The 56,731-nt window shown below is 70.5% G+C and carries 55 protein-coding genes, 2 tRNA genes and 1 pseudogene (1 of these 58 cut by a window edge); 30 read left to right on the top strand and 28 right to left on the bottom strand.

Features of this window, described 5'->3' with window-relative positions; all coding sequences use genetic code 11:
* A protein-coding gene (locus AVP42_RS07260) for a serine/threonine-protein kinase (protein ID WP_067947576.1) crosses the window boundary here: on the top strand, window positions 1–433 show its 3' end. The gene continues 1,265 nt to the left of window position 1, outside the view; only the last 433 of its 1,698 coding nucleotides appear in the window; its start codon lies off the left edge, out of view; it ends in the stop codon at window positions 431–433.
* A gap of 52 nt (window positions 434–485) precedes the next feature.
* Entirely contained in the window at window positions 486–2,162 is a 1,677-nt protein-coding gene (gene pknB / locus AVP42_RS07255; protein ID WP_157356759.1) for a Stk1 family PASTA domain-containing Ser/Thr kinase, read from the top strand.
* Here pknB and AVP42_RS07250 read toward each other — a convergent pair.
* From AVP42_RS07250 to AVP42_RS07245, 3 genes are read right to left on the bottom strand one after another with little or no spacing between them, the layout of a single operon-like run.
* Entirely contained in the window at window positions 2,147–2,797 is a 651-nt protein-coding gene (locus AVP42_RS07250) for an aminodeoxychorismate/anthranilate synthase component II (protein WP_067947575.1), read from the bottom strand. The two genes, pknB and AVP42_RS07250, sit on opposite strands and share 16 nt — an antisense overlap.
* Window positions 2,794–2,952, bottom strand: coding sequence for a hypothetical protein (locus AVP42_RS16650; RefSeq protein ID WP_197466980.1), 159 nt, complete (start codon window positions 2,950–2,952; stop codon window positions 2,794–2,796). Before AVP42_RS16650 ends, AVP42_RS07250 begins: the two co-directional genes overlap by 4 nt.
* A 3-nt stretch (window positions 2,953–2,955) precedes the next feature.
* Window positions 2,956–3,777 carry a class E sortase gene (locus AVP42_RS07245; protein ID WP_067947574.1) on the bottom strand — a complete coding sequence of 274 codons (822 nt, stop codon included), beginning with the start codon at window positions 3,775–3,777 and terminating at the stop codon, window positions 2,956–2,958.
* A gap of 71 nt (window positions 3,778–3,848) precedes the next feature.
* Between AVP42_RS07245 and AVP42_RS07240 the strand changes: the two genes are divergently transcribed.
* On the top strand, window positions 3,849–4,088 hold the full coding sequence (locus AVP42_RS07240) for a cell division protein CrgA (protein ID WP_067947572.1): 240 nt from the start codon (window positions 3,849–3,851) through the stop codon (window positions 4,086–4,088).
* A gap of 222 nt (window positions 4,089–4,310) precedes the next feature.
* Here AVP42_RS07240 and AVP42_RS07235 read toward each other — a convergent pair whose 3' ends face one another.
* Window positions 4,311–5,168 carry a rhomboid family intramembrane serine protease gene (locus tag AVP42_RS07235; protein ID WP_082847065.1) on the bottom strand — a complete coding sequence of 286 codons (858 nt, stop codon included), beginning with the start codon at window positions 5,166–5,168 and terminating at the stop codon, window positions 4,311–4,313.
* 10 nt (window positions 5,169–5,178) lie between these two features.
* Window positions 5,179–5,718 (bottom strand): peptidylprolyl isomerase, encoded by a 540-nt coding sequence (locus AVP42_RS07230; protein WP_067947568.1) that lies wholly within the window; start codon window positions 5,716–5,718, stop codon window positions 5,179–5,181.
* A gap of 121 nt (window positions 5,719–5,839) precedes the next feature.
* Between AVP42_RS07230 and AVP42_RS07225 the strand changes: the two genes are divergently transcribed.
* Together AVP42_RS07225 and AVP42_RS07220 are read left to right on the top strand one after the other, a co-directional pair.
* A complete protein-coding gene (locus tag AVP42_RS07225; RefSeq protein WP_082847089.1) occupies window positions 5,840–6,388 on the top strand; it encodes a hypothetical protein in 549 nt (182 codons plus the stop codon).
* Between the two features lie 578 nt (window positions 6,389–6,966).
* Window positions 6,967–7,212: a hypothetical protein gene (locus tag AVP42_RS07220; protein WP_067947563.1), complete on the top strand. Its 246-nt coding sequence runs from the start codon at window positions 6,967–6,969 to the stop codon at window positions 7,210–7,212.
* Between the two features lie 85 nt (window positions 7,213–7,297).
* Here AVP42_RS07220 and AVP42_RS07215 read toward each other — a convergent pair whose 3' ends face one another.
* The 13 genes from AVP42_RS07215 to dnaA all read right to left on the bottom strand — a co-directional run bounded on the left by AVP42_RS07215 (window position 7,298) and on the right by dnaA (window position 20,215).
* Entirely contained in the window at window positions 7,298–7,741 is a 444-nt protein-coding gene (locus AVP42_RS07215) for an NUDIX hydrolase (RefSeq protein WP_067947557.1), read from the bottom strand.
* A gap of 12 nt (window positions 7,742–7,753) precedes the next feature.
* Window positions 7,754–8,548, bottom strand: coding sequence for a hypothetical protein (locus tag AVP42_RS07210; RefSeq protein WP_067947555.1), 795 nt, complete (start codon window positions 8,546–8,548; stop codon window positions 7,754–7,756).
* A gap of 115 nt (window positions 8,549–8,663) precedes the next feature.
* Window positions 8,664–8,882: a hypothetical protein gene (locus tag AVP42_RS07205; RefSeq protein ID WP_067947553.1), complete on the bottom strand. Its 219-nt coding sequence runs from the start codon at window positions 8,880–8,882 to the stop codon at window positions 8,664–8,666.
* A 116-nt stretch (window positions 8,883–8,998) separates the two neighbouring features.
* Window positions 8,999–9,898 (bottom strand): polysaccharide deacetylase family protein, encoded by a 900-nt coding sequence (locus tag AVP42_RS07200; protein ID WP_067947551.1) that lies wholly within the window; start codon window positions 9,896–9,898, stop codon window positions 8,999–9,001.
* A 71-nt stretch (window positions 9,899–9,969) separates the two neighbouring features.
* Window positions 9,970–10,042, bottom strand: a tRNA-Ala gene (locus AVP42_RS07195).
* Between the two features lie 40 nt (window positions 10,043–10,082).
* Window positions 10,083–10,156: transfer RNA gene (locus AVP42_RS07190), tRNA-Ile, on the bottom strand.
* A gap of 67 nt (window positions 10,157–10,223) precedes the next feature.
* Window positions 10,224–10,628, bottom strand: coding sequence for a DUF3566 domain-containing protein (locus AVP42_RS07185; RefSeq protein WP_067947550.1), 405 nt, complete (start codon window positions 10,626–10,628; stop codon window positions 10,224–10,226).
* A gap of 5 nt (window positions 10,629–10,633) precedes the next feature.
* Complete coding sequence (gene gyrA / locus AVP42_RS07180; protein ID WP_157356758.1) at window positions 10,634–13,156, bottom strand: DNA gyrase subunit A; 2,523 nt, start codon at window positions 13,154–13,156, stop codon at window positions 10,634–10,636.
* 82 nt (window positions 13,157–13,238) lie between these two features.
* Window positions 13,239–15,233 carry a DNA topoisomerase (ATP-hydrolyzing) subunit B gene (gene gyrB / locus AVP42_RS07175; protein ID WP_067947548.1) on the bottom strand — a complete coding sequence of 665 codons (1,995 nt, stop codon included), beginning with the start codon at window positions 15,231–15,233 and terminating at the stop codon, window positions 13,239–13,241.
* Window positions 15,234–15,356: 123 nt separating this feature from the next.
* Window positions 15,357–15,836, bottom strand: coding sequence for a DUF721 domain-containing protein (locus tag AVP42_RS07170; protein ID WP_067947547.1), 480 nt, complete (start codon window positions 15,834–15,836; stop codon window positions 15,357–15,359).
* Window positions 15,829–17,055 carry a DNA replication/repair protein RecF gene (gene recF / locus AVP42_RS07165; RefSeq protein WP_067947545.1) on the bottom strand — a complete coding sequence of 409 codons (1,227 nt, stop codon included), beginning with the start codon at window positions 17,053–17,055 and terminating at the stop codon, window positions 15,829–15,831. The genes AVP42_RS07170 and recF overlap by 8 nt, the downstream gene beginning before the upstream one ends.
* A 62-nt stretch (window positions 17,056–17,117) precedes the next feature.
* Window positions 17,118–18,272 carry a DNA polymerase III subunit beta gene (gene dnaN / locus AVP42_RS07160; protein ID WP_067947543.1) on the bottom strand — a complete coding sequence of 385 codons (1,155 nt, stop codon included), beginning with the start codon at window positions 18,270–18,272 and terminating at the stop codon, window positions 17,118–17,120.
* Window positions 18,273–18,748: 476 nt separating this feature from the next.
* Window positions 18,749–20,215, bottom strand: coding sequence for a chromosomal replication initiator protein DnaA (gene dnaA, locus AVP42_RS07155; protein WP_067947542.1), 1,467 nt, complete (start codon window positions 20,213–20,215; stop codon window positions 18,749–18,751).
* 408 nt (window positions 20,216–20,623) lie between these two features.
* On the opposite strand from dnaA, the gene rpmH reads away from it, so the two are divergent.
* The 8 genes and pseudogenes from rpmH (at window position 20,624) to AVP42_RS07115 (ending at window position 28,844) form a co-directional block, all read left to right on the top strand.
* Entirely contained in the window at window positions 20,624–20,761 is a 138-nt protein-coding gene (gene rpmH, locus AVP42_RS07150) for a 50S ribosomal protein L34 (RefSeq protein WP_067947540.1), read from the top strand.
* Window positions 20,762–20,768: 7 nt separating this feature from the next.
* Entirely contained in the window at window positions 20,769–21,176 is a 408-nt protein-coding gene (gene rnpA, locus AVP42_RS07145; RefSeq protein ID WP_082847063.1) for a ribonuclease P protein component, read from the top strand.
* Window positions 21,139–21,465: pseudogene (yidD, locus tag AVP42_RS16860) on the top strand (membrane protein insertion efficiency factor YidD); the annotation flags it as partial. The gene rnpA and the pseudogene yidD, both read left to right, overlap by 38 nt.
* Before the next feature lie 231 nt (window positions 21,466–21,696).
* Window positions 21,697–22,656 (top strand): membrane protein insertase YidC, encoded by a 960-nt coding sequence (yidC, locus tag AVP42_RS07135; protein WP_067947539.1) that lies wholly within the window; start codon window positions 21,697–21,699, stop codon window positions 22,654–22,656.
* 5 nt (window positions 22,657–22,661) lie between these two features.
* On the top strand, window positions 22,662–23,159 hold the full coding sequence (locus AVP42_RS07130; protein WP_067947538.1) for a R3H domain-containing nucleic acid-binding protein: 498 nt from the start codon (window positions 22,662–22,664) through the stop codon (window positions 23,157–23,159).
* A gap of 28 nt (window positions 23,160–23,187) precedes the next feature.
* Window positions 23,188–23,844: a 16S rRNA (guanine(527)-N(7))-methyltransferase RsmG gene (rsmG, locus tag AVP42_RS07125; protein WP_067947537.1), complete on the top strand. Its 657-nt coding sequence runs from the start codon at window positions 23,188–23,190 to the stop codon at window positions 23,842–23,844.
* Window positions 23,845–26,997: 3,153 nt separating this feature from the next.
* On the top strand, window positions 26,998–27,870 hold the full coding sequence (locus tag AVP42_RS16855) for a ParA family protein (RefSeq protein ID WP_231878575.1): 873 nt from the start codon (window positions 26,998–27,000) through the stop codon (window positions 27,868–27,870).
* Window positions 27,870–28,844 (top strand): ParB/RepB/Spo0J family partition protein, encoded by a 975-nt coding sequence (locus tag AVP42_RS07115; protein ID WP_067947536.1) that lies wholly within the window; start codon window positions 27,870–27,872, stop codon window positions 28,842–28,844. The genes AVP42_RS16855 and AVP42_RS07115 overlap by 1 nt, the downstream gene beginning before the upstream one ends.
* Window positions 28,845–28,877: 33 nt before the next feature.
* Here the strand turns inward: AVP42_RS07115 and AVP42_RS07110 are convergent, their stop codons facing one another.
* The 6 genes from AVP42_RS07110 to AVP42_RS07085 form a co-directional block, all read right to left on the bottom strand.
* A complete protein-coding gene (locus AVP42_RS07110) occupies window positions 28,878–29,837 on the bottom strand; it encodes an ATP-grasp domain-containing protein (RefSeq protein WP_067947535.1) in 960 nt (319 codons plus the stop codon).
* Window positions 29,838–29,854: 17 nt separating this feature from the next.
* On the bottom strand, window positions 29,855–31,177 hold the full coding sequence (locus tag AVP42_RS07105) for a PLP-dependent aminotransferase family protein (protein WP_067947533.1): 1,323 nt from the start codon (window positions 31,175–31,177) through the stop codon (window positions 29,855–29,857).
* 214 nt (window positions 31,178–31,391) lie between these two features.
* Window positions 31,392–31,715: a thioredoxin gene (gene trxA / locus AVP42_RS07100; protein ID WP_067947531.1), complete on the bottom strand. Its 324-nt coding sequence runs from the start codon at window positions 31,713–31,715 to the stop codon at window positions 31,392–31,394.
* A gap of 73 nt (window positions 31,716–31,788) precedes the next feature.
* Window positions 31,789–32,796, bottom strand: coding sequence for a thioredoxin-disulfide reductase (gene trxB / locus AVP42_RS07095; RefSeq protein ID WP_067947529.1), 1,008 nt, complete (start codon window positions 32,794–32,796; stop codon window positions 31,789–31,791).
* Between the two features lie 127 nt (window positions 32,797–32,923).
* A complete protein-coding gene (gene murJ / locus AVP42_RS07090; RefSeq protein WP_067947528.1) occupies window positions 32,924–34,546 on the bottom strand; it encodes a murein biosynthesis integral membrane protein MurJ in 1,623 nt (540 codons plus the stop codon).
* On the bottom strand, window positions 34,539–36,806 hold the full coding sequence (locus AVP42_RS07085; protein WP_067947527.1) for a DUF6049 family protein: 2,268 nt from the start codon (window positions 36,804–36,806) through the stop codon (window positions 34,539–34,541). Before AVP42_RS07085 ends, murJ begins: the two co-directional genes overlap by 8 nt.
* 165 nt (window positions 36,807–36,971) lie before the next feature.
* On the opposite strand from AVP42_RS07085, the gene AVP42_RS07080 reads away from it, so the two are divergent.
* The 7 genes from AVP42_RS07080 (at window position 36,972) to dnaB (ending at window position 43,491) form a co-directional block, all read left to right on the top strand.
* A complete protein-coding gene (locus AVP42_RS07080) occupies window positions 36,972–38,405 on the top strand; it encodes a CCA tRNA nucleotidyltransferase (protein ID WP_067947525.1) in 1,434 nt (477 codons plus the stop codon).
* A gap of 208 nt (window positions 38,406–38,613) precedes the next feature.
* Entirely contained in the window at window positions 38,614–39,615 is a 1,002-nt protein-coding gene (locus tag AVP42_RS07075; RefSeq protein WP_067947520.1) for a hypothetical protein, read from the top strand.
* Between the two features lie 273 nt (window positions 39,616–39,888).
* Window positions 39,889–40,272 carry a 30S ribosomal protein S6 gene (rpsF, locus tag AVP42_RS07070; RefSeq protein ID WP_067947518.1) on the top strand — a complete coding sequence of 128 codons (384 nt, stop codon included), beginning with the start codon at window positions 39,889–39,891 and terminating at the stop codon, window positions 40,270–40,272.
* 5 nt (window positions 40,273–40,277) lie between these two features.
* Window positions 40,278–40,799: a single-stranded DNA-binding protein gene (locus AVP42_RS07065; protein WP_067947516.1), complete on the top strand. Its 522-nt coding sequence runs from the start codon at window positions 40,278–40,280 to the stop codon at window positions 40,797–40,799.
* A 73-nt stretch (window positions 40,800–40,872) separates the two neighbouring features.
* Window positions 40,873–41,133, top strand: a complete 261-nt coding sequence (rpsR, locus tag AVP42_RS07060; protein WP_067947514.1) for a 30S ribosomal protein S18 — start codon at window positions 40,873–40,875, stop codon at window positions 41,131–41,133.
* 11 nt (window positions 41,134–41,144) lie between these two features.
* Window positions 41,145–41,597, top strand: a complete 453-nt coding sequence (rplI, locus tag AVP42_RS07055) for a 50S ribosomal protein L9 (protein ID WP_067947512.1) — start codon at window positions 41,145–41,147, stop codon at window positions 41,595–41,597.
* Window positions 41,598–42,117: 520 nt separating this feature from the next.
* Entirely contained in the window at window positions 42,118–43,491 is a 1,374-nt protein-coding gene (dnaB, locus tag AVP42_RS07050; protein WP_067947502.1) for a replicative DNA helicase, read from the top strand.
* A 70-nt stretch (window positions 43,492–43,561) separates the two neighbouring features.
* Here dnaB and AVP42_RS07045 read toward each other — a convergent pair whose 3' ends face one another.
* Window positions 43,562–44,215 (bottom strand): peptidoglycan recognition family protein, encoded by a 654-nt coding sequence (locus tag AVP42_RS07045; protein ID WP_067947500.1) that lies wholly within the window; start codon window positions 44,213–44,215, stop codon window positions 43,562–43,564.
* Between the two features lie 338 nt (window positions 44,216–44,553).
* On the opposite strand from AVP42_RS07045, the gene AVP42_RS07040 reads away from it, so the two are divergent.
* The 4 genes from AVP42_RS07040 to AVP42_RS07025 all read left to right on the top strand — a co-directional run bounded on the left by AVP42_RS07040 (window position 44,554) and on the right by AVP42_RS07025 (window position 48,545).
* Window positions 44,554–46,119: a Re/Si-specific NAD(P)(+) transhydrogenase subunit alpha gene (locus AVP42_RS07040; RefSeq protein WP_067947498.1), complete on the top strand. Its 1,566-nt coding sequence runs from the start codon at window positions 44,554–44,556 to the stop codon at window positions 46,117–46,119.
* Window positions 46,120–46,156: 37 nt separating this feature from the next.
* Window positions 46,157–47,569 (top strand): Re/Si-specific NAD(P)(+) transhydrogenase subunit beta, encoded by a 1,413-nt coding sequence (pntB, locus tag AVP42_RS07035; RefSeq protein WP_231878566.1) that lies wholly within the window; start codon window positions 46,157–46,159, stop codon window positions 47,567–47,569.
* An 86-nt stretch (window positions 47,570–47,655) separates the two neighbouring features.
* Entirely contained in the window at window positions 47,656–48,261 is a 606-nt protein-coding gene (locus AVP42_RS07030) for a DUF308 domain-containing protein (protein WP_082847088.1), read from the top strand.
* Complete coding sequence (locus tag AVP42_RS07025; RefSeq protein WP_197466978.1) at window positions 48,258–48,545, top strand: ABC transporter ATP-binding protein; 288 nt, start codon at window positions 48,258–48,260, stop codon at window positions 48,543–48,545. Before AVP42_RS07030 ends, AVP42_RS07025 begins: the two co-directional genes overlap by 4 nt.
* Window positions 48,546–48,570: 25 nt before the next feature.
* On the opposite strand, the gene purB is transcribed toward AVP42_RS07025, so the two are convergent.
* Together purB and AVP42_RS07015 are read right to left on the bottom strand one after the other, a co-directional pair.
* On the bottom strand, window positions 48,571–49,968 hold the full coding sequence (gene purB, locus AVP42_RS07020; protein ID WP_067947494.1) for an adenylosuccinate lyase: 1,398 nt from the start codon (window positions 49,966–49,968) through the stop codon (window positions 48,571–48,573).
* Window positions 49,965–50,492, bottom strand: coding sequence for a low molecular weight protein-tyrosine-phosphatase (locus AVP42_RS07015; RefSeq protein ID WP_067947492.1), 528 nt, complete (start codon window positions 50,490–50,492; stop codon window positions 49,965–49,967). Before AVP42_RS07015 ends, purB begins: the two co-directional genes overlap by 4 nt.
* A gap of 177 nt (window positions 50,493–50,669) precedes the next feature.
* Between AVP42_RS07015 and AVP42_RS07010 the strand changes: the two genes are divergently transcribed.
* Window positions 50,670–50,972, top strand: a complete 303-nt coding sequence (locus AVP42_RS07010) for a hypothetical protein (RefSeq protein ID WP_067947490.1) — start codon at window positions 50,670–50,672, stop codon at window positions 50,970–50,972.
* The gene (locus AVP42_RS07005; RefSeq protein WP_067947488.1) at window positions 50,969–52,474 is read left to right on the top strand and encodes an alpha/beta hydrolase; all 1,506 of its coding nucleotides are present in this window, start codon (window positions 50,969–50,971) and stop codon (window positions 52,472–52,474) included. The genes AVP42_RS07010 and AVP42_RS07005 overlap by 4 nt, the downstream gene beginning before the upstream one ends.
* 43 nt (window positions 52,475–52,517) lie before the next feature.
* Here the strand turns inward: AVP42_RS07005 and AVP42_RS07000 are convergent, their stop codons facing one another.
* A complete protein-coding gene (locus AVP42_RS07000) occupies window positions 52,518–52,898 on the bottom strand; it encodes a phage holin family protein (RefSeq protein WP_067947486.1) in 381 nt (126 codons plus the stop codon).
* 52 nt (window positions 52,899–52,950) lie between these two features.
* Here AVP42_RS07000 and AVP42_RS06995 point away from each other — a divergent pair, with 52 nt between their 5' ends.
* The 4 genes from AVP42_RS06995 to AVP42_RS06980 all read left to right on the top strand — a co-directional run.
* A complete protein-coding gene (locus AVP42_RS06995) occupies window positions 52,951–54,060 on the top strand; it encodes a histidinol-phosphate transaminase (RefSeq protein WP_231878565.1) in 1,110 nt (369 codons plus the stop codon).
* A 16-nt stretch (window positions 54,061–54,076) separates the two neighbouring features.
* On the top strand, window positions 54,077–55,210 hold the full coding sequence (locus AVP42_RS06990; protein WP_067947484.1) for a thiamine pyrophosphate-dependent enzyme: 1,134 nt from the start codon (window positions 54,077–54,079) through the stop codon (window positions 55,208–55,210).
* 92 nt (window positions 55,211–55,302) lie between these two features.
* A complete protein-coding gene (locus AVP42_RS06985; protein WP_067947817.1) occupies window positions 55,303–56,262 on the top strand; it encodes an alpha-ketoacid dehydrogenase subunit beta in 960 nt (319 codons plus the stop codon).
* 31 nt (window positions 56,263–56,293) lie between these two features.
* On the top strand, window positions 56,294–56,731 hold a 438-nt coding region (locus AVP42_RS06980), incomplete at its 3' end, for a biotin/lipoyl-containing protein (protein ID WP_304439343.1).

Here is a 56,731-nt window from a genome sequence, read left to right as displayed (position 1 = left end):
CGAGCAGGCGGGATTCGCCGTCACCACCCAGCAGGGTGCGGCCGCGACCTCGCCCGACCAGGCCAACACGGTCTCCGACGTGAACCCGAGCGGCACCCTCGCCGTCGGTTCCGCGATCACGGTCACCTACCTCGGCGCTCCCGAGACCCCGAGCGCCCCGGGCAACGCGCCCACCGTGAACCCGGCCGAGGTCGAGCCGGGCGGTCTCGTCGAGGTCAGCTGGCCCGCGGCGAGCTGCCCCTCCGGCCAACAGCTCAGCGGGTACGAGGTCGCCGTGACGGGAGACGCGACCGCGCCGAGCCCCGTCGGCGCCAACACGCGGAGCGTCAACGTGCAGGCCGGCAGCCAGTCGTTCGAGGTGACCTACCGGTACTTCTGCGGCCAGCTCGACTCGCCGTTCTCGCCGGCCGCCCCGGTGACCGTCGCGCCCTAGTCCGCAGCCGAGAGCCCTACCGATCGGAGGAACCGTGAACGATGAAGGTCGCATGCTCGCGGGTCGATACCGCGTGGGTGCGCTCATCGGGCGCGGTGGCATGGCCGACGTCCACGAGGGCACCGACACGCGCCTCGGCCGACAGGTCGCGATCAAGCTGCTGAAGCCCCAGCTCGCAACCGACCCGTCGTTCCGCATGCGGTTCCGGCAGGAGGCGCAGTCGGCCGCACGGATGGCGCATCCGACCATCGTGCGCGTCTTCGACGCCGGCGAGGAGACGGTGCTCGACCGCTCCGGTCATGAGGTGCAGCTGCCCTTCATCGTCATGGAGTACGTCGAGGGCCGGCTGCTGAAGGACATCATCCACGAGGGCCCGCTCGAGCCGCTCGCGGCGGCGCGCGTCATCGAGGGCGTCCTCACCGCGCTGGAGTACTCGCATCGCGCCGGGGTCGTGCACCGCGACATCAAGCCGGGCAACATCATGATCACGACCACCGGCCAGGTGAAGGTGATGGACTTCGGCATCGCGCGTGCGGTCTCCGACTCCGCCACGACGGTCGCGCAGACCACCGCGATCCTCGGCACGGCCTCGTACTTCTCGCCCGAGCAGGCGAAGGGCGAACCGGTCGACGCGCGCACCGACCTCTACAGCACCGGCGTCGTGCTCTTCGAGATGCTGACCGGGCGTCCGCCCTTCCGCGGCGACACCCCGGTCGCGGTCGCGTACCAGCACGTGAGCGAGCGGCCGGTCAAGCCGAGCGTCATCAACCCCAAGGTCTCGCCCGCCCTCGATGTCGTGGTCCTGCACGCGCTCGCGAAGGACCGCGACATCCGCTACCAGACCGCCGCGGAGTTCCGGGCCGAGGTCGAGGAGGCGGCGGCGGGCCGGGTGCCCGTGAAGCGGAAGGTCGACGAGACGGCGCTGTTCTTCGGCACCGACACCGGGTCGCTGTCGACGTCCGAGCTGGCCCTGCGCCAGCTCGCCGAGGACGACACGATGACGCGCACGCAGCGGCGCCCACCGGCGATCTGGATCTGGTCGGGCATCATCGCGGTCGTCGTCATCGTCGTCGCGGTCATGTACTGGGCCTTCAACCTCCAGCCCGCCGACGACCTGCCGTCGAACGCGAGGCAAGTGCCTTCGCTCGCCGGCGCGACGTGGGAGGAGGCGGCGAACGAACTGCAGGCGCTGACGCTCCCCGCGACGCGGATCGACGAGACGAACGACACCGTGCCCGCGGGCGAGGTGATCCGGACCGAGCCCGCCGAGGGCGAGATCGTCGACACGGGCACGCCGATCCGGGTGTTCATCTCGACGGGTCGCGAGGCGGTCGCGGTCCCGGATGTCGTGAACAAGACGCTCGAGGAGGCCAAGGCCGACCTCGAGGGCGCGGGACTGGTGGCCGGAAGCGAGACACGGCAGAACTCTCCGACCGTCGCAGCGGGCACGGTGCTCGGCACCGATCCGGAGGCCGGCGCCTCGGTCGAGACCGGATCGACGGTCAACTTCACGGTCTCGAGCGGCAACGTCACGCTGCCCGACCTCACCGGCCAGTCGCTGCAGGCCGCCTCGTCGTACCTCGGCTCCTCCACGCTGCAGCTCACGCCCGTGCCCGTGCCCGATCCGGACTGCCCGTCGCAGGCCGGGTCGCCGGTCGTGCGCCAGTCGCTGGCGCCCGGCGACGTGCCGCAGAAGTCCGAGGTCGAGCTCGTCTACTGCGCGGGCTGAGCGACCCTGACGAGCGGGTTCAGCGCGCGTGCGCGCTCGGACGCCTCGGCGAGTCCGGTGTCGGCGAGCCAGTTGCCGAGCATGCGGTAGCCGCCCTCGGTCAGCACCGACTCCGGGTGGAACTGGACGCCGTGGATCGGCGCGGACTCATGCCGGAGTCCCATGATGACCCCGCCCTGCGTGCGGCTGGTCACCACGAGGTCGCTCGGCACGGTGCCGTCCACGACGGCGAGCGAGTGGTACCTGGTCGCCGTGAACGGCTGCGGCACGCCCGCGTAGAACGCGCTGTCGTCGTGCACGATGCGCGACGTCTTGCCGTGCATGAGCTCCTCGGCGTTCGTGACCGTCGCCCCGAACGCCTCCGCGATCGCCTGGTGCCCGAGGCACACGCCGAGCAGCGGCTGCCCCGCCTCGAGCGCGGCGTCGACCACGGGGATCGAGACGCCCGCGTCGGCGGGCTTGCCCGGCCCGGGCGAGATGAGGACGCCGTCGTACTCGGCGATGCGTGCGGCGACGTCCGCCACGGCGATGTCGTCGTTGCGGACGACCTCGGTCTCGGCGCCGAGCTCCTGCAGGTAGCCGTTCAGCGTGTAGACGAAGCTGTCGTAGTTGTCGATGACGAGGATCCGGGTCATTGCTCCACCGTGACGTCGATTGGGTTGACGATGCCGTCCAGCCAGGGGAAGACCCAGGTGAACAGCGCGAACACCACTGCGGCGGCGATCACCGCGAGCAGCAGGATGCGGACCCAGACGGGTCCGGGAAGGATGCGCCAGAGCGCTGCGTACACGTCCTACTCCCCCCACGCCGCGACCTGGGCGGCGATCTCGTCCGGCGGGCCGGCGCTGATGGGCTGCCACGACTCGAGGACGCCGTACGCGATGATGCGCTCGGCCGTCGAGTAGAGGGGGTTGCAGCTCGTGAGCGTGATGATGCGGTCCGTGGGCTGGAGGTCCGGTCGGTGCGGCACGGGGGCGAGCACGTCGACCGTGTCGGGCGTGACGTACTCGAAGTCGCGGAACCGGTAGGTGTACCAGCCGTCGCGCGTCTGGATGAAGATGCCGTCGCCGAGCTGCAGCTGCTCGATCTCGTGCATTCCGCCGCCGTACGCGCTGCGATGCGAGGCGATGGCGAAGTTGCCCACCTCGCCGGGCATCTGCGTTCCGGGGTAGTGGCCGACCCCGAGCTGGAAGCTGTTGAGCACGTCGAGGCCGATGCCCTCGGCGATCCCGCGCTGGGAGTTCTCGCCGAACCGCGGCACGTACATGACCGCGAAGGCCTCGCCGTTGCCGTACGCGGTGGTGTCGACGACGGGGTCGCCGTAGCCCTCGGGCGACGGCGCCGGGGTGTCGCCGTGCTGGGCCCGCGCCTGTTCGCGCCACTCCGAGGAGAGCACGGATGCCGCATCCGACTGCTGCGACGCCATGATGGCGTCGTTCCACCAGAGCTGCCAACCCAGGAAGAGCAGGATGAGGACGCCGGCCGTGACGAGGAGTTCGCCGAGGACGCCGACGAAGCTCACCCGGGATCGCGCGGGTTCGGGCGCGCCGGATGGCTCGGGCCGTTCCTCGGCGTCGGCGGGATCGACCCGGTCCTCGATCAGGCCTCCGGGCATACGGGCGATTCTATTCGCCCTCGGATGTGCGGTCTCCGAGTGCCCGCGGCGGATCGACTAGAATCTCGGGCATGGCACGCACGAATTCTTCGAAGCCCGCTCGCGCGGAGCAGCCGAGCGGCGAGGACGCGCCGAATCCCGTCTGGTTCAAGCCCGTCATGTTCGGGTTCATGCTGCTCGGCCTCCTCTGGATTATCGTGTTCTACGTGAGCCAGGGTGCGCTTCCGGTGGCCGACCTCGGGTCGTGGAACATCCTGGTCGGGTTCGGCATCGCCTTCATCGGCTTCCTGATGACCACACGCTGGCGCTGACCGGCGACGATACGAAGGGGGCGGATGCTGCGGCATCCGCCCCCTTCGTCGTATCTCTGCACAGTGTTATCCACATCATCCACAGGGTTCTCCACACCATCCACAAGCTGTGGACGCCGGGAAAACGCGGATTTCCGGACGATGTTCGGAATCACACCGGTGTAACTCTCCCCAACTGTGGACAGCGTTGTGGATAACCCCGGCTCGGAGGCCGCACCCCGCTCAGAAGAGCGAAAAGTAGAAGTACCGCAGCGAGAGCACCACCAGCACGGCCACCAGTGCCGCGAGCAGGCCGACCTGGAGCCCGCGCTGGTCGCGCTTGCGCGTCTCGACGTAGATGAGACCGACGAGGGCGCCGCCGATGAGGCCGCCGAGGTGGGCCTGCCACGAGATGTTGAAGCCCGGCACGAACCCGATGACGAGGTTGATGCCCACGAGGATGAGCAGCTGGGTCGCGTTGCCGCCGAGGCGGCGCTGGATGACGAGGAACGCGCCCATGAGGCCGAAGATCGCCCCCGAGGCGCCGACGACGCCCGTGAGCGGGTCGGCGAGCCACAGCACGGCGACCGAGCCCGCGAACCCCGAGATGAGGTACAGCGCCAGGAACCGCCACCGCCCGAGCACGCCCTCGAGCAGCTGGCCGAAGATCCACAGCGTGTACATGTTCAGGGCGACGTGGAAGATCAAGTCCCTTGAGTGGACCAGGAGAACCGACAGCATGCGCCACGGTTCGAGGTTGCCGGGCACCGAATACACCCCGGCGTATGCCAGCCGCTCGGTGACCGCCAACCCCGGGATGAGCTGCAGCACGAAGACCACCAGCGTCACGCCGATGATCGAGTAGGTGACGACGGGCGCCCCGCGCTCCGCGGCCGACCGCGCCCGCGTCAGCACGGCCGGCTTGGTCCGCGGCGCCGTCGCGCGCTGCTCGCGCATGCACTCCGGGCAGATCACCCCGACCGGAGCCGGCGTCTGGCACTCACCGCAGATCGTGCGGCCGCACCGCTGGCAGAGCACGAAGCTCTGGCGGTCCGGATGCCGGTAGCAGAAGCTCTCGCGCTCGGGCGCCGCGTCGCTCACCGTCGGGGACTCAGCGGCGGTCGACCGTGATCTTCTCGATCACGACGTCGTCGAGCGGACGGTCGCGGCCGTCGGTCGGCACGGCGGCGAGCTTGTCGACCACGGCCTGGCTCGCGGCATCCGTCACCTTGCCGAAGATGGTGTGCTTGCCGTGCAGCCACGTGGTCGGGCCGACCGTGATGAAGAACTGCGAGCCGTTCGTGCCGCGACCGCCCTGGATGCCGGCGTTCGCCATGGCCAGGACGTAGGGCTCGGAGAAGTCGAGCTCGGGGTGGATCTCGTCGTCGAACCGGTAGCCCGGGCCGCCCACGCCCTGACCGAGCGGGTCGCCGCCCTGGATCATGAAGCCGGGGATGATGCGGTGGAAGATGACGCCGTCGTACAGCGGGTCGGTGGACTTCTGGCCGGTGGCGGGGTGGGTCCACTCGATCTCGCCCGTCGCGAGGCCGATGAAGTTCTCGACGGTCTTGGGGGCGTGGTGGCCGTAGAGATCGACCTTGATGTCGCCGTGGTTGGTGGTGATCGTCGCGACTGCGGTGGGATTCGGCATGACGTCGATTCTCGCACGTGGGGATTCGCCGCGCGGTATGCAACCCCCCGTACTCCCACCCCACATCCAGCCGGTTCGGTGGCAGGATGGAGGAGTTCGCTGCACAACGATGGAGGTCGAGATGAGCCTGTCACGCAAGCGCCGGAAGGAACTCAAGCGGCTGCGCAGCAGTGCAGAGGAACTGTGGGGGGGCCAGCAGGACGTGCTCGACCAGGCGGCCAAGGTGGCCCGCGAGGCGAGCCACCAGCTGAACCTGCTCGCGCAGGAGGAGGTCGTTCCGCGAGTGCGCACGGGCTACGAGAGCTACGTCCGTCCGGGCCTCGACCAGGCCCGCACGGTCGCCCGAGGCGCCGGCCAGACCGCCGAGCGTGCGCTCGGCACGGCACTGGGCGCGATCATGTCCGTCGGCGACGTCGCCAACGACACGCGGGTCCGCCGCGCGCTCGCGCGCGTGTCGCCGCGTGCCGCTGCGGTGGTGAAGCAGAAGCAGGGTCCCGGCGTGGGTACGTACCTCGCCATCGGGGCCGGAGTGATCGCCGCGGCCGGTGTGGCCTACGCGGTCTGGCAGACGTTCCGCGCCGACGACGAGCTGTGGGTCGCCGACGACGAGCCGATGCCGTCGGCATCGAGCACGGCCGGCTCCGAAGCCAGCCCGTCGCCGGTGATCTGACGCACCACGGTTTCTCGAAGGCCCTCGCCCATCCGGGCGGGGGCCTTCGCCGTGTTCGGGGCACGCTCGCGTACGCGCTCCGGCTCGCACTCGAGCACGAACTCGAGGCGTCAGTGGGGCGATTTCGCCAGATTCTGGGAATTCCCTTGCAATCCGTTCGCGGTTCCCGCTAATGTCGTCTCTCGGCCCGCCACGACGGCAAACGAGAGGAGGCGAGACCCACATGATGATCCGGCACACGCACACCCCGATCCGCGCTGAGGTCGCCTTCCTCGGCGCCCCCTTCGCGGCCTGCTGACCGTTCGCGCTCGCGCGCTGACCGCAGGGTCCGCACCCGCCTGACGATGCTCGCTCGTTCCTGAGCAGCGCCCGTCGCACCGGCATCCGCTCATCGCTCCGCGTCTCCCGACGCCTCGAGCCGCCGGCCACTCCCCTCGACTCGATCCGAGCGGCTCCTCCGCGTCCATGCCGACGACGGATGCCGCCGCGCGACGTCCCGGGGCTCCCGCTCGTCTCCTCCCGGTGCGCGTTGCCGCGCGCGCCATCCGTTCGCACCACCTCCGAAGAAGGACACCACCGTGAACACCGCACTCACCGCCCAACGTTCGACCGCTCAACCGGCGCACGCCGTTCGAGCCGGAGCCGGCCGCCTGCAGGAGCGCCTCGCGCGCCGTGCGGGCCTCGCGCTCCTGGCGTGGAGCCGGGCCTCCGAGGCACGTCGCCTCCGCGAGGACCCGCGCCGTAGCGCCGAGCTCCAGCGCGAGGCCGACCGCCTGCGCGAGTCGAACTTCACCACCCTCGCCCTACTGGCCCGGACGCTCTGATCGTCATGGCCACCGTGCAGGACCCGATCGCACGGCCCCGTCCGCCCGCCGGACGGGGCCGTCGCCGTCTCCGGGGCCGGCGCGCTCAGCGCTTCGGCAGGATGCCGGAGGCGGGTTGCTCGTCGTTCATGCGCAGGGCGATGTCCAGCAGGCTCACCCGGGTCAGGTTCCGCACCTCGTCGAGCGGGAACCAGCGGGCCTCGTCGCTCGAGCCGCCGACCTCGTTGCGCAGTTCGCCGCCGGTCACGCGCGCGCGGTAGACGACCCGCATCGCGTAGAGCGGAGCCGAACCGTGGTGCCGTCTCGCCGCGGGCACCACCATCGTGTCGATTCCCAGGAGCCGCTCGATCTCGGCGTCGTAGCCCGTCTCCTCCCGGATCTCGCGGATCGCGGCGTCGTAGGGATGCTCGGGCAGCTCGATCCCCCCGCCGGGCAGGGTCCACGCCGAACGCCCGTGCTCGTTCCAGTGGGAGAGCAGGATGGCATCGTCGCGGATGATGACCCCGTACGCGGCGATGCGGATGTCCATCCCGCCACTGTATTACCCGGCCCGCAGATCGAGGAGCACCGTCTGGCCGTCCGAGCCGGTGCGACGCGATGCGCGCCACCCCTGCGCCCGCGCATGCTCGGCGGCGGCGCTCCACTGCGACCGGTGCACCTCGATGAGCGCCCGTCCGTCCGGGCGCAGCCACACGGCGAGCCCGGCCACGAGATCGCAGACGTGATCGAGGCCGTCCGCGCCGGCGAACAGCGCAGCCGGCGGCTCGTGCTCGAGCGCCTCTCGGGGCACGAGATGTCGTTCGCGCTCGGGCACATACGGCGGCACGGATGCCGCGAGCGAGACCCGACCGCGAAGCGCCATGGGAAGGTGCGCGAGCCCGGCGCCCTGGTACACCTGCGCGCCGGACGGCAGGTTCCGTCGCGCGAACCGGAGCGGTGTCGCGTCGACGTCCGTGACGTGGATCTCGGCCGTCGGAACCGCGGCGGCCACCGTGGCCGCGATCGGGGCGACGCCGCAGAAGGGCTCCAGCACGACCGGCTCGTCCTGCGCCCGCACGATCCGCACGGCGGCGCGCGCCAGCAGCAGCGAGCGCTGGCGCGGAACGAACACGCCCGGTCCGACCTCGAGGCGGAGCGGACCGAAGCGGACCCAGCCCACGAGCGGCTCGATCGGCTCACCTGCGACGCGGCGGGCGACGAGCGAGGCGAGCTCGGCGTCATCCCTCGCCGCATCGAGCAGGATGGCGGCCTCCTCCTCGGCGAACACGCTCCCGGCCGCGCGGAGCCGGTCGGCGATCGCCCGTGCGCGCCCCGACGACGGCGAGCCGGTGCCCATGACGACGACCGTATCAACCGGCGGCGACGTCATCGGCGTTCCGAGACGCCGACGGCGGCCCGGATGTGTGGATTCCGGGCCGCCGACGACGGTGCATCGCGCGTCAGGGGTGCGGTCAGCCTGCGCAGATCCCGCGCGCAGTCTCGTTCTTGCCCTGGCCGCCCGCTGCCTTGACGACCTCCCCGACGCCGTTGAAGCCGAGCGCGCCCTCGGTGTTGAGGGTCTTGTGGATCTGGCCGAAGCACGCGGCGTCGGCGGGTGCGGCGTGCGCGGCGCCGGCGAAGCCGAACGTGGCGAGTCCGGCGATGAATCCGGTGGCGAGAATGCGCTTCATTGGACTTCCCCTTCTGTCGTCGGGTGCGTGTTCACCCGTCATCCAGTACTTCCGACGGAACCGCGGAAACGGATGCACCTGAATGGGAAATTCTTCGGAGGGCGACTCCGCCCGGGTCACGGCGCGAGTCGTACGGCGCCGTCGGGGAAGCCGAAGACCGCCCCGTCGGCGAGCATGCGGTCGAGCGCGGCGTCGATGCCCCGGGCCGTGCCCGACGACGGCTGGTTCAGGTGCGCGATGACGATCGACCCCGGCGTGGCCGATCGAACGGATGCCTCGACCGTGCCGGCGTCGAACGTCGCACCGGCATCGCCGTTGACGTCGAACCCCACGACCGTCTCGCCGAGATCCCCGACAATGCGGACGGCCACCTCGTCGTAGTGCGCAGTGCCCGATCGGAACCAGCGGGGCGGGCGCCCGACGAGCTCGGTGAGCGCCTGGTGGTTGGTCCACACCTCGTCGATGACCTCGCGCACCGAGCCCGTGCCCTGGATGCCGTACGCGGAGCGACCGTTCACGGAGAGCGGGCGGTGGACGGTGCCGTGGTTGGCCAGCTCGAAGAAGGGCACCGCGGCGAGCTCCCGGGCGAATTCGGGGTTCGCCTCGATCCAACGGAGGTTGAGGAAGAGGGTCGCCGGGACCTCCCGCCGGCGCAGCGCATCGATGAGGGTGAGATCGACCCCGCTGCCACCGGACCCGCCGCAGCCGTCGAACGTGAGCGCGATCGCCGTGCTGCCCTCCGGTGCCCGGTTCACCACGCCCGTCACGTGGAGGCCCCACTCGGCCGGAACCGCGGTGCGGTAGCGCTCCTCGATCGCCGCGAGGTCCGGGGGCGCGGGGACCGTCGGAGTCGGCGTGGGCGTCGGGGTCGGCGTGGGCGTGGGGCGCGCCCCGCCCGACGGCGACGGGGTCGGCGCGGCGGATCCGCTGGAGGGCTGCGGGGCGCAGGCACCGAGCGTCGCGACGGCGGTCGAGGCCGCGATCCATGTGAGGGCGGTGCGTCGGGAGAGCGTCACAGGGGCCTCGTCATCGATGACTGCCGGAAGGTCGCACTCCCGCGAGGGAGGTCGGCCATGCCGACGGAGTGTGGAGCCTAGGAGATTCGAACTCCTGACATCCTGCTTGCAAAGCAGGCGCTCTACCAACTGAGCTAAGGCCCCGAGGCGGATGGCGTGGCATCCGGTTGTGGAGTTATCGGAGTGGGGCTACCAGGACTTGAACCTGGGACCTCTTCGTTATCAGCGAAGCGCTCTAACCGCCTGAGCTATAGCCCCGAATTTCGGCCGAAGGACAGACTACCCGACCCTGCGGGAATCTCCGAATCGAGCCGAAGCCGGTCGATCAGCTGTTGGTGAAGCCGACCAGGATGCCGCCCGTGATCTTCACGCTGAGGTTGTACAGCACCGCCACGACGGCGCCGAGGGCGGTCGTCACGACGAGGTTCAGCAGCGACACGATGACCGCGAAGCCCATCACGTTGCCGAGCGAGAAGAACGTGCGCAGGTCGGTGCCGGCGCCCGCGACATCCTGGACCAGGCTGTTCACCTGCTCGAAGATGCCGGTCGAGCTCAGCACCGTGAAGACGAGGAACGACGCCACGATGTTCACCACCGCGAGGCACACGGCGACCAGGAAGGACAGCTTCACCGCCGACCAGAAGTCGATGTACACCAGGCGCAGGCGCACCTGCTTGCCCGGGGGCTTGCGGTTGGTCTTCTTGGCCAGCTTGTCGGCGACGCTACTCATGACGGTCACTCCTCTCCCGCGGTCTCGGCCGCATCGGTCTCGGCGGCCTCCTCCGCGAGATTCCGCTCGGAATTCTTCGCGATGGCGATGATGCGATCATCGGCGACGAACTTCGCGAAGACCACGCCCATCGTGTCCCTGCCCTTGGCGGGGACCTCGGCGACGTCAGAGCGTACCACCTTGCCGCTGGCAAGAACCACGAGCACCTCGTCGTTGCGCGAGACGATGAGCGCGCCGGCGAGCGTGCCGCGATCGTCGTTCAGCTTGGCCACCTTGATGCCGAGTCCGCCTCGCTGCTGCTTGCGGTACTCCTCGACGCGGGTGCGCTTGGCATAGCCGCCCTCGGTGACGATGAACACGTACGCGTCGGAGGGGCTCGTCTTCTGGCCCGACGCGTCCGGCGGCGCCGCGGCGGCCTCGGCGGCCTCGGCCTCGGTCGACCCCGGCACGACGGATGCCGCGAGCAGCTCGTCGCCGGCGCGGAAGCTCATGCCCTTCACGCCCGACGTGGCGCGCCCCATGGGGCGGAGCGCGTCATCCGTCGCCTCGAAGCGGAGCGACATGCCCTTCTTCGAGACGAGCAGGATCTCGTCGTGCTCGTCGACCAGCATCGCGGAGACGAGCTCGTCGCCCTCGCGGAGGTTGATCGCGATGACGCCGCGCGAGCGGTTGGTGTCGTACGCGGTCAGCTCGGTCTTCTTCACGAGGCCGTCGCGCGTCGCGAGGACGAGGTACTTCGCGACCTCGTAGTCGCGGATGTCGAGGATCTCGGCGATCTGCTCGTCGGGCTGCAGCTCGAGGAGGTTGGCGACGTGCTGGCCCTTGGCGTCGCGGCCGCCCTCCTGCACCTCGTACGTCTTCGCCCGGTACACGCGGCCCTGGTTGGTGAAGAACAGCAGCCAGTGGTGGGTGGTCGTGACGAAGAAGTGGTCCACGACGTCATCCGCTCGCAGCTGCGCACCCTTGACGCCCTTGCCGCCACGGTGCTGCGACCGGTAGTTGTCGCTGCGCGTGCGCTTGACGTAGCCGCCGCGCGTGACCGTGACCACCATCTCCTCCTCGGGGATGAGGTCCTCCATCGACATGTCGCCGTCGAAGCCGGGCACGATGTGCGTGCGGCGCTCGTCGCCGAACTTGTCGACGATCTCGGCGAGCTCGTCGGAGACGAGTCCGCGCTGGCGGGACTCGTCGGCGAGGATCGCCTGGTACTCGGCGATCTGCTCCTCGAGCTCGGCGAGGCGGTCGATGATCTTCTGTCGCTCGAGGGCCGCGAGGCGACGCAGCTGCATGGCCAGGATCGCGTCGGCCTGGAGCTGGTCGACGTCGAGGAGCTCCATCAGCCCCGTGCGGGCCTCGTCGACGTCGGGCGACCGGCGGATGAGCGCGATGACCTCGTCGAGCGCGTCGAGCGCCTTCACGTACCCGCGCTGGATGTGCGCCTGCGCCTCGGCCTCCTTGAGGAGGTACCGGGTGCGTCGGACGATGACCTCGATCTGGTGGTCGACCCAGTGGGCGATGAAGCCGTCGATCGGCAGCGTGCGCGGCACGCCGTCGACGATCGCGAGCATGTTCGCGCCGAAGTTGTCCTGCAGCTGCGTGTGCTTGTACAGGTTGTTCAGCACGACCTTGGCCACCGCGTCGCGCTTCAGCACGATCACGAGTCGCTGGCCGGTGCGACCCGACGACTCGTCGCGGATGTCGGCGATGCCGCTGAGCTTGCCGTCCTTCACGAGGTCGGCGATCTTGATCGCCAGGTTGTCGGGGTTCACCTGGTATGGCAGTTCGGTGACCACGAGGCACGTGCGGCCCTGGATCTCCTCGACGTTGACCACGGCGCGCATTGTGATCGAGCCGCGGCCCGTGCGATAGGCGTCGAGGATGCCGCGGGTGCCGAGGATCTGGGCGCCCGTCGGGAAGTCGGGCCCCTTGATGCGCTGGATCAGCGCCTCCTGCAGCTCCTCGCGCGTGGCATCCGGGTGCTCGAGGTACCACTGGGCGCCGGCCGCGACCTCGCGCAGGTTGTGCGGCGGGATGTTGGTCGCCATGCCGACCGCGATGCCGACCGAGCCGTTGACGAGCAGGTTCGGGAAGCGCGACGGCAGGATCGTCGGCTCCTGCGTGCGACCGTCGTAGTTGTCGCCGAAGTCGACGGTGTCCTTCTCGATGTCGCGCACCATCTCGAGCGCGAGCGGGGCCATCTTCGTCTCGGTGTACCGGGGCGCCGCCGCGCCGTCGTTGCCGGGCGAACCGAAGTTGCCCTGGCCGAGCGCCAGCGGGTAGCGCATCGACCACGGCTGCACGAGGCGGACGAGCGCGTCGTAGATCGCCGTGTCGCCGTGCGGGTGGAACTGGCCCATGACGTCGCCGACGACACGCGAGCACTTCGAGAACGCCTTGTCGGGCCGGTACCCGCCGTCGTACATCGCGTAGATGACGCGGCGGTGCACGGGCTTCAGGCCGTCGCGCACGTCGGGCAGCGCGCGCCCGACGATGACGCTCATGGCGTAGTCGAGGTACGACCGCTGCATCTCGAGCTGGAGGTCGACCTGGTCGATGCGACCGTGGATGCCGTTGCCCTCGCCGTTCTCGTCGGCGCCCGGGTTCACGATGTCAGATGTCAAGGAAGCGCACGTCCTTCGCGTTCTTCTGGATGAAGCTGCGGCGCGACTCCACGTCGTCGCCCATCAGGGTCGAGAAGATCTCGTCGGCCGCGGCCGCGTCGTCCATGGTGACCTGCAGGAGGGTGCGGGTCTCCGGGTTCATCGTCGTGTCCCAGAGCTCCTGGTGGTTCATCTCGCCGAGACCCTTGTAGCGCTGCACCGCGTTGTCCTTCGGGATCCGCTTGCCCTGCGCCAGCCCGTCCTCGAGCAGCGCGTCGCGCTCGCGGTCGGAGAAGACGTACTCGTGGTCGGCGTTGGACCACTTGATGCGGTACAGCGGCGGCTGCGCGAGGTACACGTAGCCGAGCTCGATGAGCGGCCGCATGTAGCGGAAGAGCAGCGTGAGCAGCAGCGTCGTGATGTGCTGGCCGTCGACATCCGCGTCGGCCATGAGGACGATCTTGTGGTACCGGACCTTCTCGGGGTCGAAGTCCTCGCCGAGCCCGGCGCCGAAGGCCGTGATCATCGCCTGCACCTCGGCGTTCGCGAGGGCCCGGTCGAGCCGCGCGCGCTCGACATTGAGGATCTTGCCGCGGATCGGGAGGATCGCCTGCGTCTCGGGGTTGCGGCCCTGGACGGCCGAGCCGCCGGCCGAGTCGCCCTCGACGATGAAGATCTCGGAGATCGACGGGTCCTTCGACTGGCAGTCCTTCAGCTTGCCCGGCATGCCGCCCGACTCGAGCAGGCCCTTGCGCCGGGTCGCCTCGCGCGCCTTGCGCGCCGCCAGGCGCGCGGTCGCCGCCTGAAGCGCCTTCCGGATGACCTCCTTGGCCGCGTTCGGGTTGCGGTCGAACCAGTCGCCGAGCTGCTCGCTCGTCACGCGCTGCACGTACGACTTGGCCTCGGTGTTGCCGAGCTTCGTCTTCGTCTGCCCCTCGAACTGCGGCTCGGAGAGCTTGACCGAGATGACGGCGGTGAGCCCCTCGCGGACATCCTCGCCGGAGAAGTTCGCGTCCTTCTCCTTCAGGAGGTTCTTCTCGCGCGCGTACCGGTTCACGAGCGTCGTGAGCGCCGCGCGGAAGCCCTCCTCGTGGGTGCCGCCCTCATGGGTGTTGATCGTGTTGGCGTAGGTGTGCACCGACTCCGTGTAGGCCGTGGTCCACTGCATCGCGACCTCGAGAGCGATGTGGCGCTCGGTGTCCTCCGCCTCGAACGAGATGATCTCGTCGTTGACGAGGTCGGTCTTCTTGGAGCGGTTGAGGTACTCGACGTAGTCGACCAGGCCGCGCTCGTACAGGAAGCTGTCGTGGCGGTGGCCCTGCTCGTCCTCCTCGCCGTCCGAGAGCTGCGAGATCTCGCGCAGGTCGGTGAGGTTGATGCGGAGCCCCTTGTTGAGGAACGCGTACTGCTGGAAGCGCGCGCGGAGCGTCTCGTAGTCGAACTCGACGGTCTCGAAGATGTCCTCGCTCGGCCAGAAGGTGATCGAGGTGCCCGTGGCATCCGTCGTCTCGCCCTGCTCGAGCGGTGCGTCGGGCACGCCGACCGTGTAGGACTGGCGCCACACGTGGCCCTGGCGCTTGACCTCGACCTCGAGGCGCGACGAGAGTGCGTTGACGACCGACGAGCCGACGCCGTGGAGGCCGCCGGAGACCGCGTACCCGCCGCCGCCGAACTTGCCGCCGGCGTGGAGCACCGTGAGCACGACCTCGACGGTCGAGCGCCCCTCGGTCTTGTGGATGTCGACGGGGATGCCGCGGCCGTTGTCGACCACGCGGACCCCGCCGTCGGCGAGGATCGTGACGTCGATGGTGTCGCAGTGACCCGCGAGCGCCTCGTCGACCGAGTTGTCGACGATCTCGTACACGAGGTGGTGCAGGCCGCGCGGACCCGTCGAGCCGATGTACATACCCGGCCGCTTGCGGACCGCTTCGAGGCCCTCGAGAACCTGGATCGCGTCGGCGCCGTATTCCGGCGTCTGCTGGGCCTTCGTCGGTTCCGCTGTCATGGGTGAATCGGGCTCCAAACCGTCGTTCTGGCGACCCTTGATCCTATCAACAACGCGACCGGTCCAAGGCGCTCCGCGCCGATCTGCGGCCTCGTGAGCGCCCGAGTGACCGATTTTGCCCTCTCAACCGTAGGTGTCGCGCGGACCACGCCCTGGAACCGATCTGGGACCCCTTTTCCAGGTGGGGGCGTCCGGCCCTTGGAAGCGGATGTTCTCCACACCCGCGTTCGGGTACCGCTCGGCGATCGCGCGAAGCAGCTCCGATCGCATCATCCGCAACTGGGTCGCCCACGCCGTCGACTCGCAGCGCACCTGCAGCATCCCGCCCTCGATCGCGATCGGCTCGGAGTGCTGCGCGATCTCGGGCCCGGCGATGTCGGGCCACGTCGCGAGCAGCTCGTGCTGCGACAGCGGACCGCTCCAGCCGAGTTGCGCGGTGAGGGCGTCGATCGTCGCACCGAGCGGCTTCGGGTCGCGTCCGGGCGCGAACGGCTCGCTGCCGGCGGCCTCGCGCTGGCGCGTGCGGGCGCGGCCCGGCCGGATCCGGGGCTCACCGCCGAAGATCTCGCGGAAGTGCTGGTAGGTGCGCGCCGCCTCAGACACCGGACGCCTCCGCCTCGAGCGTGACGTCGGCGCCCGGATCCGTCGGCGCATCGACCACGCGGCCCGCGTCGATGTGGATCACGCGGCCCGCCAGGGGTTCGGGCACGTCTTCCAGCACGGCCGCGGTGATCAGCACCTGCTCGTACTTGCCGATCGCCGCCGCCAGCCGCTCGCGCCGGCGACGGTCGAGTTCGGCGAACACGTCGTCGAGCACCAGGACCGGATCGCCCGTGGCCGAGTCCCGGCGGAGCAGCTCGGCCGACGCGAGCCGGAGCGCGAGCGCGAACGACCAGGACTCGCCGTGGCTCGCATAGCCCTTCGCGGGCAGGCCGTTGAGCAGCAGGAGGACGTCGTCGCGGTGCGGACCGGCGAGGGTGACCCCGCGCTCGAGCTCGCGGCGCCGCAGCGCCGTCAGCGCGGCGGCGAACCGCTCGGCCGTGCTGGGCCGGTCGGCGGCGGCTTCGAGGCCCGTCGCGGTCCTACCGGATGCGGCATCCGTCGTCTCGTCGTCGGGATCGGCACCGTCGATCGACAGGACGGGCTGGAGTTCGGGGCGGTGGTCGGCATCGACGATCGAGCGGTAGGCGGCGGCGAGCGGCTCGCGGAGCTCGTCGACGAGCTCGAGGCGGCGATCGATGAGCTCGGCGCCGAGGCCGACGAGGCGCTCATCCCAGATGTCGAGCGTCGTGAGCTGCGCTGCGGCGAGACCACGGGCGCGGGCGCTCTTCAACAGCGAGTTGCGCTGCTTGAGCACGCGCTCGTAGTCGGCCATGACCCCCGCCAGGCGCGGGATGCGCTGCACGAGCAGGCCGTCGAGCATGCGGCGGCGCACCGACGGCTCGCCGCGGACGATCGCCAGGTCCTCCGGAGCGAACAGGACGGTGTGGGCGTACCGTGGCAGGTCGCGCGGCTTCGCCGCGGCGCGGTTCACCTGCGCCCGGTTCGCACCCTGGCGGTTGAGCTGCAGCTCGAGGAGCACCTCGCGACCGCCGTGCGTCAGGACGGCGCGCACCACCGCCGCGTCGGCACCCGCGCGGATCAGCGCCTGGTCGCTCGAGACCCGGTGCGAGCCGAGTGTGGCGAGGTAGCCGATCGACTCGACCAAGTTCGTCTTGCCCTGGCCGTTGCGGCCGACGATGACCGTCGCGCCCGGCTCGAACGCGAGCTCGGCCGTGCGGTAGTTGCGGTAATCGGTGAGCGAGAGCCTGGCGACGTGCACGATGCGGCTCCCTTCCTGCGAACCACCACGCTACCCGGCCCCGCGGACATCGCCGCCGGCGGTCAGCGCAGGAGGAGGTTCGGCTGCAGCAGGTAGCGGTAGCTGTCGGCGCCCGCCTGCTCGCGCGAGGTCTGGCTCGTGATGAGCACCGGACCGGGCTTGTTCGGGTTCTCGGTCTTGGTGAACGAGATGCGCACGAACTCGCTCGGCACCGCCTGCAGGCCGTCGAGCAGGAACTGCGGCTTCAGCGAGACGACGGTCTCGTCACCGGTGAGGATCGCGTCGATCGACTCCGACGCCTGGGCCTGCTCCGAACCGATCGCCTCGAGGGTGAGGCCGTCGGCCGTGAACGTGTAGCGGAGCGCGGCCTCGCGCTCGAGCACGAGCGCGACGCGTCGGGTCGCCTCGATGAGCTCGGCCGTGTTCATCACGGCGTAGTTGTCGACGGTCTCGGGGAACAGCCGGCGCACGGGCGGGAAGTTGCCCTTGATGAGCAGGCTCGTGACGGTCTTCCGGTCGGCCGAGAACGCGATGAGCTCGCGGTCGTCGCGGCTCGTGATCGCGATGGAGAGGTTGCCGGAGTGGCCGAAGGTCTTTCCGACCTCCTGCAGCGTGCGTGCGGGCACGAGCGCGGTCAGGGCGTCGACGCCCTCGCCGGCCACGCCGCCGCCGTCCCACTCGATCTCGCGGATCGCGACCCGGTACCGGTCGGTCGCGACGAGGCTGACGTTGTTGTCGCGCACCTCGAGCTGCACGCCGGTGATGACCGGGGTCACGTCGTCACGCGACGCGGCGACCGCGACCTGCGAGACGGCCGAGGCGAACTCCTCCGCCGGCACGAGCCCGGTCTGCTCACCGATCTCGGGGATCGAGGGGTACTCCTCGACCGGCATCGAGAGGAGGGTGAAGCTCGCCGAGCCGCACGTCACCGAGATGCGCGACTCCTCGGTCGACACCTTCACCGGGGCGTTCGGCAGGCGGCCGGCGATCTCGGCCAGCAGTCGCCCGGAGACCAGGACGGTGCCGGGCTCCTCGACGTCGGCCTTGATCTCGGTGCGCGACGACACCTCGTAGTCGAACGAGGAGAGGACGAGGCCGTCGTCGTTCGCCTGGATCAGCACCCCCGACAGGATCGGCAGGGTCGTGCGCTGCGGGAGCAGCTTGACGGCGAAGGACACGGCCTCACTGAAGACGTCGCGATTGACCTGGAACTTCACGGTTCTCCCGTCGTGGAGGTGCTGGATGGCTCCCATGCTATCCGCACGGTCACTCCGGACGCGGGGCATTTCCGCACGCACGCGCCCGAAGCGGAGCGCCGCTGTCCGAGGTTGTCGGACGCCTCGGATTAACCATGTGTCTCTTAACGGTGTTAACCGGTGTGGAAACTGTGGATGGCGTTCGGAGATGCCCGGAACGGCGGGCCGAGCGGCCCGTCCGGGCTGTGCACGGTGTGTGGAGATCCCCGTGGCGAGGCCTCGACGTCTCCGACGCGTGTTCGGAGTTCTACACAGGTCGACGCAGGGTGTGCACAGTCGCGACGGGGTTGCTCGTTAACAATCCACAGATTGTCCACACCTGTGTGGAATTGGCTCAGGCGTTTCGCAGGTATGCCGAACGGGGCCCGGTCGACCCCGCTCGTGCGGCGGTGTCGAGGGGCGATCGGATGCCGGCGGCATCCGCTCTACGGACGCGATCAGCGGAAGCGGGCCTGCTGCTTGATGCGCGCGGTGAGCTCGGTCACCTGGTTGTAGATCGAGCGACGCTCCTTCATGAGCTCCGAGATCTTCTTGTTCGCGTACATCACCGTCGTGTGGTCGCGGTTGCCGAACAGCTGCCCGATCTTCGGCAGGCTCAGGCTCGTGAGCTCACGGCAGAGGTACATCGCGATCTGCCGCGCTGTCGCGACCGCCTGGGACCGGCTCGACCCGTACAGGTCGTCGACCGTGAGCTTGAAGTACTCGGCCGTCGCCGTGATGATGTCGACCGGCGCGACGACGTTGTCGGTGTCATCCGTGATGAGGTCCTTCAGCACCGTCTGCACGAGCGGCATGTCGACCGGCGTGCGGTTCAGGCTCGCGAACGCCGTCACCCGGATCAGCGTGCCCTCGAGCTCGCGGATGTTGCTCGACACCTTCGACGCCATGTACTCGAGGATGTCGTCGGGCACCTGGAGGCGCTCGTTCTGCGCCTTCTTGCGCAGGATCGCGATGCGGGTCTCGAGGTCGGGCGCCTGCACATCGGTGATGAGGCCCCACTCGAACCGGCTGCGCATGCGGTCCTCGAAGCCGGTCAGGTGCTTCGGCGGCACGTCGCTCGTGATCACGACCTGCTTGTTGTGGTCGTGCAGCGTGTTGAACGTGTGGAAGAACGCCTCCTGCGTCTCCGCCTTGCCCTGCAGGAACTGGATGTCGTCGATCAGCAGGATGTCGATGTTGCGGTAGCGCTGCTGGAAGAGCGAACCGCGGTTGTTCGCGATCGAGTTGATGAAGTCGTTCGTGAACTCCTCCGACGACACGTACCGAACGCGGATGCCGGGATAGAGGCTCATCGCGTAGTGGCCGATGGCATGCAGGAGGTGCGTCTTGCCGAGGCCCGAGTCGCCGTAGATGAACAGCGGGTTGTAGGCCTTCGCGGGGGCCTCGGCCACGGCGACCGCCGCGGCGTGGGCGAAGCGGTTCGACTGGCCGATGACGAAGCTGTCGAACGAGTACTTCGGGTTCAGGCGCGCATCACGCGGACGGTCGGGGTTCGTCGGACTGTCGAACACCGACTGGTGCGACGCCGGCAGCTCCACCGGGTCGGGCAGGCCGTCGGATGCCACGCCCCCGAGCCCCGCGCCATCTCCGAGCGCTCCGCCCGGGCCGGCGTGATCGACCGACGGCCGCACGTCCTCCAGCTCGGGATTCACGACGACGTAGAACGAGGTCACCGGCGACGGCGCGTCGATCGCGCTCATCGCGGAGAGGAGGGAGACGCGCATGCGCTGGTTGAGCATGCTCGCTGTGAAGTCGTTCGGGACCTCGAGGTAGAACGTGCCCGCCGCGATGCCCTTCGGCTCCACCAGGTTCAGGAAGCCCTGGAGCATCGGCGTGATCGCCTCATCTCCCGACAACCGGTCGAGGACCGTCGCCCACGTGTCGGAAATGGGCTGTTCTGTCATCGCTCCCCGCAATCTCGCACCGTCGTCCGGCCGCTCGTCGCTCCCCCGAACGACAGGTGGAGCGGCCCGAAGGCTCTGTTCACAGCGTTCTCCACGGCCTGTGAGCGAAGTTGCGAGAAGCGCGAGATTCCGCCGCACAGGCTGGGGATAACTGGGTTCACACGCTAGCGAATGCGAGTGCCCCCGACAAATGCCGATCGGCGGATCCACGACGCGCGGGCGTGTCGTTCCGCGTGGCAAGCTGGGGATCGGTGGAGAATATCCGGTTCGGGGTGCGCTCGGTTTGACCGCCGCATCCGCAGGCCGTAGTTTTAATCAGTTGACCGCAGCCCTTTCGGGCACCGAGTTTTCCCGCCGGCGCACCGTTGACGCGCCCGTCGAGGAGATCCCTGAAGCCGGAGAAGAAGAATGAGCAAGCGTACGTTCCAGCCCAACAACCGCCGCCGCGCCCGCAAGCACGGCTTCCGCGCCCGCATGCGCACGCGCGCCGGCCGCGCCATCCTGTCGGCCCGCCGCGCCAAGGGCCGCACCGAACTCTCCGCGTAAGCGATCGGTGCTCGCCAAAGCGAATCGCGTCACGAGCGCCGATGACTACCGGTCCATCGTGCGCCGTGGTGCGAAGGTCGCCGGTGCCCACACCGTGAGCTACCTCCGCTCACGGGAGTCGGGCACCGACGCGCGCTTCGGCTTCATCGTCTCCAAGAAGGTCGGCTCGGCCGTGCGGCGCAACCTCGTGCGCCGCCGGCTGAAGGCCGCGTGCCGCGAGCTCGTCGACGGCGGCGTCTCCGCCATCGACGTCGTCGTGCGCGCGCTGCCCACGGCGGCCGACGCCGACTTCCACGCCCTCCGGGCCGACGTGGTCTCGGCACTCCAGGTGCACGAGCGGCGGTCCGCCTCCCGCTCGCGACCCGCCATCGCAGCGGATGCCGCAGCCCATCCCCTCGCAGCGAAAGACGCGTGACGTGCGAGACCTCGCCTGGTTCGTCTGGCTCCTGCCCCGCAACGTGGGCGTCGTGCTCATCCGCGCCTACCGCGCCGTGGTCTCGCCCCTCTACGGCGACGTCTGCCGCTACTACCCGTCGTGCTCCGCGTACGGACTGGGCGCGGTGCAGCACCGCGGACTGGTGATCGGATCCGCCCTCACCGCCTGGCGGATCGTCCGCTGCAACCCATGGTCGCGCGGCGGCGTCGACGACGTGCCCATGCCGCGCGTGCGTCGGTTCCACCTCACCCGCTTCGGGTTCGTGATCCCCGCCGGGTGGGCCCCCGCTGCGCCGAGCGAAGCACGCCACGTCCGGCGCGTCCGCCACGGGCGCCGACGTGCTGCCGCCACCGCGGCGGGCGGAGTCGCCACCGGGCCCGTCGGGGGCCACGCGGGGCACGCGCACGCCGTCGCCGATCCCTCTGCTGCGGCATCCGTCACCCGCGACGCCGCGGACCAGGACCTCTCCCCCATGTCCCGAAAGGACTGACCCGCTCCAATGGACATCTTCAGCATCATCCTCTGGCCCATCAAATGGGTCATCGAGCTGATCCTCGTCGCGTTCCACTCGCTGTGGACGTTCGTGGGCCTGCCCTTCGAGGCCGGCATCACGTGGGTGCTCTCGATCGTCGGCCTCGTCATCGTCGTCCGTGCCGCGCTCATCCCGATCTTCGTGCGACAGATCAAGAGCCAGCGCCGCATGCTCGAGGTCGCGCCGCAGCTGAAGAAGATCCAGGACAAGTACAAGGGCAAGAAGGACCAGTTCTCGCGCGAGGCCATGTCTCGCGAGACCATGGACCTCTACAAGCGGACCGGCACGAACCCGCTCTCGTCCTGCCTCCCGCTGCTGCTGCAGATGCCGATCTTCTTCGGCCTCTTCTCGGTGCTGAACGACGCCTCGCGCAACGCCGAGCGCGGCGGTGTCGGCGTCCTCACCCCCGAGCTCGCCGAGTCGTTCGCGAACGCAACGTTCCTCGGGGCGCCGCTCAAGGCGACCTTCATCGAGGCGATGAACGCCGGCGGACCGTGGCAGGTCATGGTCGTGGCCGTCGTCATGATCATCCTGATGACCGCGTCGCAGTTCATCACGCAGCTGCAGATCGTCTCGAAGAACATGTCGCCGGAGACCAAGGCGAGCCCCATGTTCCGCCAGCAGCGGATCCTGCTCTACCTGCTCCCCCTCGTGTTCGCCGTCTCGGGTGTCGCCTTCCCGCTCGGCGTCATGTTCTACTGGCTCGTCTCGAACTTCTGGACCATGGGTCAGCAGTTCATCGTCATCCGCAACATGCCGACCCCCGGCAGCGAGGCCGCCAAGGCGCGTGAAGCTCGCCTGGCCAAGAAGGGCAAGCTCGTCGTCGACGGTCCGACGGATGGCACCACCTCGGACGAACCCGAGAAGAAGACCACCCAGCGTCAGCAGCCGGTCAGCAAGAACCGCGCGAAGAAGAAGAGGAAGTGACCCCGATGACCGACGTCAAGCCCGACGCGGCCAACCGAACCCTCGAGCAGCTCGAGGAGGAGGGCGACATCGCGGCCGACTACATCGAGGAGCTCCTCGACATCAGCGACCTCGACGGTGACATCGACATCGATGCCCGCAACGGTCGCGCCTACGTGTCGGTGCACGCTTCCGAGGGCGCGAACCTCTCGCTGCTCGCGAAGCCCGAGGTGGTCTCCGCCCTCCAGGAGCTCACTCGCCTGGCGGTGCAGACCAAGACGGGCGCGTTCTCGCGGCTCATCCTCGACATCGGCGGCTCGCGCGATGCCCGCCGTGACGAGCTCGGTCGGCTGGTCGCGCGCGCGGCCGAGCGCCTCGAGGAGGGCGCCGCTGAGGCTGCACTCCCGCCCATGTCGTCGTACGAGCGCAAGCTCGTCCACGACCTGGTCGCCGAGCGTGGGCTCCACTCGGAGTCTCGCGGCGAGGGCGCCGACCGCCACACCGTGATCACGCGCATCGGCTGACCCCCGAACTCGACGTTTCACGTGGAACATGACTGACCACTCCCCCGACTGGCAGGACGCCCTCGAGCCGGAGCCGCCCTCGGCTGCGACCGTGTTCGGCGATCGGCTGCCGATCGTCCGGCAGTTCACCGAGCACCTCGCTCGCCACGGCGAGGAGCTCGGGCTCATCGGTCCCCTCGAACTCCCGCGGCTGTGGAGTCGTCACGTCGTGAACTCCGGCCTCGTCGCGCCACTCCTCCGTCCTGGCCGCGTCGGCGACGTGGGCTCGGGCGCAGGGCTTCCCGGCCTGGTGCTCGCCATCGCCCGCCCCGACGTGCACCTCACGCTCATCGAACCGATGGAGCGTCGGGTGGCGTGGCTCAACCGGCAAGTGGACGAACTCGGCCTCGAGAACGTCGACGTGGTGCGCGCGCGTGCCGAGGAGGCGAAGCTCGCCGGCCGGCTGGATCAGGTGACGGCCCGAGCGGTGAGCGCACTCCGGACGCTCATCCCGATCACCGCCCCACTGCTGGCGCCGGGCGGGGAGTTGCTGCTCATGAAGGGCGCCGGCGTGACCGGCGAGATGGGCGCGGCCGAGAAGGCGATTCGGAAGTTCAAGCTGCAGGACGTCGACGTCGTCGTGCTCGGCGAGGGCGTGGTCGACGACGTGACGCGAGTGTTCCGGGCGCGCGTGCCCGCGGCATAAGCGATCGTTCGCTGCCGCATCCGCGGCGTTTCACGTGAAACGGAAGCTGCTCGGCGGCGACGGCGGGGCTCCTCGAGGTGCGCTCCAGGTTGGGAGTGCCTCGCTGTTCGGTGTGATGACGGGCGGGGTTCGACGAAGCCGTGCGGTGCCGGCTGCACCGCGCGGCCGACTCCGGGTTCGTCCGTTCGCCGCGCCAGGCGAGCCCAGTGATCCTCCGCCGTGTCAGCGCATGGTCACCACGGCGGCGTAACGGTTCGCGAAGCGACAGTCGACACCTCCTCCTCGCGCCGTTCTTTGGGCGTGGGGCGACAAGTTCCACTTCGCCTCTCCCCCGGCGCGATCCATGGCGGGACCCTTGTCCCGGGACCGGGTGTACCGGTCTGTTCCATCTGGGCTGGCCCATGGCCTGTCGCGTTCAGGCGAGACGCGAGAGGTGTCGACGATCCTCCCGGGCTGCGCGGATGCATGCGTTTGCTCGGTCGCGGGCCACGTGACGCCACCCCGTACGCGGCCGGTGCCCACCACGAGGCAGTCGTGCCCACCGGAGGGTCGTCTCGCCCAGAGGCGTGAAGTCCACCGCGAGCGTGGGGGTTCCGGGATCGACGGACTCGACGTGCCCGCCTACGTATCGGGGGTCCGAACGCGCAGGACGCAATGCACCGGACCGCTCTCGGGCGGTCGGGCCAGCGGAACTCGCTCGACGGCTCCCGTCGCGCGCGCCCTCCCCTGCGATCTGGACGGACCCTCTTCGGCCTGCTGACTCGCTCCGGGCGCTGCGACCGCTGGCGGAGCAAGGCGCGGAACGTCCTTTCGGGCTGCCGATTCCGCCGACCACGCTGCGATGCCCGATTCGTCTGGCTCCAGCCCGACGTGAGGCTGCACGGGAGCGATTGCTGTCCGTACCCAAGGATGCTTGTCGTTCGTCGCACCGGCACGCCGACCCGCTCGTCGACGAGGGGTGGCCGAGGGGTGAATGCCCGCCAATGCTCGCAGGAGCGCCGGGGATGACGCGCCCTTGCCTGATACCCGCCCATTGAGGGGGCTTGGGCAGCGCGCAATGGGCCGCGCGACTCCTCCGCCGCCCGCGGAGCTCGGCTTCCGGCACGCCTTGTTGGGAGTCGGGAGTTAGGGGCCACCTCCGCGCGCGTCTGAAGGCTTCGGAGTCCGGGTCCGCTTCACGTGAACGCGTACGGCGCTGGGACGTGGACGGGCATGCGCGCACGAGGTTTGAGGTGAAACGCCTCGAGGCCAGTTCCCACCCCGCGGAACCAGACGTACCGCGCGAATCGCAAACCGCGGGTCCGCGAGCTTCAGGCCGCCCGGGTAACGCGTACGCGCTCATGGCTCCGGAGACTGCGCCGTTTCACGTGAAACATGCGGACCGTGGCGCGCTGGGGCGCCCTTGCGCGGGCCATGTTTCACGTGAAACGCCTCCTGAGCGCGTTGCAGGACCCCAGGGGCGATCGGTGTACCAGTACGAGCGTGCGTGCACGCCGTCGCCTCAGTCGTCCGAGGAAGGTCGATTGACCCGGATCGCCAGCCGCCCGGCCCTGACACCCAGCAGGTCACCGTCTCGGGAAAAGCGGCGGCACAGTCGTCCTGCACGTTTCGCGACGATCCGCCCGCGCGGCCGATCCGTCCACGTCGGCAGAGCCCGCGCCTCGGAAGACTGCGGCGTCTCCCCCGTCAACACCGACGCCTCCAGGGGCCCCCGGGCGACACCGTCGGACCCTGCGCCACGCTCCCGCGGGCGTGACGATCAATAGGGGCCATTCTTCTCCCGTTCTCATAGGGAGCTGCCCGAGATGTCTCTCCGTCGCCGGCGGAGCGGCAACGGGCATTCACGGCGGGCCCGGGCGGGCTCGTCCCCAATCGGAGGGCGCGAGAAGCAGACGCGCGCGCGAAACCCGATGGGGCGTTTCACGTGAAACGCCCGGGTCGCGGGCGCTCGGAGGCCGAGGCGCCGTCGCGATGGCGGACCGCCGACGGACGGCCGGGGCGTCGCCGTTCCCGCGTCCGATGCGGCAGTTAGGCTTGGAACTCGAAGAACGCAGCCGGCCCGATGGCGGCGATCTCGACGGCAGGTCTGGAGTGGGAATGGCGAACGGTGGGGGACGCGGCTGGTTCCATCGACGAAAGCCGCGACCGGAGCCGACGCCAGCGCCCGCCGCACCCGAGCCGACTCGGATCGAGGCGTACGAAACGCACGGCGGCGACGCGCCGTCGTCGGAATTCATGCCCACCGCCTACGCGGAACCGCGTGGTGATCGCCGCGCATTCGACGACCTCGTGAATCCGTCGCGCAACGATGGACCGTCCGACCCGCCGAGCGCGCCGTCAACGGACGATCTACCAGGGCCGACCGGGCCGACCGGGCCGACCGCCGGGACGGAGCCCCGCCCGACGAGCGAGACGGCCGCCCCGCAGCCTTCGTCTCCGGTCGCCCACGGACCGGGCCGCACACCCGTCGAGGCCCTTGCGTCACCGCAGCCGGCGGCACCGAGGGCTGCATACGACTGGGATGCCGCCACCGCGGCTGCGCTCAACGACGAGGGGTCGCCCAGCGCGACAGCGTCCACGTCCCCGCCGTCCAGCGCCCCCGACCGCCTGCTCGAGGAGATCATCCGGGAGATCGTGGGCGACGCGACGGCCGAGACGGTGTCGAGCCTGCAGCCGAGCCGAGACGAGCCCGACTCCCGCGAAGCCGCAAGTGAATCCGCTTCGGCCGCTCCGGCGCCGACCACCGTCGTCGCCTCGCCGGTGGCCGCTGACGACAGCGCCGCGCACCTGGGCGAGTCGCCGGAGGCCCCCGCCGCGACCGCCGACGCCTCGAGCGCAGACCCCACGTACGACGCATCCGCCGCATCTCCCGCACCCCCCGCGGACGCGCCCACCACGGAAGGTGTCGTCGCCGGCGAACGACCGGGGCCGCCGATCGACATCGAGGTGCCTGTGCCGATCGCGCAGCCGGCGCAGCCGGTGGAGTACCCTTCCCAAGGCGAAGCGCGAGACGCGGACGAATCGGTTGACCGCCCGTCGGCGACGGCGGGCACCGCCGAGGTAGTGCCGCCGTCCGCCGCAGCCCACCCCGCAGTCGACACGCTCGCCACCGATGTTTCACGTGAAACACCCCACGCAGACGGAGGAACCCCCCTGGCCGATCAGATTGCCGACGAGACCCGCCGGCGCCTCGCGCTCGATGAGGCCGTTCTGCCCCTGCCCCCGTCGACGCGCGTCCTGACGATCTCGAACCAGAAGGGCGGCGTCGGCAAGACCACGTCCGCCGTGAACCTGGCCGCGGCCCTCGCTCGTGCCGGCGCCCGCGTGCTCGTGATCGACCTCGACCCGCAGGGCAACGCATCGACGGCCCTCGGCGTCGACCACCGGTCGGAGCGACAGAGCGTCTACGAAGTCCTCGTCTCCGACCTGCCCCTCGCCGAGGTGATCCAGACGTCGAGCGAGCACGAGCGGCTGGATTGCGTGCCGGCCACGATCCACCTCGCCGGAGCCGAGATCGAACTCGTGTCATTGGTCGCGCGGGAGCAGCGCCTCCGCCGAGCGCTCGATGCCCACCTCGAGACGATGGAGCGCCCGTACGACTACGTCTTCATCGACTGCCCGCCGTCGTTGGGACTGCTCACGATCAACGCGTTCGTCGCGGCGCGCGAGGTGCTCATCCCGATCCAGTGCGAGTACTACGCACTCGAGGGCCTGTCGCAGCTGCTCAGCAATATCGAACTGATCGAGAAGCACCTCAATCCCGAACTTCGCCTCAGCACGATCCTGCTGACGATGTACGACTCGCGCACCAACCTCGCGCAGCAGGTCGCGCAGGAGGTCCGCGACCACTTCCCCACCCAGACGCTCGACACGATCATCCCTCGGTCCGTTCGAGTGTCCGAGGCGCCGAGCTACGGGCAGAGCGTGATCAGCTACGACTTCGCGTCGAGCGGCTCGCTGTCGTACCGCGAGGCTGCCGCAGAGATCGCCCGGCGTGGTGCGTCGGAGAGCAAGGAGACCAACTGATGGCAACGAAGCGGACCGGCCTCGGCCGCGGTATCGGCGCGCTCATCCCCACCACCGACGACGCCCCGCGCGCCACTCGGCCGGTGGATGTCTTCTTCCCCGACAGCGAGGCCCCCAAGGCAGCCGTCGAGGCCGTCGAGAACGCCGCGGATGCCAACCTCGTGACCGTTCCTGGGGCGCACCTCGCTCGGCTGAACCCGCACGACATCGTCCCGAACGCCCAGCAGCCGCGCACCGTGTTCGACGAGGAGGACCTCGCCGAGCTGATCCACAGCGTCAAGGAATTCGGCGTCCTCCAGCCGATCGTGGTGCGACCCCACCCCGACCAGGCGGGCAAGTACGAGCTCGTGATGGGCGAGCGGCGCCTGCGCGCGACGAAGGCAGCGGGCCTCGACTCCATTCCGGCGGTCATCAAGGACACGGCCAACGAGGCGATGCTGCGCGATGCGCTCCTCGAGAACCTGCATCGATCGCAGCTGAACCCGCTCGAAGAGGCGAGTGCGTACCAGCAACTCCTCGCCGACTTCGGCATCACCCAGGAGGAGCTGGCGACGAGGATCGGCCGCTCACGCCCGCAGATCTCGAACACCCTCCGTCTCCTCAAGCTGCCCGAGCCGGTGCAGATGCGCGTGGCGGCCGGCGTGCTCAGTGCCGGCCACGCGCGCGCCATCCTGGCGGCCGGCGACCCGGAGGCCATGCAGCGCCTGGCCGACAAGATCGTCAACGAGGACCTCTCGGTGCGGGCTGCCGAGGCCATCGTGGCTGAGAATCCGAAGCCCGGGCGACCGAAGCCGGCCGCTGGGAAGCGTCAGGAGTTCCTCGACGATCTTTCAGGCCGTCTCGGCGACCGCCTCGACACCCGGGTCAAGATCACCCTCGGCGCGCGAAAGGGCCAGATCAGCATCGATTTCGCGACCGTTCAGGACCTTCGCCGGATCCTCACCGAACTCGGCGCGGACCTCGAAGGACTCTGACGCGGACGGGCCGCTCCGCGATCCAGGCAGGAGCTACGCGTCGCGGGCGACCGCCGCGCGCACGAGTTCGTCGTACACCGCCGACGCCGTCGCGCCGGACGCCTCGATGGCGAGCGGGAGCAGCGACGTCTCCGTGAGCCCCGGCAGCACGTTCGCCTCGAGGAACCACGGCGTGCCCTGTCCGTCGACGATCAGGTCGACGCGCGACAGATCCCTGAGCCCGAGCGTGCGGTGGGCCAGCAGCGCGGCATCCGTCGCGGCGTCGACGACCGCGTCATCGAGCCGGCTCGGGGCGAAGAACGTGGTCTCCCCCGCGTTGTAGCGCTCCTGGAACGAGTAGACCCCCGTCGTGGGCACGATCTCGACCGCCGTCAGCGCGCGCGCCTCGTCACCGGTCCCGATCACCGCGACGGCGATCTCGGTCCCCACGATGCGACGCTCCACGATGGCGACCTCGGCGTACGTGAACGCCTCGACCATGGCCCGCGGCAACTCCGTCGGGTCATCGACGATGGAGACGCCCTGGGCCGAACCGCCCGATGCGGGCTTCACCACCAGGTCGCCCTGCATCGCCGCGCGCACGACTCGGAGCACGCTCGAGGCGCCGAGTTCGCGGAACGCCTCGTGCGAGAGCACGATCGACTCGGGCACGGCGATGCCGGTCTGCGCGACGAGCGAGCTCGCCACGGGCTTGGACCAGGCGCGGCGGGCGGCCGCGCCCGTCGAACCGACGGTCGGCACGCCGAGGGCCGCGAGCAGCTCGAGCAGGGAGCCGTCCTCGCCGCTCGATCCGTGCAGCGCCGGGAACACCGCATCCGGGCGGCGCTCGGCGAGGTACGGGAGGAGTCCGGCATCCGGATCGCGGACCTCGACGCGGTGGCCCGCCTCGATGAGCGCGTCGGCGACGCGTCGGCCCGACCGCAGCGAGACATCGCGCTCGTGCGAGATGCCGCCCGCGAGGACGACGACGGAGAGACCAGTGGATTCGCTCATGATCAGGGACTTCTCCGCTACTTGAGGTCGGTGGGCGGGGCGGGTTCGATGCCCGGGCGATCGGGCAGCTGCAGTGGGCCGGTGCCGGCGAACGTGTCGAGCAGGTCGAGTTCGCCGTTGACCACCGTGGCCAGGCGCCGGATCCCGAGCCGGATCGCGTCGGGCGTGGGATAGCAGAACGAGAGGCGGATGGCGTGCCGACCGCGGCCGTCGGCGAAGAACGCCGTGCCGGGCGTGTACGCGACCAGCTCGCGCACCGCGCGGGGAAGCATCTGCTTCGAGTCGAGGACGTCCGGCAGCGTCACCCAGACGTAGAACCCGCCGTTGGGGTTGGTCCACGACAACTGCGGCAGGTACTCCCCCAGCGCCTCGATCATCGCGTCCTTGCGTTCGCGGTAGACACCGCGGAACGCGTCGATCTGGCCGCGCCAGTCCGCCTGCGAAAGGTACTCCGAGACGACGAGCTGACTGAAGGACGACGGCGACAGGATCGCCGACTCCGCTGCGAGGATGAGCTTCTCGCGGATCGCGTGCGGCGCCAGCGCCCAACCCACCCGGAACCCGGGCGCCAGCGTCTTCGAGAACGACCCGAGGTAGATGACCCCCTCGGCGTCCATCGAGCGCAGGGCGTGCGGCGCCGGTTCGTCGAAGTGCAGGAGGCCGTACGGGTTGTCCTCCAGGACGAGGATTTCGTTGGAGCGGCAGATCTCGAGGATCTCCGGGCGCCGCTCGGCCGAGAGGGTGACCCCCGCCGGGTTGTGGAAGTTCGGGATCGTGTAGAGGAACTTGATCCGTCGACCCTGGCCGCGCAGGTGCGCGATGGTCTGGCGGAGCGCCTCCGGGATCAGGCCGTCGTCGTCCATCGCGACGTGGACCACCGACGCCTGGTAGGAGCGGAAGACGCCCATCGCACCGACGTAGGAGGGTGCCTCGGCGAGCACCACGTCGCCGGGGTCGAGGAAGAGCTTGGCGACGAGGTCGAGCGCCTGCTGCGAGCCGGTCGAGGTCACCACGTTGTCCACGGAGCCGCGGATGCCCTCCAGCGACATCACCTCGACGATGTGCTCGCGCAGCGTCGGGATGCCCTGACCGGACCCGTACTGCAGCGCCACCGGGCCCTGCTCGCGCATCACCTGCTCGAACGCCGAGGTGATGAGCTCCTGCGGCAGCGCCGACACGTACGGCATCCCGCCGGCGAGCGACACGACCTCGGGGCGGGAGGCGACGGCGAAGAGGGCGCGCACCTCGGAGGCGGCGAAGCCGGCGGCTCGCTCGGCGTAGTTCGCATACCAGGGGTCGAGGTTGTTGCCGGTCCGCTGGGGCACTCCGTCAGGGGTCACTGCTGGTTCCGTTCTGCTCAGGGTTCCCATGCTAGTCAGCCGTCGGCGAGGGGCCCGAAGCGGATGCCGCTGCGTGACGCGGCGCGCGTACATGCCGCACGCGGCATCCGTTCGCCATGCCGAGGGCCGAGCGACGCCGATCCCCGGGAATGCGCGGAGACGACGACGGCCCGCCCCGGATGAACCGGGACGGGCCGTGACGAGTGGAGCGGACTCAGCCGATGAACTCGGCCAGGTCGGCCTCGAGCGCGGGCTTCGGCTTCGCGCCGATGACCGTGTGCACGACCTCGCCGCCCTTGAACACCTTCATCGCGGGAATGGCGGTGATCTGGTACTTCATGGCCAGGCCGGGGTTCTCGTCGACGTTGAGCTTGACGATGTCGAGCTTGTCGGAGTGCTCGGTCGCGATCTGGTCGAGGATGGGGCTCACGGCGCGGCACGGACCGCACCACTCGGCCCAGAAGTCGACGAGCACGGCTCGGTCGTTCTTGAGCACCTCCTGGTCGAAGGTGGCCTCGGTCACTGCGCGTGCAGTCATGTGTCTCTCTCCTTTGCGTGAAGCGGATGCCGCCGGCGTCGGACGCCGAGCACGGATGCTGCGGTCGGAATACTCAGTCGACGCGCGCCAGGTCGGCGGCGACGGCCTCGTCCACCTCGATGGCCTCGGCCTCCGCGGCCGCCGGCTGGTCGTCGGTGTCGTCGAGCGCGGCGAGGTAGTGCTCGGCGTCGAGCGCTGCCACGGTGCCCGATCCGGCGGCCGTGACGGCCTGCCGGTAGGTCGGGTCGATGACGTCGCCCGCGGCGAAGACGCCCGGGACCGAGGTCCGCGACGAGCGACCCTGCACCGCGATGGTGCCCTCGTGCGTGAGGTCGAGCTTGCCGTGCACGAGGTGCGTGCGCGGGTCGTTGCCGATCGCCACGAACAGCCCGTCGAGGTCGAGCGCGCGCTCCTCACCGGTCACGGTGTCGCGCAGGGTGACGCCGCTGACCTGAGCATCGCCCAGGATGGCGGCGACCTCGGCGTTCCAGATGAACTCGATCTTGGGGTTGTCGAACGCGCGCTTCTGCATGATCTTCGACGCCTTGAGCTCGTCGCGGCGGTGGATCACGTAGACCTTGTCGGCGAAGCGGGTGAGGAACGTCGCCTCCTCCATCGCGGAGTCGCCGCCGCCGACCACGGCGATCGTCTTCTCGCGGAAGAAGAAGCCGTCGCACGTGGCGCACCACGAGAGGCCGTAGCCGGAGAGGCGCTCCTCCTCGGGCAGCCCGAGCTTGCGGTAGGCCGAACCCGTCGCGAAGATCACGGCGCGAGCCCCGTGCTCGCCTCCGTTGCCCAGCTTGACCCGCTTGACCGGGCCCTCGACGTCGAGCTCCACGACGTCGTCGTAGACGACCTCGGTGCCGAACCGCTCGGCCTGGGCCTGCATCTTGCCCATGAGGTCGGGCCCCATGATGCCCTCGGGGAACCCGGGGAAGTTCTCGACCTCGGTCGTGTTCATCAGCTCGCCGCCGATCTCGACCGAGCTGGCGATGAGGAGCGGCTTCAGCTCGGCGCGCGCGGCGTAGATCGCGGCGGTGAACCCGGCCGGTCCCGAACCGATGATGATGATGTCGCGCAAACCCGCTCCTGTTCGTCCTGCGATGATTCGCGGCATCCTACCGAGCGGATGCCACGACTAGGTGAACACAGTCTAGGCGGCCGCTATTCCGGCCCACGGCGCGGCTCGCAGGCCGCTCCCAGCTCGCTCAGCGGCGACGGAGGCGGCTGACGACGGGGACCGCGAGGGCCCGGAACTCGGGTGAGCGGAACAGCAGGAGGAAGGCCGCGTACAGCACCGCCATGACCGTGCCGACGAGGGCCATGGACAGCAGCGCGCTGATGCGGTCGGACACCGCGAACCCGCCCTCCTCGAAGCCGCCGAGCCACCAGACGAGGGCGACGCCCACGGCGGCGGGGACGATGAGCGCCGCCATCGCGCGCCCGAGCGACACTGCGACCGAACGGATGCCGATCGTCCCGAGGCGCCGTCGGAGCAGCACGAGTGCGGCGGCGAGCTGGAGGCCTCCGGCGATGGTCGTCGAGGCCGCGACGCCTACGGCGAGCCATTCCTTCGGAAGCGTCGCGAGCGCCACGAGGGCGAGGGTGGTGAAGACGAGCACCTGGAAGAGCGTGAAGAAGAAGGGCGTGCGGGTGTCGTTCAGCGCGTAGAACGTGCGCTGCACGAGGAACAGCACGCTGAACCCGACGAGTCCGATCGCGAACGCGATGATGACGTCGGCGACGGCGGCGACGAGCGCGAAGTCGCCCGACTGGAAGACGCGTGCGAACGGGTACGCGATGACGATGAGCGCCACGGAGGCGAACGCGAGCAGGGTCACGACCGTGCGGGCGGCCGAGGTCAGGTCGTGGAGCAGCAGCTCGTGTCGGCCGTCGCGCCCGTGCTCGCTCATGCGCGTGAAGTAGGCGGTCGCGATCGACACCGTGATGACCGAGTGCGGGAGCATGAAGATCAGCCAGGCGGTGTCCATCGCCGCGTTCGCCGCGCCCTGGTTGGATGCCGTCGCGACCACCTGCGTCTGCACGATGCCCGCGGCCGTCGACAGCAGCAGCATGCCGAAGGTCCAGCCGGCCATGCGTCCCGCCGACCGCAGGCCGACGCCGCGCCAGTGGAAGTCCGGTCGGTAGCGCAGCCCGATGCGTCGCCAGAACCAGAACAGCGACACCGCCTGCGTCACGATGCCGAGCGTGGCGGAGCCGGCGAGCGTCGCGACCATCGCGGCGGTCCAGTCGTCGGGCGTGCGCTGGCCGGTCGGGTCGAAGCCGAAGACGAAGCCGAAGATGAGGAAGCCGGCGATCGCGACGAGGTTGTTGAGCGCGGGCACCCAGGTGTACGGGCCGAAGTTGCGGCGGGCGTTGAGCACCTCGCCGAGCAGCGCGTACAGGCCGTAAAAAAAGATCTGGGGCAGGCTCCAGAACGCGAACGCCGTCGCCAGCGGCACGATCGACGGGTTGCTCCCGCCCCAGAGCAGGACGAGCAGCGGCGCCGCCGCGGTCGCGAGGATGGTCGCCGCGCCGATGAGCACGAGCGCGAGCGTCAGCAGCTTGTTGACGTAGGCGGCGCCGCCGTCGGCGTGCACGCTCGCGCGCACGATCTGCGGCACGAGCACCGCGCTCAGCACGCCGCCCGCGACGATGGCGAACAGGATGCTCGGCAGGCCGTTGGCGATGGCGAACGCGTCGGCGCTCTGCGAGTAGGCGACGCCGACCACGCCCGCGAGCACGATGGCCTTGAGGAACCCGAGCAGGCGCGACACGATCGTGCCGGACGCCAGGAAGAGACTCGCTCGGGCGATCCGGTCTTCAGCCATTCGGTCGTTCCTCGGTGGTCTCGGTGTGCTCGGGTGCTGCGGTGTCGAACGCTACCCTGCTCTCGGGCTCGGCGCCCGGACCTGCGGCGTCCGTCTCCGCCGGACCCGTGGCGCCCGCATCGGCGGCTCCCGCGGACCCCGCCCCGCGGTCGCGTCGACGCCGGCGCACGCTGCGCAGCACGCCGATCGCGAACACCGCCACGGCGATCGCGGCGAGCACCGCCGCACCGACGCCCTCCCAGTCGGCCTGCACGTTGGCGGGCACGATGACCGCGTCGCCGATGGGCGTGCCGTCCGGCGAGGCGAGGGAGACCTCGAGGTTCACCTCGCCGCTGCCGACGCCCGCGGCGACCGGAACGCTCACCGTGCTGCGCGTCTCGGGCTCGACGGTGACGTCGACGGAGTCCTCGACGATGAGCCGGCCGTTCGACGGGGCCACGGAGACGACCACCTCGACGGGGTACGGGAGCGCGTTGAGGATGGTGATCGGGATGCCGGTCTCGCTCGCGACGACCAGCACGGTGCTGCTCGAGACGACCGACACGGCGTCGGTGATGGCGCGACGGTCGACGAGCCAGCGCCCCACGGCGGCGGTCCACTCGGTCGGCTGCGGGATCCATCCCGTCGACAGCAGTGCGAGCAGGTCGCGCCGGGTCGGCGCGGTGAGCACGCTCGGGTCGACGAGCACGTCGGAGAAGTCGGCCACCGCCTGCTCGGCGGTGAGCATGCGACCCACGTTGTCGAGGCGCTGCTGAGATTCGGCCGTGGAGATGAGCGTGCGCTCGACGGGCGGCGCGCCGACGGTGTCCACGAGCGTCGCCGGCTGCGACCAGGGCGTGGAGGCCAGCGCCGACAGCGTCGCGGCGACGCGGTCCGAGCCGTCGCCTCCCGAGCGTCCGAACGTGCCGAGGACCGTGGAGACGCCCTCGTCGGCCGCCAGTGCGAGCTCGGCGAGCACCCGCGAGGTCGCGGCGCGCCATTCCGTGTCGGATGCCGCGTCCGCGGCACGACGGAGCGCCGGCGTCACCCGGGCGTCGGCGACCGCGGCCGCGCGACCGTCGATCGTCGCGCCGGCGCTCACCGCGTCCTCGACGGGCTCGACGTTGCCGGGCGACAGGATGGCGGTCGTGAGCCCGCCCGCGGCGAAGACGTCGAGATCGCCCGATGCGACGGTGTCATCGGCCGGCCAGGCGATGTCGGTGCGCGTGAAGGTCCAGTCGAGGAGCGCCTCCGCGTCGGGGATCCGGCCGGGAGACGCGGTGGTGCCGTCCTCCTCGCCGCCCTCGGTGAAGTCGGCCGGGTCGATCGCGTCGTCGAAGCCGAGCGGCTCGAGCGGCGCGTCCAGCCCGGCCTGCGCCTGCGCGGCGAGGTCGGCGTCGGCGTAGGCGAGCGGGAACACCTCGTTCGGCATCCGCTCGAGCTCGGCGAGCCACTCGACGGCGGTCTGCGGGGCGGACGAGCCGAGCACGCGGATCGACGCGGGAATCCGGGGATCGACGCCGATCGCGACGGCGGCGCCGGAGACCGCCTCCAGCTGGCGGGTGAGCGCGCCGGTCGGCGCCGTCCACGCCTCGAGGCGCTCCGCCGGGATCAGGCCCTCCTCGATCGGCGGCGTCGTGAGCGGGTACGCGAGCGCGAGGCCCACCGGGTCGGCGGCGGGGACCCGCGAGTTCGCAAGCACCGACGTGGATGCGGCGACCGTGTCGCCGTCGATCTCGAGCGACGCGGCGACGCCCACGGCGGGCCAGGACTCCCCCGTGGCATCCGGTGGGATGGTGAACGTGAGCGTCGTCGCGGCACCGGCGGCCAGCGAGGCCGAGGCCCGCTCGGCGACGCGTCGCGCCTCGGGCCGCTCGGCGGAGTCGCCCGTGGACCAGGCGTCGACGTCCGCGGCGTCGGAGAGCGCCGACGTCGCGACGTCCAGCGCGATCGTGCCGGCGCCGAGCGCCTCGCCGGTGCGGTTGACGACCTCGACGACCACGTCGATGCCCGCGCCCGCGGCGACGGCCGTCGCACCCGCGGGGGCCACGCTGACGCGCACCCCGTCCTCCGTCGCCTCCGGCGTCAGGCCCGATCCGTTCCGTGCGGCGGGCGCGACGACGCCGACGACGCCGAGACCGCCGGGACCGAAGCCGGCGGCGGAGGACGCTGCCGCGGCAGGAGCCGCGGCGCCCATCGCGACGAGCGCGGACATCGCCGCGGACGCGGTGAAGGCGAGGAGTCGGCGGAGGCGTCGAGGAGTGGTCGACTCGGCCGGCATGCGAGCGATTCTACGGCGTGACGTCCCCGAGCCCGTCGGGTGTGGATGGGGCGTCCGTCACCGTTCGCCTCGCGGCATCCGTCACCCACGTCTCGGCGGCCCGCCCCCGGTTCGCGGGCCGGGCGCGCGACGCATCGCCCTCGCCGCCCTGCCTAACATGGAGCAATGCAGAGCGTGGCGCAGGCCCTCGACCGCCTCAGTGGTCTCGCGGCCTCGCCGACCGTCGCGAAGCTCGCCGAGGCGTTCGCCGCCGCCGGGTACGAGCTCGCGCTCGTGGGCGGGCCGGTGCGCGACGCGTTCCTCGGTCGCGGCACCAACGACCTCGACTTCACCACGGATGCCACGCCCGACGAGATCCTCGAGGTCGTCAAGCCCATCGCCGAGGCGCACTGGGACATCGGCCGCGACTTCGGCACCATCGGGGCGAAGGTCCACGGCCACACGGTCGAGATCACCACGTACCGCGCGGACGCGTACGACGGCACGTCCCGCAAGCCCGAGGTCGTCTTCGGCACCTCGCTCGAGGACGACCTCGTCCGCCGCGACTTCACCGTCAACGCGCTCGCGCTGCGCCTGCCGCAGATCGCGCTGGTCGACCCGTCGGGCGGCGTCGAGGACCTCATCGCCGGCGTCCTCCGCACGCCGTCCGAGCCCGAGGTGTCGTTCGGCGACGACCCGCTGCGGATGATGCGCGCCGCACGCTTCGCGTCCCAGCTCGGGTTCGAGGTCGAGGAGGGCACCCTCGCGGCGATGTCGGCGCTCGCCCCCGAGATCGACCGCATCTCGGCGGAGCGCGTGCGCGACGAGCTGTCGAAGCTGCTCTGCACCGACGCCCCGCGCCGCGGCATCCGCCTGCTCGTCGACACCGGGATCGCCGCGCGCGTGCTGCCCGAGATCCCCGCCCTGAAGCTCGAGATCGACGAGCACCACCACCACAAGGACGTCTACGAGCACTCGCTCACGGTGCTCGACCAGGCCATCGACTACGAGGTGTCGCGCGGTCGGCTCGAGTCGCCGGACCTCGTCGTGCGACTCGCCGCGCTGCTGCACGACATCGGCAAGCCCGCCACGCGCCGGCTCGAGCCGGGCGGGGCCGTGTCGTTCCACCACCACGACATCGTCGGCGCCAAGCTCGCCAAGAAGCGCCTGCGCGAACTTCGGTTCGACAACGACACCATCAAGGCGGTCGCGCGCCTGATCGAGCTGCACCTGCGGTTCTTCGGCTACACGGACGGCGCGTGGTCCGACTCGGCGGTGCGCCGCTACGTGCGCGACGCCGGCGACCAGCTCGAGCGCCTGCACATCCTCACCCGAGCGGATGTCACGACGCGCAACCGCCGCAAGGCCGACCGCCTCGGCTTCGCGTACGACGACCTCGAGGAGCGCATCGCCCGCCTCGCGGAGGAGGAGGAGCTCGCGGCGGTCCGCCCCGAGCTCGACGGGCAGGAGATCATGGCGACGCTCGGCATCCGTCCGGGGCCGGTGGTCGGCGAGGCGTACAAGTACCTCCTCGACGTGCGGCTCGACGAGGGCCCCATCGGCACGGATGCCGCACGCGAGCGCCTCCTCGCCTGGTGGGCCGCCCGCGGCGACGCCTGACCCGCTCCGCCCCCCGCCCGGGCTCGCCCCACCCGCCCGGGTCTGAGTGCGCAGTTGCGCGACGAGCGCGCGTGGCCGCGGTCGCGCGCCCGTCGTGGAGACGCGCGCTCGCGCCCACCGCTCCTGCCCAACCCGGCATCCGCGGCGGGGGCGCACAGATGCCGCCGGGACGCCCGCGCCGTGCAGCGGGGCTCGCGAGCGTAAGCGCATGACGGCTCACGAGTTCCCCATTCCGATCTCCTACGTCGCCGACGAGCTGGGGTCGGGCCGATCCGCTCGGCGTTTACAGCGTGAAGCCGCGAACGGAGAGCTGCTCCGCGTCCTGCCCGGGGCGTACGCCGAGCGCTCGGCATGGATGGCGCTGACACCGGAGCAGCGCCACCTCCTGCAGATCGCGGCCACGCTTCGGCGACGCCCGGACGACCCAGTGCTGGTGGGCGAGAGCGCTGCCCTGCTGCTCGGCCTGCCGACGGCTCGCCCGCTCCCCTCCTGGGTCCACCTGTCGACCACCGATCGCACGCCGCCCGCATCATCGACGGCCGTCCGGTGGTACCGGGGAGTCCTGCGGGAAGACCAGGTGACTCGAGTGCACGGGGTTCGCACCACCGACCTCGCGCGGACCACCGCCGACCTCGCCCGCTCCCGAGCGTTTCCGGCGGCGATGGCCGCCGTCGACGCGGCCCTGCGACCCGCGACCCGCACGTTGCCGTGGCGGTTCGTCGACGGGCAGGTGCGGTCCGCCGATCCGATCCGGCTCGGCGGGGTGCGCCGGGATGACCTGGTCGAGCTGGTGACATCGGCCGGACGCGGGAGCCGAACGGCGCGCAGGGCGATCGAACTCGGCGACCCACTGGCGGCGAGTGCCGGCGAATCCCTCAGCCGGGCGCACATCCACCTCCTCGGGTTCCCGCCGCCGCTGCTCCAGCGCCGATTCGTCGACCCGGATGGTTCGGTGGCCGTCGTGGACTTCGACTGGCCGGAGTTCGCCGTCAGCGGGGAGTTCGACGGTTTCGTCAAGTACTCGGCGGACGAGTACCTGCGGGGCGCGCTGCCGGCGGAGGTGCTGTGGCGGGAGAAGGAGCGCGAGCGCCGCCTCAAGCGCCACCACGGACGCGAGGTCGCCCGCTGGACCTGGTCCGACGTCACCGGCGGGGCGGTCGGCCTGCGCGACGAGCTGATCGCGGCCGGACTCCCGTGCCGGCGGCGGTGAGTGCGCGCATGCGCGACGAGTGCGCGCCTCGGGGGCCGCGCGCTCGTCGCGGAACCGCGCGCTCGCGGGACGGGGCGGGCGGGTGAGCGGGGGCGCGGGCGGGGGCGCGGGCGCGCGCGGCGGCGCGGGGGCGGATGTGCGCCGGGAGGCGGCATCCGTTACGATGTGAAGGTTGCCCGTGCGCCGAAGTCTCGGCCTCCGCGGAGCGACGCATGTACACCCTCCTGTCACAGACCGTCTGTGACCGCTGAGTCCGAAGGAGGTGGGTCTGTCATGCACCAGTACGAGCTGATGGTCATCCTCGATCCGTCGATCGACGAGCGCACCGTTGCTCCGAGCCTCGACAAGTTCCTCAACGTCATCCGCAACGACGGTGGCACCGTCGACAAGGTCGACATCTGGGGCAAGCGTCGTCTGGCCTACGAGATCGACAAGAAGTCCGAGGGCATCTACGCCGTCGTCGACTTCACCGCCGAGTCGAAGACCACCAACGAGCTCGACCGCCAGCTGAACCTCAGCGAGGCCGTCATGCGCACCAAGGTCCTCCGTGCGGAAGAGGCGATCGCCCAGGTCGCCGCCGTGAAGAAGGCGGAAGAGGCGAAGGCCGCGAAGAAGGCCGCCGCCGCCGCGAAGGCCCCCGCCAAGAAGGACGCCTAGTCCCCATGGCCGGCGAGACCATCATTACCGTAGTGGGCAACCTCACCGCCGACCCCGAGCTGCGCTACACGCAGTCCGGGCTCGCGGTCGCGAACTTCACGATCGCGTCGACCCCCCGCACGTTCGACCGCCAGGCGAACGAGTGGAAGGACGGCGAGGCCCTCTTCCTGCGCGCGAGCTGCTGGCGCGAGTTCGCCGAGCACGTCGCGGGATCGCTCACCAAGGGAACCCGGGTCATCGCTTCCGGGCGTCTCAAGCAGCGCTCCTACGAGACGAAGGAAGGCGAGAAGCGCACCAGCATCGAGCTCGAGATCGACGAGATCGGCCCGAGCCTGCGCTACGCCACCGCGTCCGTGACGCGCGCCCAGTCCAACCGCGGCGTCGGCGGCGGCGGCTCCTTCGGGGGCGGCGGCGCCAGCAGCCAGTCGGATGACGCGTGGGCGCCCAGCGCTCCCGCGCAGTCCTCGGGCGGCGGCGACGTCTGGAACACCCCGGGCACCAACTACGGCGACGAGACGCCCTTCTAAGGCCTGACGGCCGGCGACGGATGCCACGCGGCATCCGCTCGCACCCAGAATTCACACACGACAGGAAAGTTCAATGGCTGGAAAGAGCAGCGGCGACCGCCGCAAGCCTCGCGGCGGCAAGGGCGCGAAGAACGCCGCCCCCGCGAAGTCCGTCAAGGTCGGCGTCATCGACTACAAGGATGTCGCGACCCTTCGGAAGTTCATCTCGGAGCGCGGCAAGATCCGCGCCCGTCGCATCACCGGTGTCTCCGTGCAGGAGCAGCGCCTCATCGCCCGCGCCGTGAAGAACGCGCGCGAGATGGCGCTCCTGCCCTACTCGGGCTCCGGCCGCTAAGGAGCACGACAATGGCAAAGATCATCCTCACGCACGAGGTGTCGGGTCTCGGCACCGCCGGTGACGTGGTCGAGGTCAAGAACGGGTACGCCCGCAACTACCTCGTCCCCCAGGGTCTCGCGACGCCGTGGACCCGTGGCGGCCAGAAGCAGGTCGACCAGATCAAGGCCGCTCGCGCCGCGCGCGAGCTGCACTCCCTCGAGGACGCGCAGGCGCTCAAGGCCAAGCTCGAGGAGGGCAAGGTCAAGCTGACCGTCAAGGCCGGCCTCGGCGGCCGCCTGTTCGGTTCGGTCAAGACGGCGGATGTCGCGGCTGCGGTCGCCGACGCCGGCCTGGGCCAGATCGACAAGCGCAAGATCGAGATCCCCACGCCGATCAAGTCGGTCGGCGACCACGAGGCGACGGTGAAGCTGCGCGACGACGTGTCCGCGACGATCACCCTCCAGGTGGTCGCGGCCAAGTAGTCGCGAACTCTCACGCACGACGCGGCGGTGGGCGGAATGCCCCCGCCGCGTCGTCGTGCCGGGGGAAGGTCGGCCGCATTCGCCCCGACCGATGAGGCCGCGCGTTGGGCGATTCTTACACCCGCCGAGAACATGAGCGCAAGTCCGCATTTCGGGGACTATCCCCATCGTTGTGCACAGGTGCAACGCCCGCGTCGGTGAGTTCTGAAGAAACTTTTCCCCCACAGGTGTGGATTCCGGGAATCCCTGATCAGGTCAGAATTCAACCGGTGTCATTCACACGATTTCCACAGTTCTCCACAGGCTGAGTGCACATGTTGGGCGGCGTTTCGCCCAGTCTCTCCACAAAGTTATCCACAGGCCGTCTTGTGCCCCGCGACCCCCTTGCCTAGGGTGAGTCAGCGTCAGCCGCCGAACCCCCCGAGTCGACTTCCGGCCGGGTGTGTGGGCGGGTCCTGATAGTCCTTGGATGAGGGCGACGAGCGGGCGCCCGCATGAGCGAGCGAATCGGAGGAAGCAGTTGTCGATCGCGCATCTCGGGCTCGCCGAACCCCTCGACGACCCCGACGCCCGCCGGGGTGAGCGCACGCCCCCGCACGACCTGCTGGCCGAGCAGAGCACGCTCGGCGGCATGATGCTCTCGAAGGACGCGGTCGCCGACGTCATCGAGACGCTGCGGGGCATCGACTTCTACGTGCCGAAGCACGAGGTCGTCTTCAACGCCATCCTCTCGCTGTACTCGCACGGCGAGCCGACCGACGTCATCGCGGTCACCGACGAGCTCACCAAGACCGGTGAGCTGCATCGCGCCGGCGGCGTCGAGTACCTCCACACCCTCACGAGCCTCGTGCCGACGGCGGCCAATGCGGGGTACTACGCCGAGATCGTCGCCGAGCGCGCGCTGCTGCGCCGCCTGGTCGAAGCGGGCACTCGCATCGTGCAGATGGGCTACGCGGGCGAGGGCGAGGTGGTCGAGCTCGTCAACAACGCGCAGGCCGAGATCTACTCCGTCACCGGCTCGGTCGAGAGCGAAGACTACGTCCCCCTCACCGACGCGATCGGCACGGCGATCGACGAGATCGAGGCGGCCAAGCACACCGACGGCAAGATGACCGGCGTGCCGACCGGATTCGCCGACCTCGACGACCTCACGAACGGCTTCCACCCGGGCCAGATGATCATCGTCGCGGCGCGACCCGCCATGGGTAAGTCCACGCTCGCGCTCGACTTCGCGCGGTCGGCCGCCATCACGCACGACCTCCCGACGATCTTCTTCTCGCTCGAGATGGGCCGCAGCGAGATCGCGATGCGCCTGCTCTCGGCCGAGGCATCCGTGCCGCTGCAGAACATGCGCAAGGGCACCGTCGACACCCGCGACTGGACCACGATCGCGTCGACCCGCGGCCGCATCAACGACGCGCCGCTCTACATCGACGACTCCCCCAACATGACGCTCGTCGAGATCCGTGCGAAGTGCCGCCGGCTGAAGCAGCGCGTGGGCCTGAAGATGGTCGTCATCGACTACCTGCAGCTCATGACGAGCGGCAAGCGCGTCGAGAGCCGGCAGCAGGAGGTGTCCGAGTTCTCGCGTGCGCTGAAGCTCCTCGCGAAGGAGCTCCAGGTGCCGGTGCTCGCGCTGTCGCAGCTGAACCGTGGTCCCGAGCAGCGCGCCGACAAGATGCCCGCGCTCTCCGACCTCCGCGAGTCGGGCTCGATCGAGCAGGATGCCGACATGGTGATCCTGCTGCACCGCGAGTCGGCCTACGAGCGCGACAGCCCGCGCGCCGGCGAGGCCGACCTGATCGTGGCGAAGCACCGCAACGGCCCGACCCGCACGGTCACGGTCGCCTTCCACGGGCACTTCTCGCGCTTCGCCGACATGGTGCAGGTGTAGCAGCCGGGAATCCTGACGACGCCCGTCCGCCGTGCTCGGCGGACGGGCGTCGGTCGGTTCCCTCCCGTCGTCAGAGGAGTGCGCGAACCGCAGCGCGCAGTTCTGGGAGGCGCTCGTGAAGGCCGCCGGGGCACTGGGTCGCGTTGAAGTCCATGTGGCCGTAGATCTCCGTCGGGGCGATGCGGTACCTCTCGCAGGTGTAGACGCAGAACGCCACGAGGCTGTCCCACTGGGCCTGGGGGACCGGCTCGCCGAGGTGGTAGGAGCCGTCGTTCTCGATGCCGATCGCCTGGGTGTTCTGGCCGACGCAATGGGCGCCCTGAATCATGTACCGGCCGGAGCGCAGCGCGTTCAGGCTGCCGGTGCGTCCCTCGGTGAGGAATCCGCCGCGACTGTTGGTGAAGTGCTGCCCCGAGTCCGACCATCCGTTGACATCCATGTGGAGGTTCTGGATGTCGCGCGAGTTCTGGAAGGCGTAGTCGAGGGAGAAGTCCTGGACGTTCGGGTAGGCGGTGTGGTGGACGATGATCTTGTTGGGACGCGCGTCGATGCGCGTCAGCGGGTCGGCCGGCGGTCGGGCGCCCCACTCCCGGCAACTGTAGATGCGCGGCGGCCGATGGTCGGCGGCGCGAGCGGTTGCGGCTTCGAAGGGCAGGGATGCGGCCGCGAGGCCGGCGACTCCGCCGAGGAACAGGCGACGCGACAGGCGGGTGGACTCGGTCATGATCCTTCTCTCACTGGGAGGCATCGGCTCCGCACATTCTGGCAGTGACTTCCGAAGCAAGTAAACAGCGCGGAAGTGTTTTCCAAACACCCGACCGCTCGCCGTGCGAGCGCCGCGGACGGCCGCCACGGCGATGGCACTTTCGTTTCGCGAAAGAACCAGTGGACTTTCGCCTCGTTCGAGACCGAATCGTGGAGCATCGCACCCGCGGAGACATATGGTGTCCCTGCAGCACTGCCGCCGCGCCCGGCTCAGCCGGACGGCATCCCGCCAGCCCCATGAGGAGGATGCCGCGTCACCTCGACGCGAGCGGCCCGCCGCGACGAGGAGGAGAGCGAATGACGCGCATCGGCGTCGTCACCGAGCAGGGCTCGGAGACCAGGGTCGCCGCGACGCCGGCGACGGTGAAGCAGTTGATCGGGCTCGGGTACGAGGTGGCGGTCGAGGCCGGCGCGGGCGAGCGTTCCTCGTTCCCGGATGACGCGTACGTCGCCGCCGGCGCGTCGATCGTGCCGACTGCCGAGGCGATCACGAGCGACATCGTGCTCAAGGTCAACGCCCCGACGGACGACGAGATCGCGCAGCTCCGCCCCGGCACCACGCTCGTCAGCCTGCTCAGTCCGGCCCTGCGGCCCGACCTGCTCGAGGCGCTCTCGGCCCGCGGGGTCACCGCGATCGCGCTCGACGCGGTGCCGCGCATCTCGCGCGCGCAGTCGATGGACGTGCTGAGCTCGATGGCCAACATCGCCGGGTACCGGGCGGTCGTCGAGGCCGCGCACGAGTTCGGGCGCTTCTTCACGGGGCAGGTGACGGCCGCCGGCAAGGTGCCGCCCGCGAAGGTCCTCGTGGCCGGCGCCGGAGTCGCGGGCCTCGCGGCCATCGGCGCGGCCTCCAGCCTCGGCGCGATCGTGCGGGCGACCGACCCGCGCCCGGAGGTCGCCGACCAGGTGAAGTCGATCGGCGGCGAGTACCTGAAGGTCGAGGTCGACGAGGTCATGCAGTCGACCGACGGCTACGCGAAGGCGACGAGCGAGGCGTACGACCGGCGCGCGGCCGAGATCTACTCCGAGCAGGCCGCCGACGTCGACATCATCATCACGACGGCGCTGATCCCGGGCCGACCGGCGCCCAGGCTGATCACGGCGGCGGATGTCGCGAGCATGAGGCCCGGCAGCGTCATCGTCGACATGGCGGCCGGCATGGGCGGCAACGTCGAGGGCTCCGTCGCCGGTGAGCGGGTGGTGACCCCGAACGGCGTGGTGATCCTCGGCTACACCGACCTCGCGTCGCGCCTGCCCACGCAGGCGTCGCAGCTGTACGCGACGAACCTCGTGAACCTCGTGAAGCTACTGACGCCGGGCAAGGACGGGCAGCTCGTGATCGACTTCGACGACATCGTCCAGCGCTCGGTGACGGTCGTGCGCGACGGTGAGACGACGTGGCCGCCCCCGCCCGTGCAGGTGTCGGCGGCTCCGGCGGCGGGGTCGGCGACGAAGGCGGATGCCGCGGCATCCGCTGCCGAACCGAAGCCCAAGCGGCAGCTCACGCCCGCGGGCCGGGCGGGGCTGATCGCCCTCGGCATCGCCGGGCTCTTCCTGCTCAACGCGTTCGCGCCGCAGCCGCTGCCGCAGCACATCACGGTGTTCGTGCTGGCGGTCGTCGCGGGCTTCTACGTGATCAGCAAGGTCGCGCACGCGCTGCACACCCCGCTCATGAGCGTGACCAACGCGATCTCGGGCATCATCATCGTCGGCGCCATCGTGCAGGTCACGAGCGAGGTCCCGGCGGTGCAGGTGCTCGCGTCGATCGCGATCCTCATCGCCAGCATCAACGTCTTCGGCGGGTTCGCGGTGACCCGGCGAATGCTCTCCATGTTCGCCAAGGGCGACCGGGTGAGCAGCTGACCGCGGACCGACGACGACGTCATCGAGGAGCCCCCCTGTGCCTGAGACCCTGACCCCCGAATCCATCGCCGGTGCCGCGTACATCGTCGCGGCGCTGCTGTTCATCCTGAGCCTCGCCGGCCTGAGCCGGCATGAGACCGCCCGAGCCGGTGTCGGCTACGGCATCGCCGGCATGGCCATCGCGCTGACCGCGACCATCTGGGTGACCGTGCAGGACGCCTGGGGCGAACCCGGCAGCCTGCTCGGCCTCGTCCTGCTCGTCGTCACCGTGCTGATCGGCGGATCGATCGGCCTCTGGCGAGCCCGCATCGTCGAGATGACGGGCATGCCCGAGCTGATCGCGCTGCTGCACAGCTTCGTCGGCCTCGCGGCCGTGATCGTCGGCTGGAACGGGCACCTCGACCCGCCCGCGCTCGAGGGGGCGCTCGCCGACATCCATCACGCCGAGGTGTTCATCGGCATCTTCATCGGCGGCGTGACCTTCACCGGCTCGATCGTGGCGTTCCTGAAGCTCTCCGCGCGCATGAAGTCGGCGCCGCTCGTGCTGCCGGGCAAGAACGTGATGAACCTCGGCGCGCTCGTCGTGTTCGTCGCGCTCACCGTCTGGTACGTCATGGACTCGCAGCTGTGGCTGCTCGTCGTGGTGACGGCGCTCGCGTTCGCGCTCGGCTGGCACCTCGTCGCCTCGATCGGCGGCGGCGACATGCCGGTGGTCATCTCGATGCTGAACAGCTACTCGGGCTGGGCGGCGGCCGCGGCGGGCTTCCTCCTCAACAACGACCTGCTCATCGTGACCGGCGCCCTCGTGGGTTCGTCGGGTGCCTACCTGTCGTACATCATGTGCAAGGCCATGAACCGGTCGTTCATCTCGGTGATCGCGGGCGGGTTCGGCATCGAGGCGCCCGCCAAGGGCGACACCGACCTCGGCGAGTACCGAGAGATCCAGGCGACGGATGCCGCAGAGCTGCTGAAGTCGGCCGAACGGGTCGTCATCACGCCGGGCTACGGGATGGCCGTGGCGCAGGCCCAGTACCCGGTCGCCGACCTCACCCACAAGCTGCGCGAGCGCGGCGTCGACGTGCGGTTCGGCATCCATCCGGTCGCCGGTCGCCTGCCCGGCCACATGAACGTGCTGCTCGCGGAGGCGAAGGTGCCGTACGACATCGTGGAGGAGATGGACGAGATCAACGACGACCTCGCCACGACGTCCGTCGTGCTCGTCATCGGCGCGAACGACACCGTGAACCCCGCCGCGGCGGAGGACCCGGGAAGCCCCATCGCGGGGATGCCCGTACTGCGGGTCTGGGAGGCAGAGAACGTCATCGTGTTCAAGCGGTCGATGGCATCGGGCTACGCCGGCGTGCCGAACCCGCTGTTCTACCGCGAGAACGCGCAGATGCTCTTCGGCGATGCGAAGGACCGCGTGGAGGACATCCTCAAGGCGCTCTGAGCCGCGCGTGCCCGCGCCGGACGTGAAGTCGGCGCCCAGAGAACGCGGCATAGGATTGTACGGTTCCCCAGTCGAAAGAGGTGGCCGTGGCCGTTGCCCGCGAAACCGCACCGGAACGCGCCGCCGCCTGGCTCGTGCCGGTCGTGCGCGGTGCGCTCGCACTGGTGCCCGCCGCGGTGATCACGTTCTCCCAGGACCACTCCCCCGCCCTCGGGCTCACGGTGTTCGGCGCTTGGGCCGTCATCGCGGGCGTCGTCGCCGGAGCGCTCGCCGCCCGACTCGTCGCCGACCGCACCGCGCGGTGGGCGGCCGTCGCGAACGGCATCATCACGGCCGCCGCCGGGCTCATCGCCCTCGCGCTGCGCGACACCGCATCGAACGGTGTCGGCGCGTTCACCTTCACCGTGGCGGTGTGGGCGGCGCTGACCGGCATCATCGAGCTCCTCGCCGGACTCCGCCTGCGCGGCCGGTCGACGGCGGCGCGCGACTGGATCGCCGCGGGAGCGCTGACCGCGCTGCTCGCCCTCGTGTTCGTCCTCCTCCCGCTCGATCCCGTCACGGCGGTGGGCCTCCTCGGGGCCTACCTCGTCGTGCTCGGCGTGCTGCTGCTGATCGGCGGGTTCTCGATGAAGTGGGCCGCTGCCGAGCCGGTCGAGGCCGGCGGCGCGGCATCCGGAACGGAGCCCTCGTGACCAACCGCCCAGGCGACGAGCACCGGCCCAGCCGGCGCGACGTGCTGCGCCCCGCCGAGTACGTCGGCGGCGCGGCGATCGCGGCCGTCTTCACGGCCGTCATCGTGTTCTTCGGCACGCGCGACTGGAACCTGACGCTCATCACCGCGGGCGGCGTCTTCATCATCGTGCTGATGGCGCTCGCCCTGCTCTCGATGGCGGTCAAGCCCAACCCGGGCGATCACGGCGACGGCACGGGCGGCGACCCGGCGCGCCGCGACCCGTCGGACGAGCCGCGGCACTGAGGGTTCTCGGCGCGCGCTTTCGGCGCTACTCCGCCGCCGCTGCGCCGAGGCGGTCCACGAGCTCGTCGGCAAGACCCACGTAGGTCGCGGGGGTCAGCGCGAGGAGGCGCTGCTTCGCGGCATCCGTGATCTCGAGGCCCTGTACGAACTCGGCCAGCTCGGCCGCTCCGATGCGCTTGCCGCGGGTCAGTTCCTTCAGCAGCGCGTACGGGTCGGCGATCGTCGAGTCGCCGGCGGCGACCTCGGCACGGATGACGGTCTGGATCGCCTCGCCGAGCACCTCCCAGTTGGCGTCGAGATCGGCGAGCAGCAGGTCGCGATCGAGGTCGATCTCGCCGAGGCCGCGCAGGATGTTGTCGAGCGCGAGCACCGAGTGACCGAAGCCGACCCCGATGTTGCGCTGCGAGCTGGAGTCGGTGAGGTCGCGCTGCAGCCGGCTCGTGACGAGCGTCGCCGCGAGGGAGTCGAGGACCGCGGACGAGAGCTCGAGGTTCGCCTCGGCGTTCTCGAAGCGGATCGGGTTGACCTTGTGGGGCATGGTCGACGAGCCGGTCGCGCCCGCGGCCGGGATCTGCCGGAAGTAGCCGAGCGAGATGTAGGTCCAGATGTCGGTCGCGAGGTTGTGCAGCACGCGGTTCGCGTGTGCGATGCGACCGTAGAGCTCGGCCTGCCAGTCGTGCGACTCGATCTGGGTGGTCAGCGGGTTCCAGGTGAGGCCGAGCGCCTCGACGAACTCGCGCGACACGGTCGGCCAGTCGACGTCGGGCGCCGCGACGATGTGGGCGGAGAAGGTGCCGGTCGCGCCGGAGAACTTGCCCAGGTACTCGGTCGCCTCGATTTGGCGGAGGATGCGCTCGAGGCGGTGCGCGAAGACCGCGAGCTCCTTGCCCATGGTCGTCGGCGTCGCCGGCTGCCCGTGCGTGCGCGACAGCATCGCCGCGTCGCGGTGCTCGTGGGCGAGCCCGATGAGCTTGGCGATGACGGCCCGGTACTTCGGGAGCCACACCTGGGCCACCGCATCGCGCACCGTGAGCGCGTAGGACAGGTTGTTGATGTCCTCGCTCGTGCACGCGAAGTGGGTCAGCTCGGCGAGGTGCGACAGGCCGAGCTCCTCGAGCCGACCCCGCACGTAGTACTCGACGGCCTTCACGTCGTGGCGGGTGGTCGCCTCGAACCGTGCCAGCTCGTCGATGTCGGCCTGCGCGAAGTCGGTCACGATCGCGCGGAGGGCCTGCTTCTCGGCATCCGTCAACGGCGACGTGCCGAAGAACCGGCGGTCGGTCTGCGCGATCAGCCACTCGACCTCGACGTGCACGCGTGCGCGATTGAGTCCCGCCTCGGAGAGGTGCTCCCCGAGGTCGCCGACCGCGGCACGGTACCGGCCGTCGAGGGGGCTGAGCGGCTGAGGAGGCAGCGAGGTCATCGGTTTCCTTGTCTGAGTGCGGGGGCGAGTTGCCGGAACAGCGCCGACGTCGACCGCTCTATCATCCCAAGAACCCGATCGAAGGTCGCATCGTCGCTGTAGTACGGGTCCGGGACGTCCTGGAGCGGCGAGAGCTCCGGATCGAACTCGAGCAGCAGCCGCACCTTGTGCTCGTCGGGCAGGTTGCGGGCCCAGTTCCGCAGCACCCGCGACTGCCCGCGGTCGAAGGCGACGACGAGATCGAGCCGAGCGAAGTCGGCGGGATCGAACTGCCTCGCGCGGTGGCGGCTCGCGTCGTACCCGGCGCGTTCGAGTGCCGCGAGCGTGCGGTGGTCGGCGCGTTCGCCGACGTGCCAGTCCCCGGTCGCGGCCGACTCGATGGCGATCCGCTCACCGAGGCCTGCGCGGTCGGCGAGGGAGCGCAGCACCACCTCGGCCATCGGCGACCGGCAGATGTTGCCGGTGCACACGAACGAGACGCGGAAGCGCTGCGCGGAGTCCGCGCCGGGATCCGCTGGCGTCATGCCCCTATTGTGGACGAGCTCGCGCGGTTCGCACAGGGCCGGAAGGCTCGCTCGCCCCGCGGTGCCGTGGGGGCGCGCGGGCGCGACCCGTCCTCCACACGCGGCGCTGCGGACCGGCCCGCGCACCGACGCGGCCGATCTCGCCCCGGAGCCGGCCGCCGAACCGAGACTCGACGGGTGACCGCACCCATCGACGCCACGGCGGCAGCGCACGCCGCCGCCCTCACGACGCGCAGAGCCGAGGCGCTCGAGCGCGAGCTGTATGCGCTGCGGGTCCTCCGCGCCGAGATCCAGCAGCTCCGACCCGGGCTGCTGCTCGATCGACTCGACGGATGGCACGCCGGCGCGGCCGACCACTACGCCGAGCGCGTGCGCGACATCCGCCTCGCCCTCGCGGGTACCGAGCACGTGATGCACGATGCCGAGCACGCCCTCGCCGCCGGCGTCGACGCGCTGCGCCGGAGGGGCGCCGCGTCGTGAGCGACCTCACCATCCGCGGCGGAGGTGCGGTGTCGGTCGAGACGGAGGCGCTGACGGCCGAGGCGGCCCGCCTGGGTGTCGTGGGTCGCATCCTCGAGGGGTGGGCGTCCAGGGCAGGCGGGATCCAGGACCGCCTGGCGGAGATCGCCTGGGGCGACTCCGACCCGGGTCCGCAGATCGCCGTCCGCGAGCTCGACACCGCACTGGTCGGTTTCCGCACGGCGGCCGCCGACACCGCATCGTTGTCCTCCTCGCTCCACTGGAGCGCGGCGGGCTACGGCGCCGCGGAGTGGCTGGCCACGTTCGGGGGCGACCTCGGGGCGCGCATCACGGCGGGGATGCTCGGCATGGCCGCGCCGGGACTGCTCCTGAGCGGGGCCTCGGCTGCGGTGCTCCTCGCTCCGGGCTTCGCATTGGGCGCCGTCATCGCAGGGCCCGAGGGCGTCGCGGCAGTGAGCGCGCTCGTCGAGCAGCGGGGGCTCCCGGTCCTCTCCGACCCCGCGTTCGTGTCGATCGTGCGCGCCGCCGGCGGCACGCTCGACGAGTTCATCGCCGGCCTGTTCCGGTCGGGTGGGCTGTTCGGCGTCGGAGCGGCGCTCGGCGCCCCGGAGAATGCGGCGTTGCTGCTGGCGGCGGCATCGGCGGTCGGGCTCGTCACCGGGGCTCGGGCACTGTGGGAGACGGAGGTCCGGATCGACCGATGGTCCGCGACACCGGCTTCGACGGTGTCGCCGTTCGGCCCGTCGCGTTCCGGCCCGCCCGTCGGCTTCGCCGACCTGGCCGAGCGCGTCCCCTCAGGACCGCCCGGCGCTCCCCAGATCCGCATCGAACGGTACGAGGCGGCGGACGGACCCCGGTGGATCGTGTACTCGAGCGGGACCGTCGACTTCGGCGCGGTCCCGCAGCACGAGCCCTACGACTCGACCTCGAACCTCCACATGGTGGCGGATGCCTCGGCGCCCGCCGGCGCCGTCGGGCTGCCCGCGCAGTCGGCGGCCGGCGAGCGCGCGGTGCGTGCGGCGATGGAGGCGGCCGGGGTGGGCCCCGGTGATCCGGTGCTGCTCGCCGGCCACTCCGCCGGCGGCACCATCGCGGCCAACCTCGCGGCGGATCCAGAGCTGAACGTGGTGGGCGCCGTGAGCCTCGGCGGACCGGTGGCACAGGTGGCGAGCGGGTCGACGCCCGTGGTGTCGGTCGAGCACGCGGAGGACCTCGTCCCGGCGACGGCGGGGCACGGCGTCACGGCTGACGGTCGGCTGGCGGTCGAGCGCAGCCTCGGGCGGCTCGAGCCGACCCTCGCCCATCCCCTCCCGGCGCACAGCCTGACGGCCTACCGCGAGACGGCGGGGTTGCTCGACGACTCCGATGACGCGCGGCTGGCCGAGTTCCGAAGGCTCCTCGAGGCGCACACCGGCGGCGCGTCCGCCGTGACGACCGAGTGGCACGCCGAACGCGTGAGCCCACCGGGGCCCGAACCGGGATCGGGGTCCGGGTGCCGGTAGCGCCCCGGGGAACCTCGCCGGGACGTGGTCAGTCGCGCGGTCGTCAGTCGCGCGGTCGCACGACCAGCCCGATGAGCCAACTGATCAGGCCGAGCACGAGGGCACCGAGCACGCCCCACCAGAACCCGTCGACCTCGAGGCCGAAGCCCATGAGATCGCTCAGCCAGTTCACGATCAGCAGCAGCAGCCCGTTGACGATGAACGAGATCAGGCCGAGCGTGAGCACGTACAGCGGGAAGGCGACGATGCGGATCAGGGTGCCGATCGTGGCGTTGACGATGCCGAAGATCAGCGCGACGAGCAGGTACGTGACCACGGTCGCGATGTCGGTGTCCTCGTATGGAACGACGCGCACGCCCGAGACGATGAGCGTCGTGAGCCACAGGGCGAACGCGGACACGATGACCTTCACGAAGAAGCGCATGCCTCCACTATGTCAGCGGACGTCGCGCGACCGAAGAGGTACGGTGGAATCCGTGACCGCACCGGAGCCCACGACCACGCACGTGCGCCTGCGACCCGAGATCGCCGCGCTTCCGCCGTACCGACAGGGCCGACCGGCGCCCGAGAACGGCTTCAAGCTCTCGAGCAACGAGAACCCGTGGGGCCCGGTGCCCGAGGTCGAGCAGGCCATCGCGGCCGCCGCGGCCGAGGTCAACCGCTACCCGGATGCCACGGCGCTGAGCCTCCGCGAGCGCCTCGCCGAGCGCTGGGCGGTCTCCCCCGACGAGGTCCTGGTCGGCGCGGGCTCCGTGTCGCTGCTCGCCCAGTTCGTGCTGGCCGCGGCGCAGCCCGGCGACGAGGTCATCTACTCGTGGCGCTCGTTCGAGGCGTACCCCGGGCTCGTCACGGTCGCCGGTGCCACGAGCGTGCAGGTGCCCAACCGCCCCGACCACGGACACGACCTCGACGCGATGGCCGATGCCGTCACCGAGCGCACGCGGGTGGTCATCGTCTGCTCCCCCAACAACCCGACCGGCGTCGCCGTCACGCGCGAGGAGTTCGCGCGGTTCATGGAGCGCGTGCCCGCCGACCGCCTCGTCATCCTCGACGAGGCGTACGCCGAGTTCGTGCGCGACGACGCCGCGGTCGACGGCAGCGAGCTCACGGGGCGCCACCCCAACCTCGTGGTGCTCCGGACCTTCTCGAAGGCCTACGGCCTGGCCGGGGTCCGCGTCGGCTACGCGATCGGACCGGTGCCCATCCTCGACGCGGCGCGCGCGACGGCCATCCCGCTCGGCGTCACGGCGGTCGCCACGGCCGGCGCGATCGCCGCCATCCAGCCCGAGGCCGAGGCCGAACTGCTGCGCCGCGTCGACGTCCTGGCGCGCCGTCGCGATTCGCTCCGCGCCGACCTGATCGCGCAGGGGTGGCCGATCCCGGAGGCGCAGGGCAACTTCGTGTGGCTGCCGACGGGCGACCGGACGGCCGAGGTCGCCGAGCGCCTCTTCGAGTCCGGAATCGTGGCGCGCGCCTTCCCGGGCGACGGCATCCGCGTCTCCGTGGGCGAGGAGGAGTCTGTGGACCTGCTCCTAAGGGTTCTCGGGGAGCTTGTCGGTCCTTCACAAGAAGGGCCCTCCACCTAGCGGGTACCGTGGAACGGTGGCAGCCCCCTCACGCGAGTTCACCGCCCCGACCCTCCAGCTCCTCACGCACGAGGGCGAGCTGCGGCCGTCGGCCGAGGCCGAGCCGTACCTCCCCATCATCGAGGCGCTGCCGGATGCCGCGCTCGAGCAGTTCTACCGCGACATGGCGATCTCCCGGCGCATCGACGTCATGGGCGCCAACCTCCAGCGGCAGGGCCAGCTCGCCCTGTGGGTCCCGAGCCACGGCCAGGAGGCCGCCCAGGTCGGGTCCGCACGCGCCGCCCGGCCGCAGGACCATATCTTCCCGTCGTACCGCGAGCACGTCGTCGGCATGATCCGCGGCCTCGACCCGGTCGACATCGTCAAGCTGCTGCGCGGCGTGACCCTCGGCGGGTGGAACCCCGCCGAGAACGGCAACTTCCACCTGTACACGCTCGTGCTCGCGTCGCAGACGCTGCACGCGACCGGCTACGCGATGGGCCTGCAGTTCGATCGCGCGACCGCCACCGGCGATCCCGAGACGGATGCCGCGGTGCTCGTGTACTACGGCGACGGCTCCACCTCGCAGGGCGACGCCAGCGAGGCCCTGGTCTTCGCGAGCAGCTACCAGACACCGCAGGTCTTCTTCGTGCAGAACAACCAGTGGGCGATCTCGGTCCCGGTCTCGCGCCAGTCGCGCAGCCCGCTGTCGCTCCGCGGCGGCGGCTTCGGCATGCCCGGCATCCGCATCGACGGCAACGACGTGCTCGCGAGCTACGCGGTGACCCGGCAGGCGCTCGAGGAGGCGCGCTCGGGCGTCGGCCCGAGCCTGATCGAGGCCGTCACCTACCGCATGGGCGCGCACACCACCGCCGACGACCCGACGAAGTACCGCACCGACGACGAGGTCGAGTACTGGACGGAGCGCGACCCCATCACGCGCTACCGCGCGTGGCTCGAGGCCCGCGGTGCGTCATCCGCCTTCTTCGACGAGGTCGACGCCGAGGCGGCGGACGTCGCGGCCGACCTGCGTCGCCGCGCGCTCGACGCGACCGCTCCCCCGCGGTCGGCGATCTTCGAGCACGTGTACAGCGACCCGCACCCCGTGGTCGAGGCCCAGGCCGCGTGGCTCGAGGCGTACGAGAACTCGTTCGAGGGAGAAGGCCAGTGAGCGTCGAGACCGTGTCCACGTCGGCCGAGACCGAGACCACGGGCGCAGCGGATGCCGCGGCGCCGGCGCTGCGCGGCGTCCACACGCTGTCGATGGCGAAGGCCATCACCGCGGGGCTGCGCGAGGCCATGCGCAACGACCCGAAGGTCCTCCTCATGGGCGAGGACATCGGCCGCCTGGGCGGCGTCTTCCGCGTGACCGAGGGCCTGCTCGACGAGTTCGGCGAACAGCGCGTGCTCGACACGCCGCTCGCGGAGTCCGGCATCGTGGGCACCGCGATCGGGCTCGCGATGCGCGGATACCGTCCCGTGGTCGAGATCCAGTTCGACGGCTTCATCTTCCCGGCGTTCGACCAGATCACCTCGCAGCTCAGCCGGCTGACCCTGCGTCACGACGGCACGCTGTCGATGCCCGTGGTCATCCGGGTGCCGTACGGCGGTCACATCGGCTCGATCGAGCACCACCAGGAGAGCCCGGAGGCGTACTTCGCCCACACGCCGGGCCTCCGGGTCGTCGCGCCCTCCTCGCCGCACGACGCCTACTGGATGATCCAGGAGGCGATCGCGTCGAACGACCCGGTGCTGTTCTTCGAGCCGAAGAGCCGCTACTGGGGCAAGGGCCCGGTCGACCACGACCACTCCGGCCTCCCGCTGCACTCGAGCCGCGTCATCCGCAAGGGCGACGACGTCACGGTGGTGGGCCACGGCGCGATGGTCGCGACGCTCCTGCAGGCCGCCGACATCGCCGCCGAGGAGGGCCGCAGCCTCGAGGTCGTCGACCTCCGCTCCCTCTCCCCCATCGACTACGGGCCCATCCTCGATTCCGTGCAGCGCACGGGCCGACTCGTGGTCGCGCAGGAGGCGTACGGATTCGTGAGCGTCGGATCCGAGATCGCCGCGACCGTCGCCGAACGCGCCTTCTACTCGCTGGAGGCGCCGGTGCTGCGCGTGTCGAGCTTCGACACGCCCTTCCCGCCCGCCGCGCTCGAGACCGAGTACCTCCCGAGCGCCGACCGCGTGCTCGAGGCCGTCGACCGCTCGATGGCGTACTGACCGCACCCGACGCATCACCCCGAGGAGCACCATGAGTGAGATCCGGTTCCCGCTTCCCGACGTGGGCGAGGGCCTCACCGAGGCCGAGATCGTCCAGTGGCGCGTCGCGCCCGGGGACCGCATCGCCCTCGACCAGGTCTTCGTCGAGATCGAGACCGCGAAGTCGCTCGTCGAGCTGCCCAGCGCCTACGAGGGCACCGTGGCGGAGCTGCTGGTCGAGGAGGGCCGCACCGTCGACGTGGGCACGCCGATCCTGGTGATCCGAACGGATGCCGCCAACGGCATGTCTTCTGCTCCGGCCGCGCCCGCCTCATCAGGGACGGCGGCTCCGGCTCCGTCCGAGGCGGCCGCGCCGCCTGCCGCGCCCGCGGCAGCGGCCGAGGAGGCCGGCGGGGCGGTCCTCGTCGGCCACGGCAGCACCGGCCCGACGAACAGCCGGCGGCGGCGGCATCCGTCCCCCGGCGGGGCG

Origin of the sequence: Agromyces sp. NDB4Y10, from assembly GCF_001620055.1 — a bacterium.
GTDB lineage: Bacteria > Actinomycetota > Actinomycetes > Actinomycetales > Microbacteriaceae > Agromyces > Agromyces indicus.
The sequence above is the reverse complement of the archived record's forward strand: the minus strand, read 5'-3'. Positions and strand labels throughout refer to the sequence as shown.

Coding starts and splice junctions, on each gene's coding strand:
- rsmG (WP_067947537.1), top strand. CDS start 23,188: ATGACTGACCACTCCCCCGACTGGCAGGACGCCCTCGAGCCGGAGCCG.
- AVP42_RS07185 (WP_067947550.1), bottom strand. CDS start 10,628: ATGAGTAGCGTCGCCGACAAGCTGGCCAAGAAGACCAACCGCAAGCCC.
- AVP42_RS07000 (WP_067947486.1), bottom strand. CDS start 52,898: ATGCGCTTCTTCGTGAAGGTCATCGTGTCCGCGTTCGCCCTGTGGCTC.
- murJ (WP_067947528.1), bottom strand. CDS start 34,546: ATGGCTGAAGACCGGATCGCCCGAGCGAGTCTCTTCCTGGCGTCCGGC.
- AVP42_RS07210 (WP_067947555.1), bottom strand. CDS start 8,548: ATGGGCACCGGCTCGCCGTCGTCGGGGCGCGCACGGGCGATCGCCGAC.
- AVP42_RS07215 (WP_067947557.1), bottom strand. CDS start 7,741: ATGGACATCCGCATCGCCGCGTACGGGGTCATCATCCGCGACGATGCC.
- gyrA (WP_157356758.1), bottom strand. CDS start 13,156: ATGCAGCGGTCGTACCTCGACTACGCCATGAGCGTCATCGTCGGGCGC.
- AVP42_RS07230 (WP_067947568.1), bottom strand. CDS start 5,718: ATGCCGAATCCCACCGCAGTCGCGACGATCACCACCAACCACGGCGAC.
- AVP42_RS07040 (WP_067947498.1), top strand. CDS start 44,554: ATGACGCGCATCGGCGTCGTCACCGAGCAGGGCTCGGAGACCAGGGTC.
- AVP42_RS07205 (WP_067947553.1), bottom strand. CDS start 8,882: ATGAAGCGCATTCTCGCCACCGGATTCATCGCCGGACTCGCCACGTTC.
- AVP42_RS07045 (WP_067947500.1), bottom strand. CDS start 44,215: ATGACCGAGTCCACCCGCCTGTCGCGTCGCCTGTTCCTCGGCGGAGTC.
- AVP42_RS07130 (WP_067947538.1), top strand. CDS start 22,662: ATGACCGACGTCAAGCCCGACGCGGCCAACCGAACCCTCGAGCAGCTC.
- pknB (WP_157356759.1), top strand. CDS start 486: ATGCTCGCGGGTCGATACCGCGTGGGTGCGCTCATCGGGCGCGGTGGC.
- purB (WP_067947494.1), bottom strand. CDS start 49,968: ATGACCTCGCTGCCTCCTCAGCCGCTCAGCCCCCTCGACGGCCGGTAC.
- AVP42_RS07065 (WP_067947516.1), top strand. CDS start 40,278: ATGGCCGGCGAGACCATCATTACCGTAGTGGGCAACCTCACCGCCGAC.
- AVP42_RS07085 (WP_067947527.1), bottom strand. CDS start 36,806: ATGCCGGCCGAGTCGACCACTCCTCGACGCCTCCGCCGACTCCTCGCC.
- AVP42_RS07115 (WP_067947536.1), top strand. CDS start 27,870: ATGGCAACGAAGCGGACCGGCCTCGGCCGCGGTATCGGCGCGCTCATC.
- AVP42_RS07225 (WP_082847089.1), top strand. CDS start 5,840: ATGAGCCTGTCACGCAAGCGCCGGAAGGAACTCAAGCGGCTGCGCAGC.
- AVP42_RS07110 (WP_067947535.1), bottom strand. CDS start 29,837: ATGAGCGAATCCACTGGTCTCTCCGTCGTCGTCCTCGCGGGCGGCATC.
- yidC (WP_067947539.1), top strand. CDS start 21,697: ATGGACATCTTCAGCATCATCCTCTGGCCCATCAAATGGGTCATCGAG.
- AVP42_RS07075 (WP_067947520.1), top strand. CDS start 38,614: ATGACGGCTCACGAGTTCCCCATTCCGATCTCCTACGTCGCCGACGAG.
- AVP42_RS07080 (WP_067947525.1), top strand. CDS start 36,972: ATGCAGAGCGTGGCGCAGGCCCTCGACCGCCTCAGTGGTCTCGCGGCC.
- AVP42_RS07015 (WP_067947492.1), bottom strand. CDS start 50,492: ATGACGCCAGCGGATCCCGGCGCGGACTCCGCGCAGCGCTTCCGCGTC.
- gyrB (WP_067947548.1), bottom strand. CDS start 15,233: ATGACAGCGGAACCGACGAAGGCCCAGCAGACGCCGGAATACGGCGCC.
- rpmH (WP_067947540.1), top strand. CDS start 20,624: ATGAGCAAGCGTACGTTCCAGCCCAACAACCGCCGCCGCGCCCGCAAG.
- rplI (WP_067947512.1), top strand. CDS start 41,145: ATGGCAAAGATCATCCTCACGCACGAGGTGTCGGGTCTCGGCACCGCC.
- dnaA (WP_067947542.1), bottom strand. CDS start 20,215: ATGACAGAACAGCCCATTTCCGACACGTGGGCGACGGTCCTCGACCGG.
- AVP42_RS07250 (WP_067947575.1), bottom strand. CDS start 2,797: ATGACCCGGATCCTCGTCATCGACAACTACGACAGCTTCGTCTACACG.
- rpsR (WP_067947514.1), top strand. CDS start 40,873: ATGGCTGGAAAGAGCAGCGGCGACCGCCGCAAGCCTCGCGGCGGCAAG.
- AVP42_RS07245 (WP_067947574.1), bottom strand. CDS start 3,777: ATGCCCGGAGGCCTGATCGAGGACCGGGTCGATCCCGCCGACGCCGAG.
- AVP42_RS06985 (WP_067947817.1), top strand. CDS start 55,303: ATGGCGAAGGCCATCACCGCGGGGCTGCGCGAGGCCATGCGCAACGAC.
- rpsF (WP_067947518.1), top strand. CDS start 39,889: ATGCACCAGTACGAGCTGATGGTCATCCTCGATCCGTCGATCGACGAG.
- trxA (WP_067947531.1), bottom strand. CDS start 31,715: ATGACTGCACGCGCAGTGACCGAGGCCACCTTCGACCAGGAGGTGCTC.
- AVP42_RS07240 (WP_067947572.1), top strand. CDS start 3,849: ATGGCACGCACGAATTCTTCGAAGCCCGCTCGCGCGGAGCAGCCGAGC.